The 55310-nt window shown below is 60.2% G+C and carries 56 protein-coding genes, 2 tRNA genes and 2 pseudogenes (2 of these 60 cut by a window edge); 24 read left to right on the top strand and 36 right to left on the bottom strand.

Annotated elements, in window-relative coordinates; all coding sequences use genetic code 11:
- The 3 genes in view from CWE17_RS10985 to CWE17_RS10995 are tightly spaced (each overlapping or abutting the next) and all read right to left on the bottom strand, a layout consistent with a single transcriptional unit that may run on beyond the window.
- Nucleotides 1–561, bottom strand: the 5' end (the start) of a protein-coding gene (locus tag CWE17_RS10985; RefSeq protein ID WP_131457171.1) for a TolC family protein. The gene continues 1323 nt to the left of window position 1, outside the view; 561 of the gene's 1884 nt are visible here — the first part of the coding sequence; it begins with the start codon at nt 559–561; its stop codon lies off the left edge, out of view.
- On the bottom strand, nt 558–1685 hold the full coding sequence (locus CWE17_RS10990) for an FUSC family protein (RefSeq protein ID WP_131457173.1): 1128 nt from the start codon (nt 1683–1685) through the stop codon (nt 558–560). The genes CWE17_RS10985 and CWE17_RS10990 overlap by 4 nt, the downstream gene beginning before the upstream one ends.
- The gene (locus CWE17_RS10995; RefSeq protein ID WP_131457175.1) at nt 1682–2647 is read right to left on the bottom strand and encodes an aromatic acid exporter family protein; all 966 of its coding nucleotides are present in this window, start codon (nt 2645–2647) and stop codon (nt 1682–1684) included. Before CWE17_RS10995 ends, CWE17_RS10990 begins: the two co-directional genes overlap by 4 nt.
- Nucleotides 2648–2665: 18 nt before the next feature.
- On the opposite strand from CWE17_RS10995, the gene CWE17_RS11000 reads away from it, so the two are divergent.
- Nucleotides 2666–3142 carry an MgtC/SapB family protein gene (locus tag CWE17_RS11000; RefSeq protein ID WP_131457177.1) on the top strand — a complete coding sequence of 159 codons (477 nt, stop codon included), beginning with the start codon at nt 2666–2668 and terminating at the stop codon, nt 3140–3142.
- On the opposite strand, the gene CWE17_RS11005 is transcribed toward CWE17_RS11000, so the two are convergent.
- The 3 genes from CWE17_RS11005 to CWE17_RS11015 form a co-directional block, all read right to left on the bottom strand.
- Complete coding sequence (locus CWE17_RS11005; protein ID WP_131457179.1) at nt 3124–4041, bottom strand: LCP family protein; 918 nt, start codon at nt 4039–4041, stop codon at nt 3124–3126. The genes CWE17_RS11000 and CWE17_RS11005 overlap by 19 nt on opposite strands.
- A 66-nt stretch (nt 4042–4107) precedes the next feature.
- Complete coding sequence (locus tag CWE17_RS11010; protein WP_131457181.1) at nt 4108–6249, bottom strand: cation:proton antiporter; 2142 nt, start codon at nt 6247–6249, stop codon at nt 4108–4110.
- Complete coding sequence (locus tag CWE17_RS11015) at nt 6249–8039, bottom strand: ABC transporter ATP-binding protein (protein ID WP_131457183.1); 1791 nt, start codon at nt 8037–8039, stop codon at nt 6249–6251. Before CWE17_RS11015 ends, CWE17_RS11010 begins: the two co-directional genes overlap by 1 nt.
- Nucleotides 8040–8150: 111 nt before the next feature.
- On the opposite strand from CWE17_RS11015, the gene CWE17_RS11020 reads away from it, so the two are divergent.
- Together CWE17_RS11020 and CWE17_RS11025 are read left to right on the top strand one after the other, a co-directional pair.
- Nucleotides 8151–9002, top strand: a complete 852-nt coding sequence (locus CWE17_RS11020; RefSeq protein WP_131457185.1) for an oxaloacetate decarboxylase — start codon at nt 8151–8153, stop codon at nt 9000–9002.
- 89 nt (nt 9003–9091) lie between these two features.
- Nucleotides 9092–9295, top strand: a complete 204-nt coding sequence (locus CWE17_RS11025) for a hypothetical protein (protein WP_131457187.1) — start codon at nt 9092–9094, stop codon at nt 9293–9295.
- Nucleotides 9296–9398: 103 nt separating this feature from the next.
- Here CWE17_RS11025 and CWE17_RS11030 read toward each other — a convergent pair whose 3' ends face one another.
- Nucleotides 9399–9764, bottom strand: a complete 366-nt coding sequence (locus tag CWE17_RS11030; protein ID WP_131457189.1) for an RNA-binding protein — start codon at nt 9762–9764, stop codon at nt 9399–9401.
- A 252-nt stretch (nt 9765–10016) separates the two neighbouring features.
- On the opposite strand from CWE17_RS11030, the gene CWE17_RS11035 reads away from it, so the two are divergent.
- Complete coding sequence (locus CWE17_RS11035) at nt 10017–10199, top strand: hypothetical protein (RefSeq protein WP_131457191.1); 183 nt, start codon at nt 10017–10019, stop codon at nt 10197–10199.
- A 34-nt stretch (nt 10200–10233) separates the two neighbouring features.
- Here CWE17_RS11035 and CWE17_RS11040 read toward each other — a convergent pair whose 3' ends face one another.
- From CWE17_RS11040 to CWE17_RS11070, 7 genes are all read right to left on the bottom strand, one after another.
- Nucleotides 10234–10452, bottom strand: coding sequence for a hypothetical protein (locus CWE17_RS11040; RefSeq protein ID WP_370318309.1), 219 nt, complete (start codon nt 10450–10452; stop codon nt 10234–10236).
- Between the two features lie 69 nt (nt 10453–10521).
- Complete coding sequence (locus CWE17_RS11045) at nt 10522–12390, bottom strand: DEAD/DEAH box helicase (RefSeq protein WP_131457195.1); 1869 nt, start codon at nt 12388–12390, stop codon at nt 10522–10524.
- 103 nt (nt 12391–12493) lie between these two features.
- The gene (locus tag CWE17_RS11050; RefSeq protein ID WP_131457197.1) at nt 12494–12865 is read right to left on the bottom strand and encodes a phosphomannose isomerase type II C-terminal cupin domain; all 372 of its coding nucleotides are present in this window, start codon (nt 12863–12865) and stop codon (nt 12494–12496) included.
- On the bottom strand, nt 12865–14568 hold the full coding sequence (locus CWE17_RS11055; RefSeq protein WP_131457200.1) for an AAA family ATPase: 1704 nt from the start codon (nt 14566–14568) through the stop codon (nt 12865–12867). The genes CWE17_RS11050 and CWE17_RS11055 overlap by 1 nt, the downstream gene beginning before the upstream one ends.
- On the bottom strand, nt 14565–18284 hold the full coding sequence (locus CWE17_RS11060) for a UvrD-helicase domain-containing protein (protein WP_131457202.1): 3720 nt from the start codon (nt 18282–18284) through the stop codon (nt 14565–14567). Before CWE17_RS11060 ends, CWE17_RS11055 begins: the two co-directional genes overlap by 4 nt.
- Entirely contained in the window at nt 18281–21631 is a 3351-nt protein-coding gene (locus CWE17_RS11065; protein ID WP_131457204.1) for an exodeoxyribonuclease V subunit gamma, read from the bottom strand. The genes CWE17_RS11060 and CWE17_RS11065 overlap by 4 nt, the downstream gene beginning before the upstream one ends.
- On the bottom strand, nt 21625–22281 hold the full coding sequence (locus CWE17_RS11070) for a metallophosphoesterase (RefSeq protein WP_131457206.1): 657 nt from the start codon (nt 22279–22281) through the stop codon (nt 21625–21627). Before CWE17_RS11070 ends, CWE17_RS11065 begins: the two co-directional genes overlap by 7 nt.
- A 126-nt stretch (nt 22282–22407) precedes the next feature.
- Here CWE17_RS11070 and CWE17_RS11075 point away from each other — a divergent pair, with 126 nt between their 5' ends.
- Nucleotides 22408–22632 carry a hypothetical protein gene (locus tag CWE17_RS11075; protein ID WP_240789384.1) on the top strand — a complete coding sequence of 75 codons (225 nt, stop codon included), beginning with the start codon at nt 22408–22410 and terminating at the stop codon, nt 22630–22632.
- A 60-nt stretch (nt 22633–22692) separates the two neighbouring features.
- On the opposite strand, the gene CWE17_RS11080 is transcribed toward CWE17_RS11075, so the two are convergent.
- The 3 genes from CWE17_RS11080 to CWE17_RS11090 are packed head-to-tail and all read right to left on the bottom strand — an operon-like array spanning nt 22693 to nt 24069.
- On the bottom strand, nt 22693–22935 hold the full coding sequence (locus tag CWE17_RS11080) for a hypothetical protein (RefSeq protein ID WP_131457210.1): 243 nt from the start codon (nt 22933–22935) through the stop codon (nt 22693–22695).
- Between the two features lie 55 nt (nt 22936–22990).
- Nucleotides 22991–23323: an MgPME-cyclase complex family protein gene (locus CWE17_RS11085; RefSeq protein WP_131457212.1), complete on the bottom strand. Its 333-nt coding sequence runs from the start codon at nt 23321–23323 to the stop codon at nt 22991–22993.
- Nucleotides 23320–24069 carry a pyridoxine 5'-phosphate synthase gene (locus tag CWE17_RS11090; protein WP_131457214.1) on the bottom strand — a complete coding sequence of 250 codons (750 nt, stop codon included), beginning with the start codon at nt 24067–24069 and terminating at the stop codon, nt 23320–23322. Before CWE17_RS11090 ends, CWE17_RS11085 begins: the two co-directional genes overlap by 4 nt.
- Before the next feature lie 136 nt (nt 24070–24205).
- Between CWE17_RS11090 and CWE17_RS11095 the strand changes: the two genes are divergently transcribed.
- The 4 genes from CWE17_RS11095 to grxD are packed head-to-tail and all read left to right on the top strand — an operon-like array spanning nt 24206 to nt 26131.
- Nucleotides 24206–24904 (top strand): 1-acyl-sn-glycerol-3-phosphate acyltransferase, encoded by a 699-nt coding sequence (locus tag CWE17_RS11095; protein ID WP_206338378.1) that lies wholly within the window; start codon nt 24206–24208, stop codon nt 24902–24904.
- Nucleotides 24905–24930: 26 nt separating this feature from the next.
- Nucleotides 24931–25470 carry a hypothetical protein gene (locus tag CWE17_RS11100; RefSeq protein ID WP_131457216.1) on the top strand — a complete coding sequence of 180 codons (540 nt, stop codon included), beginning with the start codon at nt 24931–24933 and terminating at the stop codon, nt 25468–25470.
- A gap of 58 nt (nt 25471–25528) precedes the next feature.
- Nucleotides 25529–25762, top strand: coding sequence for a BolA family protein (locus CWE17_RS11105; RefSeq protein ID WP_131457218.1), 234 nt, complete (start codon nt 25529–25531; stop codon nt 25760–25762).
- Nucleotides 25763–25807: 45 nt separating this feature from the next.
- Nucleotides 25808–26131 (top strand): Grx4 family monothiol glutaredoxin, encoded by a 324-nt coding sequence (gene grxD / locus CWE17_RS11110; protein WP_131457220.1) that lies wholly within the window; start codon nt 25808–25810, stop codon nt 26129–26131.
- On the opposite strand, the gene CWE17_RS11115 is transcribed toward grxD, so the two are convergent.
- Complete coding sequence (locus tag CWE17_RS11115) at nt 26128–26394, bottom strand: DUF6761 family protein (RefSeq protein WP_131457222.1); 267 nt, start codon at nt 26392–26394, stop codon at nt 26128–26130. The two genes, grxD and CWE17_RS11115, sit on opposite strands and share 4 nt — an antisense overlap.
- Before the next feature lie 122 nt (nt 26395–26516).
- Here CWE17_RS11115 and CWE17_RS11120 point away from each other — a divergent pair, with 122 nt between their 5' ends.
- Nucleotides 26517–27242 (top strand): response regulator transcription factor, encoded by a 726-nt coding sequence (locus CWE17_RS11120; RefSeq protein WP_240789405.1) that lies wholly within the window; start codon nt 26517–26519, stop codon nt 27240–27242.
- Here the strand turns inward: CWE17_RS11120 and CWE17_RS11125 are convergent.
- From CWE17_RS11125 to CWE17_RS11155, 7 genes are all read right to left on the bottom strand, one after another.
- Entirely contained in the window at nt 27214–27786 is a 573-nt protein-coding gene (locus CWE17_RS11125; protein WP_240789385.1) for a hypothetical protein, read from the bottom strand. The two genes, CWE17_RS11120 and CWE17_RS11125, sit on opposite strands and share 29 nt — an antisense overlap.
- 1 nt (nt 27787) lies before the next feature.
- Entirely contained in the window at nt 27788–28072 is a 285-nt protein-coding gene (locus tag CWE17_RS11130) for a hypothetical protein (RefSeq protein ID WP_131457224.1), read from the bottom strand.
- 26 nt (nt 28073–28098) lie between these two features.
- Nucleotides 28099–29667 carry a carotenoid isomerase gene (gene crtH / locus CWE17_RS11135; RefSeq protein ID WP_131457226.1) on the bottom strand — a complete coding sequence of 523 codons (1569 nt, stop codon included), beginning with the start codon at nt 29665–29667 and terminating at the stop codon, nt 28099–28101.
- 20 nt (nt 29668–29687) lie between these two features.
- Complete coding sequence (locus CWE17_RS11140; RefSeq protein ID WP_131457229.1) at nt 29688–30647, bottom strand: cation transporter; 960 nt, start codon at nt 30645–30647, stop codon at nt 29688–29690.
- Nucleotides 30611–32026 carry an FADH(2)-oxidizing methylenetetrahydrofolate--tRNA-(uracil(54)-C(5))-methyltransferase TrmFO gene (gene trmFO, locus CWE17_RS11145; RefSeq protein ID WP_131457231.1) on the bottom strand — a complete coding sequence of 472 codons (1416 nt, stop codon included), beginning with the start codon at nt 32024–32026 and terminating at the stop codon, nt 30611–30613. The genes CWE17_RS11140 and trmFO overlap by 37 nt, the downstream gene beginning before the upstream one ends.
- A gap of 50 nt (nt 32027–32076) precedes the next feature.
- Nucleotides 32077–32199, bottom strand: a complete 123-nt coding sequence (locus CWE17_RS11150; RefSeq protein ID WP_011933287.1) for a photosystem II protein Y — start codon at nt 32197–32199, stop codon at nt 32077–32079.
- A 63-nt stretch (nt 32200–32262) separates the two neighbouring features.
- The gene (locus tag CWE17_RS11155) at nt 32263–32790 is read right to left on the bottom strand and encodes a gamma carbonic anhydrase family protein (RefSeq protein ID WP_131457233.1); all 528 of its coding nucleotides are present in this window, start codon (nt 32788–32790) and stop codon (nt 32263–32265) included.
- A gap of 82 nt (nt 32791–32872) precedes the next feature.
- On the opposite strand from CWE17_RS11155, the gene CWE17_RS11160 reads away from it, so the two are divergent.
- Both CWE17_RS11160 and CWE17_RS11165 read left to right on the top strand, forming a co-directional pair.
- A tRNA-Lys gene (locus tag CWE17_RS11160) sits at nt 32873–32944 on the top strand.
- 99 nt (nt 32945–33043) lie between these two features.
- Nucleotides 33044–33436, top strand: coding sequence for a response regulator (locus tag CWE17_RS11165; protein ID WP_131457235.1), 393 nt, complete (start codon nt 33044–33046; stop codon nt 33434–33436).
- Here the strand turns inward: CWE17_RS11165 and CWE17_RS11170 are convergent.
- Both CWE17_RS11170 and CWE17_RS11175 read right to left on the bottom strand, forming a co-directional pair.
- Entirely contained in the window at nt 33372–34544 is a 1173-nt protein-coding gene (locus CWE17_RS11170) for an ATP-binding protein (RefSeq protein WP_161971432.1), read from the bottom strand. The genes CWE17_RS11165 and CWE17_RS11170 overlap by 65 nt on opposite strands.
- Entirely contained in the window at nt 34534–34917 is a 384-nt protein-coding gene (locus CWE17_RS11175) for a PAS domain-containing protein (protein WP_131457239.1), read from the bottom strand. The genes CWE17_RS11170 and CWE17_RS11175 overlap by 11 nt, the downstream gene beginning before the upstream one ends.
- A 102-nt stretch (nt 34918–35019) precedes the next feature.
- On the opposite strand from CWE17_RS11175, the gene CWE17_RS11180 reads away from it, so the two are divergent.
- Nucleotides 35020–35093: transfer RNA gene (locus CWE17_RS11180), tRNA-Pro, on the top strand.
- A 614-nt stretch (nt 35094–35707) separates the two neighbouring features.
- On the opposite strand, the gene CWE17_RS11185 is transcribed toward CWE17_RS11180, so the two are convergent.
- A complete protein-coding gene (locus tag CWE17_RS11185) occupies nt 35708–35923 on the bottom strand; it encodes a hypothetical protein (protein WP_131457241.1) in 216 nt (71 codons plus the stop codon).
- A 742-nt stretch (nt 35924–36665) separates the two neighbouring features.
- Between CWE17_RS11185 and CWE17_RS11190 the strand changes: the two genes are divergently transcribed.
- The 3 genes from CWE17_RS11190 (at nt 36666) to CWE17_RS11200 (ending at nt 37750) form a co-directional block, all read left to right on the top strand.
- Nucleotides 36666–36884, top strand: a complete 219-nt coding sequence (locus tag CWE17_RS11190; RefSeq protein WP_131457243.1) for a hypothetical protein — start codon at nt 36666–36668, stop codon at nt 36882–36884.
- Between the two features lie 113 nt (nt 36885–36997).
- Nucleotides 36998–37408, top strand: coding sequence for a hypothetical protein (locus CWE17_RS12085; RefSeq protein WP_206338379.1), 411 nt, complete (start codon nt 36998–37000; stop codon nt 37406–37408).
- A 105-nt stretch (nt 37409–37513) separates the two neighbouring features.
- Nucleotides 37514–37750, top strand: a complete 237-nt coding sequence (locus tag CWE17_RS11200) for a Nif11-like leader peptide family natural product precursor (protein ID WP_131457245.1) — start codon at nt 37514–37516, stop codon at nt 37748–37750.
- Between the two features lie 296 nt (nt 37751–38046).
- On the opposite strand, the gene CWE17_RS12455 is transcribed toward CWE17_RS11200, so the two are convergent.
- Together CWE17_RS12455 and CWE17_RS12310 are read right to left on the bottom strand one after the other, a co-directional pair.
- Entirely contained in the window at nt 38047–38178 is a 132-nt protein-coding gene (locus tag CWE17_RS12455) for a hypothetical protein (protein ID WP_255417781.1), read from the bottom strand.
- Between the two features lie 205 nt (nt 38179–38383).
- Nucleotides 38384–38692: pseudogene (locus CWE17_RS12310) on the bottom strand (glycosyltransferase); the annotation flags it as partial.
- Nucleotides 38693–38794: 102 nt separating this feature from the next.
- On the opposite strand from CWE17_RS12310, the gene CWE17_RS11210 reads away from it, so the two are divergent.
- A complete protein-coding gene (locus CWE17_RS11210; RefSeq protein ID WP_131457249.1) occupies nt 38795–39046 on the top strand; it encodes a Nif11-like leader peptide family natural product precursor in 252 nt (83 codons plus the stop codon).
- Nucleotides 39047–39430: 384 nt separating this feature from the next.
- Here CWE17_RS11210 and CWE17_RS11215 read toward each other — a convergent pair whose 3' ends face one another.
- Entirely contained in the window at nt 39431–39838 is a 408-nt protein-coding gene (locus tag CWE17_RS11215) for a hypothetical protein (protein WP_240789386.1), read from the bottom strand.
- A gap of 50 nt (nt 39839–39888) precedes the next feature.
- Here CWE17_RS11215 and CWE17_RS11220 point away from each other — a divergent pair, with 50 nt between their 5' ends.
- From CWE17_RS11220 to CWE17_RS11235, 4 genes are all read left to right on the top strand, one after another.
- The gene (locus tag CWE17_RS11220) at nt 39889–41493 is read left to right on the top strand and encodes a TolC family protein (RefSeq protein ID WP_240789387.1); all 1605 of its coding nucleotides are present in this window, start codon (nt 39889–39891) and stop codon (nt 41491–41493) included.
- 83 nt (nt 41494–41576) lie between these two features.
- Nucleotides 41577–42896, top strand: coding sequence for an HlyD family efflux transporter periplasmic adaptor subunit (locus tag CWE17_RS11225; RefSeq protein ID WP_240789388.1), 1320 nt, complete (start codon nt 41577–41579; stop codon nt 42894–42896).
- Entirely contained in the window at nt 42893–45094 is a 2202-nt protein-coding gene (locus CWE17_RS11230) for an ATP-binding cassette domain-containing protein (protein ID WP_131457256.1), read from the top strand. The genes CWE17_RS11225 and CWE17_RS11230 overlap by 4 nt, the downstream gene beginning before the upstream one ends.
- A 38-nt stretch (nt 45095–45132) precedes the next feature.
- Nucleotides 45133–47247 (top strand): ATP-binding cassette domain-containing protein, encoded by a 2115-nt coding sequence (locus CWE17_RS11235; RefSeq protein WP_240789389.1) that lies wholly within the window; start codon nt 45133–45135, stop codon nt 47245–47247.
- A 31-nt stretch (nt 47248–47278) separates the two neighbouring features.
- Here the strand turns inward: CWE17_RS11235 and CWE17_RS11240 are convergent, their stop codons facing one another.
- Together CWE17_RS11240 and CWE17_RS11245 are read right to left on the bottom strand one after the other, a co-directional pair.
- Complete coding sequence (locus CWE17_RS11240; RefSeq protein ID WP_131457260.1) at nt 47279–50476, bottom strand: type 2 lanthipeptide synthetase LanM family protein; 3198 nt, start codon at nt 50474–50476, stop codon at nt 47279–47281.
- Nucleotides 50477–50857: 381 nt separating this feature from the next.
- A pseudogene (locus CWE17_RS11245) lies at nt 50858–51115 on the bottom strand (DNA-3-methyladenine glycosylase); the annotation flags it as partial.
- Here CWE17_RS11245 and CWE17_RS11250 point away from each other — a divergent pair.
- Both CWE17_RS11250 and CWE17_RS11255 read left to right on the top strand, forming a co-directional pair.
- On the top strand, nt 51105–51461 hold the full coding sequence (locus CWE17_RS11250) for a Nif11-like leader peptide family natural product precursor (protein ID WP_370318310.1): 357 nt from the start codon (nt 51105–51107) through the stop codon (nt 51459–51461). The pseudogene CWE17_RS11245 and the gene CWE17_RS11250 overlap by 11 nt on opposite strands.
- A 138-nt stretch (nt 51462–51599) precedes the next feature.
- A complete protein-coding gene (locus tag CWE17_RS11255) occupies nt 51600–51695 on the top strand; it encodes a Nif11 family protein (RefSeq protein ID WP_131457262.1) in 96 nt (31 codons plus the stop codon).
- 81 nt (nt 51696–51776) lie between these two features.
- On the opposite strand, the gene CWE17_RS11260 is transcribed toward CWE17_RS11255, so the two are convergent.
- Nucleotides 51777–53918, bottom strand: coding sequence for a sigma 54-interacting transcriptional regulator (locus CWE17_RS11260; RefSeq protein WP_240789390.1), 2142 nt, complete (start codon nt 53916–53918; stop codon nt 51777–51779).
- Nucleotides 53919–54053: 135 nt separating this feature from the next.
- On the opposite strand from CWE17_RS11260, the gene CWE17_RS11265 reads away from it, so the two are divergent.
- Nucleotides 54054–54422, top strand: a complete 369-nt coding sequence (locus CWE17_RS11265; protein WP_131457266.1) for a hypothetical protein — start codon at nt 54054–54056, stop codon at nt 54420–54422.
- Between the two features lie 20 nt (nt 54423–54442).
- Here CWE17_RS11265 and CWE17_RS11270 read toward each other — a convergent pair whose 3' ends face one another.
- Together CWE17_RS11270 and CWE17_RS11275 are read right to left on the bottom strand one after the other, a co-directional pair.
- Nucleotides 54443–54679 carry a hypothetical protein gene (locus CWE17_RS11270; protein WP_131457268.1) on the bottom strand — a complete coding sequence of 79 codons (237 nt, stop codon included), beginning with the start codon at nt 54677–54679 and terminating at the stop codon, nt 54443–54445.
- A gap of 35 nt (nt 54680–54714) precedes the next feature.
- A protein-coding gene (locus CWE17_RS11275; protein ID WP_131457509.1) for a metallophosphoesterase crosses the window boundary here: on the bottom strand, nt 54715–55310 show its 3' portion. 163 nt of this gene lie beyond the right edge of the window; only the last 596 of its 759 coding nucleotides appear in the window; the start codon falls outside the window, past its right edge; it ends in the stop codon at nt 54715–54717.

The following is a 55310-nucleotide window of genomic DNA, read 5'->3' on the forward strand; positions in this document are numbered from 1 at the left end:
GAAGACGCTGATCGTTGGCCAGTAACTGCCGGCAGCGGCAGCCACGATCGCTGCTTGGGCCGCGATCTGATCCCGTTGCAGCTGCAGGTTGGGGTTGTTGCGAAAGGCGATCGCAATCGCCTCCTTCAGGCTCACCGCCTTGATGGGATTGCTTTTGGCTTCGCCCTTGGGGAGGCCCAAAGGCGGATCGGGCAAAGCATCGCTTGGAGTGAGCGGGCCGGAGGCCGGCGCATTGGCATCGAGCAGATTTGCGGGAAGCTTCGGCGCCTCAAGGTCATCACTGCTCTGCAGGGCAGGGGCGGGACCCAGCATGGAATCCAGGTCCTCCATCTGGCGGTTGAGCTGATTCCAGCTCCGCTCCAGTTGGCGCGTGCTGCCGCCGGTGTTCAGAGGTGGCACCGCATCTGCCCGTGGCTGCACCGGTTGGGCAACGGCCGGGGTCGCAGCCGAGATCAGAGCCAGGCATGGCAGCAGCCCGAAGGGACGGAAGGAAGACTGCAGCACAGGTCCTGTGCGGGTCGGCGCGGAAGGCTTGACTCTGGCGATCTTGGACCTGCTCATCGCTTCTCAAGGACAGGTGTCGATCCGGCCAGCCCAGGGATGGCGTCTTTCGTGACCATGGCCATATGTCCGAGTAGGGACGCGCGCAGGACGATCTGACGCAGGCGTTGCTCACTCACCAACCCCTCGCTGCTTTCTGTGGCGTGCTCCAGGACGGTCCGCAGTTGATGGACTTCACCAAGTTGGGTGTTCAATGCGTTCTGCAGAGCTCTGATCGGTAGCTCAAGGCGGTCGAGCAGCGACGGGCGCCGCAGCTCCTCCGAAAGCTGGCTCAACATTGCGATCTGATTGTCGAGAACTCGGGCCTCCTGTTCGTGCAGCTCTCGCACGGCTCGTGGGGACTGCACAGGGGCTGGAAGTCCACGGAAGCCATCGTGAACGCTGACGAGTTGTGAGGCGAACAGGTCCAGCTGGCTCCAGAGCTGATGGAGCGGATGATTTTCCGGGTTACCGCCCAACTCCACTTGCGCTGCCTGGCGCTGCTGACGCAGGCCATTCAGTTGATTGAGCATCAGGGTGCGGCGCGAACGTCGCTCCTCGATGGGTAAGCGTCGCGGGTTGTCTTGCCTGAGCACATCGGCATCGAGGCTCAATTCACTTGAGAAGGTGTCGAACAGGTCGGCGAATTGCCGATGCAACGCTGGGATGGCGCGACTGGGCCAGACCCAGCGTGCGGCCCAGAGCGACACCACGATCCCCACAGCCGTCCAGCCGAGTCGGAGTGCGCCCCAACTGCTCTCCACATCGTTGTGAACCAGCCAACCCATCACGATGATGTTGCCGCCGACCTTGTAGCCCACCTTGAGTCCGAGAGCTCCGCCCAGGAGTCGTGTGGTGCCTAAGGCCAGTCCTAGGCCAAGGGCGAGTGGGAGATCGAGGCAGCGGGAGAAGATCAGAAGCAGCAAGACCCCCATGAGGGAGCCCATCAGGCGTTGAATGCCCAGCTTCATGGAGCTGCCATAGCTGCCGCTGAGCACGGCGGCCGTGGTCATCGGCAGGTAGTAACCAAATGGGATTGGGCTGAGTAGGCCAAATCCGGCGCTCAAGCCTGTGACCAGGGCGAGTCGTAGATCGGATCGAAGCAGCCAGGGTTGTTGCTTCACTGGTCGAGCGGCGTTGCTCATGACGTCACCACCGCATTGAGCGTTTGCTGGCTCTTGATCAGACGACGGAAGCGTGTGACCTCTTCCTCTAGGGCAATGCGTTGTGGAAGTGATGGCAGTGCGCTGCTATCGGCGATGGTTAGGCGCTGCCAGCGGATCGGGCTGCTCAGGTCGAGGTGGCTTCCGAGTTCTCGCAGCACCACCGTGCCTTCCTCGGGGTGTAGGCGTTCCAGCAGCCTTTCCACCAGGAGCCAACGCACCTGCTGGCAGCGCCAGAGGCTCATGCGCTGGCGCCAGCGTTGGCGACGCAGGCGCAGAACCTGGCGTGCACCAAGGCTTTCTTCAACATTGATCAGCCGCTGCAGTTCCAGCAGCATGGTTGTGATGGAGTCCGGCTTGATTGCGTCTGGTTTCGGTCCATGTCCCTGCAGGGCTGCGCTGTGCAGCTGGAGACGCCGCAGCAGGATGGCTCTGAGCTGGTCATCCAGCTCCTGCATGCGGGCGATGCGGTTCTTAGGCCAGAACAGCCGGCCCATCAGTAGGGCCACCGCGATGCCAACCACAGTGTCAACGCTGCGGTTGAACACGTACTGCCAGTTCAGGAGCGAGTAGCCGGGAATCGCCAGAAACATCAGGGTGATGGTGCAGGCGGTGCCCAGGCCGCTGGTCCAGCCCAGTCGCCTCAGCAGGGGAATGGTGATCAACAAACTCACCAGGATGCCGATCCAGCCCGACAGGATTGTGTGAACAACAAACGTCACCAGTCCACCCGTCATCGTGCCGAGGATGCGACCTCTTGCGGCCCGCAGGCTGTTGTCGTCCTGGTCGTCGACCACAAAGATCACGGCGATCAGGGGATACCAGAGAAAGGTGATCCGCTGAAAATGCTGGGCGATCGCGCAGGTGATCAGCACACTCAGCCCAAGTCGCAGGCTCTGTCGCAGCAGATTGCCGTTCACGCCAAGGAAGCTGATCGCTGCCATTGTGCGGGGAACCCGTCGATGCGGCTCGTGTTTCCGTCCGATTTGCTAACGACCACAGAGCTGGATCTCGATGTGCTCTGGCGGATGGGTCTGTCGGTGGTTTGCGGAGTTGCCGTTGGTTTCAACCGTTCCCATTCTGGGCGGCACCACCCCCACCGAATGCGTGTGCATGTGCTGGTGGGGTTAAGTGCCTGTCTACTGGTGCTGGCCGCCGGTGCTGAAGTTGACAGCCGCAGTCGAGCCATTCAGGGGGTCGCCACCGGAGTCGGCTTCCTCGGGGCTGGTGAAATTCTCCAAGAGCCAAGCTCGCGCAAACGCGGAGAACCTGCCCAGGTGCGCGGTCTAACCAGCGCCGCTTCGATTTGGTTTACCGCCGCCCTTGGAGTGACCGTGGCCACCTCGCGTCCTTCGGTAGCTGCAATCGCGTTGATTCTCGCGTTGGTCGTGCTCACCTTTGCAGGCCGCAACGGACGTGATCAGAACAACACCCGATAGCGCCAGCTGCTGGCTTCGCTGGCTTCTGCTCCCCCCTTCTTTTTGCTGGGCCACTCGGTGTTGAGATAGCTGATGCCATCGCGATCGAAGGGTGTGGCTTTCAACCGTTCGGTTTCGAGGTTGGTGGTGCCCATGGCGGTGATCAGGCCACCAAGTTCCATGGGACCGAGATCCGTCTTGAGATTGCGACCGGCGGCGGTGATCAGTGCGGGCAAACGCACCAGATTCTCTGGCCGCTTCAGAGAGGCAAACAGACTTCTGAGCACCATCTGCTGACGCTTCAGTCGACCAAAATCACCTTCCCCGTCATGGCGCCAGCGCAGGAAGCCCTCGAGATCCCTTCCCTTGAGCAGCTGAGGCCCTGGTTGGAGATCAATGAACAGCCCTTGAGAGCGGTCTTGGTAGTAGAGACGTTTGGGCACATCCACCATCACGCCCCCTACAAGGTCGCCCATGGTGCGGATGCCTTCCAGGTTCACAAGGATGTGATGTTGGATCGGGCGGCCCATCAGCCTGCTGAGTTCCTGCTGCACAGCTTCCGGCCCTCCTCGTGCATAAAGGGCGTTCACTTTCATCGGCCCGAAGCTTCTCGAGTCGATGTAGCTATCGCGGGGAATCTGGGTGATCTTGGTTTCGCCATTCTCGACTCGAATGGTGAAGATCGCATCGGTGTTGCCGCCACCGGCATCCATGCCGAGCACCACAACTTCCCGATCTCCGAATCCTGTCCAAGCGGAGAAGGGATTGCTTATAGGGAGGATCGAGCCCCCTGTCTCGATGTCATTAGGGTTGAGTGATCGGCTCAGCGGAACCGAAATCAAGAGACCTCCCCCAAGCCCAATCGCCATGGCGATCAATAACGATCGTGGCTGGCTGGGATGAGGGAGAGGGCTGGTCATTGGCAGATCTTAGGGCGCCCTTTGCGTTCTCTTAAGGATTGCTGCTGTCTTCGTGGGGTGACGCAATCAGAGCAGCGGCTCGCTGATGACCAGCGTGGGGCACTTGAGTTGGCGGATCAGGCTGCTGGTTCGGTCGCTCGCGGGGATCGGCAGTCCGGCGACGCGACGACGCTGGGAGCGCAGGATCACGAGGTCGTGGTGCCGACTTGAACGCTGGATGGTCTGGTCAATTCCTGGGCCAGGGACAAGATCAATGCGAATCCGCTCTTCTGACTCACCTGGAGGCTGCCAGCGACGGAGCTCGCGCTCAATCCATTGGCGATCGTGGCGGCTAAAGCGAGGGTCAACGATGTGCAGGAGTGTGATCACTCCAGAGCTCCCTTCGGCGCTCGCCAGCAGGCGTTGAGCGAGTTCGAACTGCTCCCGTGCGCTGGCGGAGAGGTCTTTGATCGGCACCAGGATCCGTTGAAGATCATCGACGCCCTGCCCGGCCAGATTCACAACCACCACAGGGCAGTGAGCTGTGCGGCAGACGCCATCAACCAGATCTCCGAATAACCAGTTGCGGAGCTTGTCGGGTTGGCCTGTGCCGATCAGAAGGAGATCCGCTCCCTGTTCCAAGGCACTTCTGCTCATGCCGCCGGCGATGTCTTCGTCAAGCCTCAGCAGGCAGCGAGTGGGCACCTTCAGGTCCTCTCCGATCGAGGCGGCCTCGTTCAGGCGATCTCTGGCGGCAGCAACAGCCCGATTGAGACTTCCGCGTGCCTCCTCCAGGCTCGGGCAAACCAGAGCCATCGGCAGAAGCTGGCCCGGAGCGCTTGAGCCCCCATTCAGAAGACGGGACGCCATGCTCAGGAGCCCATATTCGGTGGCGGGATTCGCCACGGGAACCACGATTTTCAAGGGGCGGCTGACCACTGGCAGCGCGAAATCGGCCGCTTCTGGATTCGATCGGTTCCGCTCGTCTGACGTGTTGGTTGATGATGTTTTGATGCTGTCTTCGGGTTCAACCAGCTGGGTGACCGAGCGGGCTGTCAATGCCGGCCCAAGAGATGCCGTGACGACCATCATGGCGAGAACGCCATTGAGAACTGACGCATTCAGAAGGCCTGCCTCATAGCCAACGAAAGCCGCGGCAAGAGTGGCGGCGACCTGTGGCATGGCTAAGGACCACATCATGACCATCTGGTTGCCGTTGTAGCCAAAGCCTCGACCGGCAATGACGCTGACGAGGCCCTTGCAGGCAATCACTCCAACCACCATGAGAGCTGTTAATTCAATGCTGCTAAAACTGCTTCGCAGGCTGTTGAAATCAATGAGTAATCCAAGGTGAATGAAGAAGATCGGGATGAATAAAGCCCCGCCAACAAAAATGACTTGTTGTTTTGCTTTTCCTTCTGGAAGGACAGAGTTGATGGCAAGGCCGGCAAGGAATGCACCTGCAATCTTTTCGACGCCAGCGAGTTCGGCGCCAAGGGAAGCAATGAAAAGGGTGAGCAGGACGGCGAGAAATATTCTGTTTTCGTCGTTGATGCTCTGTTTGAAAATTTTGCCTCCAATCGTTCGGATGCTGAAGACGACGATGACCGCGAAGAGGCTGACGCTGGCAATCAGTGAGGCGAGGTTTGTGGCTGAGAATGAACCCTTGCCAAGTCCCATCGCGATTGCCAGGACCAATAGAGATGCGATGTCAGTGAGGATTGTGCTTCCAATGCTGACAATGACTGACTCATCGCGCTGTGCGCCATAGCTGCGAATGATTGGGTAGCCTAGGGGGGTATGAGTGGCGATTAAGGTTCCTATTAAAATGGAGGGAACCATCGGAAAGTTGAATAAAAGGCCAATGGAAATACCTGTGGCCATGCCAAATAGGAAGTGGAGAACTCCCAGCGTTAATGAGCGACTTTTGACTCGATTGAACTCGTCAAGATCAATCTCTAACCCGACAATGAAGAGGAGGTAGATGGCGCCAATGTCGGAAAAGAGGGTGATCGTTTCGCCATTGGGCTGCAGCCAATTCAGGGCATTGGGGCCAACAAGCATCCCGGCAATCAGGAGGCCGACCAGATCAGGCAGGCCTGTTTTCCGGAAGATCGGTGGCACAAGCATGGCGATCGCCACCAGCAGGGCAAAGATGCCGAGGGGGTGATGCGTCAGATGGGCGATGGATGCGCCTGATGGCGCTGCTGCAGCGAGCAAGGCGTTCATCAGAGGCGGAGAGCTTCGTCGGGTCGCAGGCCTGCCTGGACGCGCCAGAGATCGGCATAGGCCCCGCCTCTCTGCAGCAGGTCCTCATGGTTGCCCTGCTGAGCGATGCGTCCATGGTCCATCACCACGATCCGATCCGCATGCCGCACGGTGCTGAGGCGGTGAGCAATCACCAGTGTGGTGCGGTTGGCGGTGATCTGCATCAGCGACCGCTGGATCGCCGCTTCCGTTTCGTTATCGACAGCAGCGGTGGCTTCATCGAGGACAAGGATTGGAGCGTCCTTCAAAATCGCCCGCGCGAGTGCGATGCGTTGGCGTTGGCCTCCGGAGAGGCGTTGACCTCGCTCCCCGACCACTGTGTCGTATCCCAGGGGTAGGGCTTGGATGAAGTGATGCGCTTCTGCCAGTTCGGCAGCCTGTTGCACCTGGGCTTGGCTCGCTCCTTCGGCGCCGTAGGCGATGTTCGCGGCCACGCTGCCGTGAAAGAGATACACGTCCTGGCTGACGAGAGCGATGCATCGTCGTAGGTCGCCAAGATTCAGTCTGTCGATCGGTTCGCCGTCGAGAAGAATGTGGCCGCTGTTCAGTGGGTAGAGGCGAAGGAGCAGTTTCACCAGGGTGCTTTTGCCCGAACCGGTGGCTCCCACGATGCCGATCGTCTGCCCTGCAGCGATGGAGAGGGAAAAGTCATCCAGCAGGATGGGGCGGTCCTGGTAGTGAAACCCCACGCGCTCGAAGTCCACGCGCCCTTCAATTGTTCGCTTGTGGAGTCGCTGTTGTCCTCCAGTGATGCGAACCGGTGTATCGATCAGATCCAGCACCCGTTGCGTTGAGGCCATGGAGCGCTGATAGTCGTCCAACGTGCGGCCAAGGGTGGTCAGTGGCCAGAGCAATCGCTGTGTGATGAACACCAGGAAGCTGTAGGTGCCGACGGCGATCTCCCCTTTCCAGGCCTGGAGGCCTCCGATCAGCAGGATGGCCAGGAAGGCAAAGAGAATTGCAAATCGAATCAGGGGGATGAAGGCGGCGGACAGACGGATGGCGCGGCCGTTGCTGCGGCGGTAGGCGTCACTGTCTTCTCGGAGCTGCTCGAGCTCCCAGGATTCGGTGGTGAAGCTCTTGATCGTGAGCATGCCACCGAGGTTGTTAGCGAGACGCGAGGCCATGGCACCGGCCCTTTCGCGCACATCGCGGTAGCGGGGGGCGAGACGTTTTTGAAAACGCAGCGAGCCCCAGAGGATGACTGGGATGGGGAGGTACGCGAACAGGGCGACGCCTGGGGCCATCCAGGCCATGGCTCCACCGACCAACACCACGGTGGTGATCAGTTGAAGGATCTCATTGGCCCCGTGATCGAGGAAGCGCTCCAGTTGGTTGATGTCATCGCCGAGAACGGTGAGCAGGCGGCCACTGCTATCTCCTTCAAAGAAGGCCATCTCCAACCTCTGGAGATGGTCGTAGGCCTCCAGGCGCAGGGTGTGTTGTGTGCTCTGCGCGAGATTCCGCCAGAGAACGCCGTAGAGATACTCAAACAGGGATTCGGCACTCCAAACCAGGAATGAGAGGCCGGCCAGCACCCAGAGTTGGCTGGGCACCGTGACCGCACCCAGGCGTGCCAGCCAGGACGTCTGCTGCTGCACGACCACATCCACCGCGAGGCCGATCAGCACCGGTGGGGCCAGATCAAAGAACTTGTTCAGGAGGGAACAGGCTGTGGCCGCCAGCACAAGCCGGCGATGGGGGGCCAGGTGAGCCAGCAGTCGCTGGAGTGGCGCAGCGGTTGAGAGCATGGATCTATTCAAGGCCAGCGACCTCAGCGGCTTGTGCAAGCCTGATGGGATTGCGTGGTGAGTCCAGGCGTGCGTGAAATCTCGACACCCGCTGATTGCTTGCGCTCCTTGATGGAGGAACGTGCCTGTTTGTTGATGCCCTGTTGTTTCGACGCACTCTCTGCGCGTTTAGTGGAGCGGGCTGGCTTCCCGCTCACGTTCATGAGTGGGTTTTCTGTTTCGGCAGCACGGGCCGGATTGCCAGATACGGGTTTGCTGTCCGTGGCGGAGATGTTGGATCAGGGCCGCTCGATCTGCGATGCAGTTCGTATTCCTGTGATCGGTGATGGTGATACCGGCCACGGCAATGCAGCGAATGTGCAGCGGACCATGCACCAGTTCGCCAGGGCCGGTTTTGCAGGGATCATGCTCGAGGACCAGCTGGCGCCAAAGCGCTGTGGGCACACCGGTGTCAAGGAGGTCGTGGGGCGTGAGGAAGCCCTCATGCGCATTCGCTCGGCGGTGGCGGCTCGCGCTGATGGTGCTGACCTGGTGATTGTGGCGCGCACTGATGCCCGCTCAGCCTTGGCGGCAAGCCACGGCGATCGCGCGGCGCTGGATGAGGCTCTCTGGCGTTTAAAGGCCTTTGCCGAACTCGGTGCTGATGTGCTGTTTCTTGAGGCCCCCCGCTCAGAAGCGGAGCTGCGACGGTTCTGTGAAGAGGTGCCGGGGTGGCGGATGGCCAACATGCTGGAGGGAGGCCTCACCCCTTTGCTTCCGCCAGCTGTTCTGGGAGAGATTGGCATTCATCTCGCCGCCTATCCCCTCACCTTGTTGGCCTGTGCGGCAGCAGCCATGAAGGAGGCTCTTGACGACTTGGCGGTGGGACGCACACCCGAGCGCATGATGGATTTTTCGGCCCTGCGCGAGCTGGTGGGCTTCGATGATTACGACGCCCTGCTAGGCGAGTCGACCAATCTCTGACAGGGCGATGCCTGTCAATGTGCTTGATCTGAACAGTGCAAGTTGTTCCGGCTGGGTTAGACCAAAGGAGTCACCACCAGGAGGTGTTCATGACAAGAACCCGAGACTTTCACCGCTTCCAACGCTGGACGGCGAAGCTGCGCCGTCGCAGCTTGAGGAATGTGTTACCTGAACCTCGCGAGGGCGAGCTTCATCCACTCCATTCTGTGAACGACCTGCGTTGTCGGGAATGGCAGCTCGATCAGCTGCACGACTTGATTGAGCTCGATGAACGCGAAGAAGCGGCCTGCTAAGGCATTGGCTTCAAAAGCGAAAGCCCTGGAGCCTGCCGTTTGAGCAGGACTCCAGGGCTTTTTTGTTGAACTCAGCCGCTTGTATGCGGAGGAGCTTGGCTGATCACCAACGGTTGCCGCCGCCGTAACCACCTTCGCCGCCGCCGCCGCCGTAACCACCACGACCGCCGCCGCCGCCGCCGCCGCGGTTGCCGCCGCCGTAACCGCCGCGACCGCCGCCGCCGCCTTCACGGGGGGTGGCTTTGTTGACGCGGATCATGCGACCCATCCACTCCACGTTCTGGAGATCGTCGATCGCTTTCTGTTCGTCGCTGTCGTTGTTCATCTCAACGAAGGCGAAACCGCGCTTGCGGCCGGTTTCGCGGTCGAGGGGAAGGCTGGCGCTCTTCACTTCGCCGTATTGGCCGAAGAGGTCTAGCAGATCCTCCTGTTCCGCTTGGAAGGAGAGATTGCCGATGTAGATGGTCATTCCTGTGGGGACCGATGGACGTTTTGATCAGTGAAGCCGTGGTCCGAAAAGGAAAGTCCTTGATGCTGAAGCCGTGGAGCTGAAGCCTGGGGGAGCGAGCCGATCAGAGCCGAACGCTGAAGCTGATGCCTCTCCAAGCTACAGGGGCGCCTGCAGCTTCTTCACTGGATCGTGAAGGGAAGTGGAAAAGCGGAGCGATTCCACGCCAGATGCCCCATTGTCAGAAGACCCTGACAGGAGGGAGTGGTGGGAGTGTCTTCGATTCGTGCCCTTGGCTGGACCCCTGAGGGGGAATTGTCGACGGTGGACCGACTTGATCTCCTCGCGACTCTCCTGGAGACCAGCATCCCGGAGGTGCGTTATGAGCTCGTTTGTGCGGTCGAAGCTTTGGCTTTGCGCGAGCGTGAGGTGTCCGTTCAGGTCACGGTTTCCTGATCAGAGGGCGTCCTGGGCGACGCCCTGATGCCGATCAGAACTTGTAGCGCTCGGCGGCCTTCTGCTTGCAAATGTCCTGGGCGCTTTGGATCGAAGCCCCTGCGTTCACTTGCTCAAGGAAGCAATTGCAAGTGAAGGTGCCCATGCCGGCAGGAGGTGTCTTTCCGGCATGGCTCATGGCGGCATTGAATCCCGCCAGGCAAAGGCGGTTGATCGTGCTCTCATCTCCAGCCGCATGCCCGTAGGAGGGCATCAGGGCCGAACAGCCAAGGCCCATGGCCGTGGTGAGCAGAAGGGTACGAACCAAAACCATGGCCAGTGTTCAGGCGTTTGGGCGAATCTGAAGCTCCCTGTTCATCACTTTGAGGCGCTTCAGGGAATTAAACACATCCTGAGGCATCCCTTTCGGCAGGTCCACCAAGCTGTGGGATTCGAAAATCTGAATCCGTCCGATCATGCGGCCCTGCAGACCGGACTCATTCGCGATTGCGCCCACAAGGTTGCCGGGTTTCACGCGATCGCGGTGACCCACTTCAACCCGATAGCGCTCCATGTTGTCTTCAGGGGGACGCGCAGGACGATCCTGGCGACGGCGATCTCCGTAACGGTCACCACCATGGCGTTCACCGCCGCGCTCATCGCGTGAACGTTGGCGGTTGGCAGTTTGCAGCCAGCCCTCATCCCCCTGCACCAGAAGGGGTTGATCGCCGAGGGCCAGGGTGAGCGCTGCCAGTGCCAACTGGGAGGGTTCAAGATTGAGTTCTTGCCCCACCCGTTGCAGCAGTTCCTGGAGCAGAGGACCTTCGTCAGCTTGGCGCTCGCTTCCCTCTCCAGTGGCTGCATTGCTCAGCCGTTGCCGGAGCTTGTCGAGTCGCGCCTGGTTGATTTCGGCGTTGCTGGGAATCTGCATCGGCTCGATCGGCTGACCTGTGGCCCGCTCGAGGTTGTTCACGAAGCGCCGCTCCCTCGGCGTCACGAACAAGATGGCCTCACCACTGCGTCCAGCACGGCCGGTGCGCCCGATCCGGTGCACGTAGGCCTCGCTGTCGAAGGGCATGTCGTAGTTGATGACCAGTCCGATCCGATCCACATCCAGGCCTCGGGCTGCCACGTCGGTGGCCACCAGGATGTTCACGGTTCCCTTGCGCAGCCGTTCGACTGTGCGCTCCCTTTGGTTCTGGGGGACATCACCGTTGAGGACGGCAACGTCGTGGCCGGCAGCCTCAAGCGCCTCCGACACCGTCAGAGTGATCGCTTTGGTTCGGGCGAAGATGATGACACCTTCCCCGGTCACAGCTTCGAGCACCCGATTGAGCGCTTCGAGCTTGTGGTTGTTCTGGAGCGTGATCCCTCGCTGACGGATCCGACGCGCTTCCTGATCTTTGGTTTTGATCGTGATCTCGGCTGGTTCACGCAGATAGCGCTTCGAGAGCCTGCGGATCTCAGCTGGCATCGTGGCGGAAAAGAGCACCACCTGACGCTCTTCTGGCAATTGGTCGAGGATCCACTCGACGTCGTCAATGAATCCCATCCGCAGCATTTCGTCGGCTTCATCGAGCACCAAGCTGCGCAAGTTGCTGGTGTCGAGGGTGCCCTGGCGCATGTGATCCATCACCCGACCAGGGGTTCCAACCACGACATCCACGCCCCGTTTGAGGGCATTGATCTGAGAACGGAAATCGGAGCCTCCGTAGATCGCCAGCACGTGGAGTCGGGGATGGCCGGCGGCATAGGCCTTGAAGGAGTCGGCCACCTGCATCGCCAGCTCACGGGTCGGAGCGAGGACCAGTGCCTGGGGTCTGGGCCCTTCGGCCTGCAGGCGCTCGAGGATGGGAAGAGCGAAGGCGGCGGTTTTACCCGTACCGGTTTGGGCCTGCCCCACGAGGTCGCGTCCGAGCATCAGCTCGGGGAAGGCGGCTCGCTGGATGGGAGAGGGCTCCTTGTACCCCTTCGATTCCAGGGTTTGGAGTAACGCTTCGCTGAAGCCAAAGCCTGCGAACCCTGAGGCAGGGCTCTGCTCTGGAACGGTGTCAATTGCTCCTGCGTCTATCACTCCTGCGTCAATCACCGTGGTGAAGATCGCGTCCTCCTGGCCCTCAGCTTTCTGAACCCCATCGGCGGGCGACATCGTGGTGGCACTGAGATCCACCGAGCACGACGAATCAACGTCGTGCGAAACAGTATTGGTCATGTCTGGAAGGCGTTGGCCTGATTGATCCTTCAAATCAGGCTTGCAACGTCCAATCGGTCGAAACCGTGCTGTATTGCTTGCCCTTTCTTCAAAGGCTTGATCTTCAACTTATCACCCTGCCGAAATCATCTTCCAGACGCTCAATATCGGTTTCCTCAAGGTGGGTTCCGTGCTGAACCTCGATGATCAGCAGATCTCCTTCACCGCCTCGGGCTCGGTGGATGGCTCCGCAGGGGATGTGCAGGGTGGATCCAGGGGTTGCCTGATGCCAGTGTCCATCGCAGAAGAGCTCGCCCTCCCCGCTCACGACCGTCCAGTTTTCGCTTCGGTGTTGATGCCGCTGCAGGCTCAGCCGCTGGCCGTTGCGGATCAGTAGACGCTTGAGCTTGTAACCGGGGCCTTCGAGTAGATCCTCGTACCAACCCCAGGGGCGCTCTACCCGTTGGCCTGCAAGGGATTCAGGGAGTAACCCCATCAAAGCGCTGCCTCCGATGACGACTCCAGCTTGGCTGGATCTGTCGCCGTCAGCAGGAGTAGCTGTTGACGGGCTCTGGTGATGGCGGTGTAAAGCAGGGCGCACTCCTGCTGGGGGCGTTCCTGATCCCGAAGCGCTCCTGGCCAGAGCAGCAGGACGTGATCCGCCTCGCTGCCCTGGGCTTTGTGCACGGTCAGGGCCAGGGCCGGTTCCAGTGCTTTCAGTCGTGCGGGGTGCAGCAGCCGTGGACTTGCGGTCCCGGTGGCATCGATGCATCGGAAGAGCACGCGCCGCTGAGGGCCTGCCCCGATCGTGAGGCCCCGATCACCATTGGCGAGCCCAAGCTCTGGTTGGTTGGCGGCACAGAGCACCGGAACCCCTGGGGGCCAGGCCTCGACACCTCCTTCGGGAAGCAGGGTCCGATGCAACATGTCGACCCCCCAGGCGCCCACCCTGCGCGGGCAGAGCACCTGCAGTCGGTCCAGCTCATCGAGGGCCTGGTCGGCGGCGGCTGCATCCAGGTTGTCGCCCATGGGCTCAGTCGGTCCGGGGGGGAGAGCAGCCACGGCGTTTTGAAGCGTGTTCAGGTGGTCTCGCAGGGCCTTGGTCACCGCAGGGGGGATGGCGCGTCGATCCCCCTGTTGCCATTGCAGATTCTCGCTAGACCCTGAGGCCGCAGTGCTGTGGCGGCAAGCGCGCCAGAAGGCTTCGATTCCCTGATCCCGCAACACGCCGCTGAGTCGGGCCAGAGCGCCTCGATTGCGATACACCCGATGCAGCTCGATTGCTGCAGATCCAAATCGTTGCCGTTGCGCATCCTCCTGGAGGTGCTGCCAGACAGCACCGGCGCCAATTGGTGGCAGTTGGGCCGCATCGCCCACCAGCACCAGTTGCGCAGTCTCGGGCAAGGCCTCAAGCAGCGCAGTGGCCAGATTGAGATCCACCATCGACATCTCATCGACAACAAGCAGGTCGAGGGGGAGAGGTCGGCGTTGATGACGCCCGAAGCCCCGGGACCCTGCCTCCAGCCAGCGATGCAGGGTGGCGCAGGGAAGGGCCGCCAGGGCCGGTTGCAGGGACTGCGGCAGACACTCTCGGCCGTTGCGGATGGCGTCTTGGAGCCGACCGGCTGCTTTGCCTGTGGGTGCGGCAAGCCCGATGCGTAGCTCGGGCTGGTCGCTGACGACCTGAGCCAGCATCCGAACCACAGTGCTGGTTTTTCCGGTGCCTGGGCCACCGCTGAGCAGCACAAGCCGGTGCTGTCGGATCGCCGCGACCGCCGCCAGCTGCTCTGGGTTCAGCCCCTTGATCCAGGGAGACTGCTCCAGCGTCGGCTGCTCCAGCGTCGGCTGTGTCGCTGGATCGGTCTCGTGGATGTCGGGCGATGCAGCAACCCGCTCGAGAAGACGCAGCACCAGAGTCTCCATCCCCTCATGCCAGCGCCGAAAGGCCAGCTTGGATTCATTGAGCACCAGAGGGCTTCGGGGTCCGTTGAGCCATCCGCTCTGGTGCAAAGGCAGATGCTGCTCTGGCTGCAGAGGTAGCCAGGTGATCCCTTGGGCCAGCGCCGCGGTGAGATCCACCAGGATTCGATCCAGCATCGGGTCGTCTTGATCGGGGGGGAGGGAGCGGCGCAGGAGTTCGATCAAGCCGCGACTCACCGGGGCGGACCAGTCACTTGGAAGGGAGTTGGCGTCTCTCATGGGATCACTCCCTCCAGTTGTTGATTGAGGTGCAGGATCCTCTCGACTGGTGCCGGTTCCACCAGAATCCCAGGAGTGAACTCGGGTGCTGCTGGAGCACTCAGCTGTTCTGGCTCCGGCACACCGCGCAAAAAGACATAGACGTAGCCCCCCAGATTGCGCTGCGGGTCGTAGCCCGGCAATCGCCATTCCAGAAAACGATGGAGGGCCACCATGTAGAGATGGGCCTGAAGTGGGTAGTGGTGCTTGACCATCTCCTCCAGGAGTGCCTCTCGCTGGTAGTGACATGGGCCACAGGCGAGCACCTGGCCATCGCCGTCCCGTTCTCCCAACCAGTTGCTTTTCCAGTCGGCCACCCACCAGCGGGAGGTCTGGGGATTGTTCGTGTCGGAGAACATCAAGTCGATGGATCCCGTGAGGAAGCCTCGGCTGTGGATGGACAGGCTCGCGACGCGGTCGGCATAGCTCCCCGAGAAGCTGTGCTCGGGTTGGATCCGAAAGCTGGCCGCCAGGGCGTGGGCTTGGATGGCGCGACCCCGATGGGCAATGGGCAGATCGAAGCTGAGCTCGTGGCGCCGGCGATCGTCAGCGATCTGTTCGAGGCGCAGGGCACCGAGCGGGCCGCCGAGGGGCACCTTCAGCAGTCGGGCCAGGCCTTGCTGCACGCTCGCTTGCAGATCAGCCTCCAGGCCGGCCCGGCGCAGTTCCTGGGCAATCACCTCGGCGCTGCCGGGATCTGCCGCCGCCGTTGCGAAATTCACCCTTTCGAGCATGCGATGCAGGCAGTCGCCGGCCGCAGGGCCGCGTGGAAATCCACTCAGGGGACCCATGCGACTGGCCGGATCCTCAGGCACTCTCTCGTCCTGAACCTTGTCGTGATCAATCGTGTCGCTTGCGGGGCTTCCAGGGGGGGCATCAACGGGGCTGATGGGATCACGATCGCGTCCCTCCTCCAGGGTGCGGGGATCATCGGTTCTGGCAGCGGCATGGTCGCCTCCCCCGCTGCTGCTCCAGGCTGAGTAACTGCTCCGGCCCCAGATCCTGTCCAGCGATCGCTCGGGAATTGGACCCAGTTGCAGAGCAACCGGTTCAACGGAGCGTCGCCAGGCCTTGACGGGAGCCTCGGGGTCAAGGAGCTGGCGGCTGATTCCGACTGGCTCGGTCGCCAGCCAGCGCGTCAGAGGGTTGTGTTCATGGCCGCCGGCCTGGGCGTCGATGAGGATCAGCTGACGAACGGCGCGAGTCATTGCCACATAGGCAAGACGTTCGGTTTCGGCGCCGATCTCAGCCTCTTCTTCCTCAGCGGCCCTTCGGCCGCAACCCCAGTGGCGGTTGATGGCCACGGTCCAGCCATCGCTCCGGCGCCAGAGCGGCCCCTCGGCTTCCTGGGGCATCTGCCAGAGGTAAGGGCAGATCACCACTGGATATTCCAGGCCCTTGCTGCGGTGCACCGTGACAACGGCGACAGCGTCTTCGGCGTGGTCGCTGTGGGGTTGCCGTTCGTCGGATGGGCTTGGTTCCGGTTGGAGACGCTGTCGTCGCAACCAGTCGGCGGCACTGGAGGCATCCAATCCCAGGCGGTGAATCGTGTCTTGGACAAGGCGTGCGCATTGCTGGAGGTCTCCGAGAAATCGGCCCCGCTCCGTCAGTGCTGCCATGGTTTCCCCCGCCAAGATCTGGGACAGGCAGCCCAGCAGACCAAGGGTGGGCAAGGCATCGGCGAGATTTCGCACCTGCTGGGCGAGTTGATCGAGACCCCCGTCTGCTTCTGCGCTGGCAAGCTTGTGGGCAGACCACTGGAGAAGGGCTGAGCAGGCCAACAGTCGCAGCGTGCCGTCATTGGCAGGACTGGCCAGGCTGTCGAGCAATCGCTGCAGCGCTTCTGCTGCTGCACTGTTGAACACGTCGCCGCGGCTGACCAACCGACTCGGCAGGCCGATGGCTGCTAGCTGGGCGCGGATCGCTTCGGCCTGTCGGTGCCGACTGACGAGCACGCAGAGGTCGGCAGGACTGAGCTCCGCATGGCGATGCATGAGCTCACTGCTCACACCAGCCACCAGCCTGGGCAACAGATCCTCCAAGACGGTTTTGCTGGCGATGGAGGTTTCCCCTGATTCCGGCAGGTTCAACACCTGGAGTGGTTCAGGGCCGTCGGGACCCGCGAGGGGCTGGGCAGAACTCTTGGCATCCAGGGCTGGAACCTCCAACCGCGATTGCTCCAGACCCGTTGCCATGAGCTGGTTGAGTCCCAGCATCAGAGGAGGTGTTGTTCGGTAGTTGTCGAGCAGGGCATCGATCCGGTCGGCCTGTTGGCGCGCCTCCCGATAGGTGTTCAGGTCACCGCCGCGAAATCGATAGATCGCCTGCTTTGGATCGCCGACCATCAGAAGCAGATGCGACGCACCGGTGGCGAAAGCAGTGCGCAGTAATCGCCATTGCAGAGGATCGGTGTCTTGAAATTCGTCGATCAGGGCCACCCGGTAGCGGCGGCGAAGTTCGCTGATCCACCGCTGCTGTTGTTCTTCGCTCTGGCTTGCTGGATCGAGGGCGTCGAGCAGTCCGGAGAAGCCAATCACTCCCCGGCGGTTGCGCCGCTCTTTCAGGGCGGCCGCACCACTGATCAGCGCATGGCGCCAAACCTGTTCGCTGGGGCCGTCCCAGAGGGCGGCGATCGCCTCCATGGTCTGCGGACAGGGCAAGCGGGGCTGCGCCTCTCCGCAGGCTCGGGCCACGCGAGAGAAGGTGCCGGGATGGAAGTAGCCCCCGAGTAAGGGCTGTTTTCGCACGTAGCCGTAGCGTATTCGTGCTATTTGCGTGTCATTGGACCGTCCTGCGGGTGTTGCAAGTCCGGCTTGTCTCATCCAGTCGCTCAGAGCGCTTGCTCGTTGCGTTCGCGGTTTGGGGCTGTAGGGGGTGGTGCGATTGCTGCTGCAGCCTCGGCTGCGCCAATCGGCAGCTGCTGCGCAAAGCGCCGTTTCCAGCTCGTCGCCGTTCTCCTGCCACTGCTTCTTGGCGCTCAGCCAGCGCTGCTCGATCCATGATTCGAACTGCTCCTTGAGGGGGGCGTTGGGATCGGGTGGATCGTTGCCCGGATCAATGCGCACTCCACTATCCCCATCGAGGCGCCGCAGGGCTTCGCTGAGGGTCTCCGGGGAGAGCTGCGCCATCTGCAACCCCTTCACATCCTCTGGATCCAGCGACAGCACCTGTTGCTGCCAGTAGTCATGGGCCACCTCATGGCAGAGGTCGGCGTTGTCGCTCTCCAGATCGGGATCCATAACGGCACCGCTCTGCAGGGACAAACGCCGGAGCGTGCGGTGACAGAAGCCATGGATGGTGGTGATGTCAGCTTTCTCCAGGCCGTCGAGGGCGGTGAGAAGGCAACTGGCGATCTCCCGCCGCCGGTTGCCATCGGCTCCGTGGCGTTCCAGCCAGGCGCGCAGCACCGGATCAGCGTCGCTCGGGACCTGGTCATTTTCGATCTGAGTGAGCCCCTGTAGGGCAAGATCCAGTCGCCGCCCGATGCGATCCTGAAGCTCTGCAGCTGCCGCATCGGTGAAGGTCACCACCAGCAACTGCTCGATGCGCAGATTCCGCTCCGTGATCAGACGCAACACCAGATGCGCCAGAGCGAAAGTCTTGCCCGTGCCAGCACTGGCCTCAAGGAGTCGAACGCCTCCATCCAGGGGGTAGTCGTTGTGCTCAAAACGTCTCACGCTTTCAGCGCCTCCCCCATCGGCAAGTAGAGGCAGGAGAAGGCCCGCTCGAATCCGGGAGCATTGAGGAGCTCGCGGCTCTCACAGCCATCGCCGAAGCAGGCACGCATCTCCGCCCGCTCCCGTTCGGGCCAACCCTGGAAGTCACCCTGCCAGCTCTTGTGGAAGGCCTGGTCAGCGGCCTCCTGGCCTTTCTGCCATTGACGCAGGCGTGCCAGGCCGCTTGCTGGAGGCACTGGCCAGCACTGTTTCAAGCCTTTGTTGGCTGCAGTGTGCAAGGCAGCGAGATGACGCTCAGCCAGCTCAGGCTCGATCGGTTGCCAGTGCAGAAGCACCTCAAACTGATCGCCCTTGCCCTGGCGATCTGAACGACCGATCACAGCGGTTTCGCATTCGTACCCTTCCAGCTGGGCTTCAAGGTGGCGAAGCCAGCCCAGCAGCGCTGAGCGGGCTTGCAGCTTGCCGGCCTGTGGCAGCAGCTGACAGCGCCCTGTCAGGAGTCGACCGCTGCGCAGCTGTGGCGTCCCGAAGCTCAGCAGACAGCGCTGAAGACCTTGCCAGCGCTGTTCCAGTCGCTCCTGCTCCACCGAAGCCGCTGCCGCAGGCGGCAGAATTCCCCTGCCAGCACAACGACTGAGCCAGTCCCCCTGCTTTGCTTCCTGCCAGGGCAGAGCGTTTGGTTGCTTCAGGGTTTGGAGCGCTTCCTCCAGCTGTTGCTGAAGCAGCCCCTGACGCTGGCGTTCCCCCAGGTCGAGGGCTTCAAGATCCTCGATGGGCTCCAACCATTCCCCTGGCCTGAGCCCTTGTTGCTCCAGCCAGCAGCGCTGCGGGGCCAGGAGCCAGCGTTCCAGTTGCTCGGTCTCTAGTCGAGTCCCCTCGGAGCTGTCCTCTTCATGGCTGTGGGCCGGACCGCTGTCTGCAAGGCCGCCCGGCCACTGCAGCGGCATGGCCAGGGCATGGCCTCTCCTGCCGGCTTCTCTCTCTCCTCCACGGTCAAGCTCCCTTCGGGCAGCGAGGAGTCGTTGGTCGCAGCTAGGCAGAGCGCCCGTTGACTGCGTTTGGAAATTGCCAGGGTCTAGGGGATTGGCCGGAGGCTGCAGCAGCACCTGGGCCATCGCGTTCTCGCCGAGTTGTTCCCTCAGGAGGGTGAGCCACTGCTGGACCGGGGCTGCTGGTGGAAGCGGTTCTCCGCTGCGCTCATCACGGGCATTCCAGCTGAGCATCAGATGCTGGCGCGACGACAGCAGGGCCTCCAGCAGCACATAGCGATCCTGATCGCTGCTGGAGGGATCTCCCAGCCGCCGGATCTGCTCCAGCAAATGGAACCCTGGGCGCTCGTTCTGGCGGGGGAAGCTGCCCGCATCCAGTCCCATCAGCACCACGACCCGGTGGGGAATTGCGCGCATCGGTTCCAGCGCACTGATGGTGAGGGCTCCGCTGCGATGGCCGAAACGACCGCTGTCGTTGGAGAGGGCTTCCTGTAAGACGGCTCGCACCACTGCGGCATCCAGCAACAGTGGACAGTCGAGGCTGCGCTCTCTCCAGAGCTCAAGGGCATCCAGAATGGCCTGGCGCTCCCAACCCCATCGGCCACCGTCACCGAATAGCTCCTCCAGCAGAGACGTGAGGGTGGTGATCCAGCTGCTGCAGTGTCGTGGGGAACGCAATCGGTCGATCCAGCGGGCCAGCTTGTCCAGAAGCGTCCACCAGCGGCCGACCTCATCCGCTGTCAGTTCATCGCTAAAAGGAGCGGCGTCGGCGAGGAGCCAGCCCTCCTGGTCGGGCAGCATCAGACCCAGTAACCATCGATCGAGGCACCAGCGCAGGCTGTGGCTTGGGTCGCCGTGACGCTCCCGTTCATTCAGCCCCCAGCGGAACCCAGTGCGTTGCAGACAGCGGTGCATGGCATCCAGCTCGCCTGCCGTCAGTCCCTGCAGCTCCTGCAGGGCAGGGTTGGCGAGCAACTGTTCCAGTCCTGTGGCTGTGAACCGATCTGCTGCCAGGGCCAGGAGGCTTAGAAACCCCTGCATCAGGCCTGGTGCCTCCTGTTGGCTGCGGTCGGTTAGCCGCCAAGGCATCAGCACGCCCGTGGCATCAGCATCGTTGAAGGCTGATGCCAGAAGGGGAGCGAAACGGTCGATCTGGGGCGTCATCACCAGCACGTCCCTGGGTTGAAGGGTCGGGTCAGCAGCCAGCCATTGCAGGATCTGATCCCGCACCAACTGCACCTCTCGCCAGCGACCGGGACTGGCGAGGAAACGCAGGGAGTGGTCGTTCGTCTCGAGAGTGAGCGTCGGTGTGCTGCCTTCCACCAGCTGCTGCTGCACCTGGGCGAGCAGGCTCGGGGTTTGTTGTTGCTCCCTGGCCATGCTGACCGGTGCCGCGAACAGGTCCCTCTGTTCCCATGCTCCGAGCTGGCACTCTCCGCTGCCTTCGAGAAGCAGCTGGAATTCAGCGCCCATCCGCCCAAGCATGGCTTCAAGTCGAGGTGACTCCAACAGCCAGGAGCCATCCAGTGGGGTCTGCCAGCGTTCTCCCAGACGACGTCGTCGGTGTTCGGAGCGCTCCCATAGGTCTGGACAGGGGGTGAGCAGAAAAATCTGCACATCGATGCAGCCTGAGAGGGCCTGGAGCAGCTCTACTTGGATCGGGGCCATGCTGCTTAGACCGAACAGCCGCAGACAGCGGGGAAGGGGCAGCACGGGGGACTCGCCGGCGCGCAGGCGCTTCACGGCCTCCATGACCTGCAGCCCAAAGGGCGCCGTCGGCAGCTTGTCGGCGAGCAAGCGGGCCAGTTCGGGTTGCCAGCGCAGCGACTCAGCGAGTGCACTGCTGGCATCGGAGTCGTGGGCGAGCCAGCGTCCGAGCTCATCGGCGCGGTACAGCGCGTAATCATCGATGGCATCGGCGAGGCTGCGGGCCAACAGCCAGTGATCGCGGTTGAGCTGACCTCGCTCGCAGGGATGGAGCTCCATCCATTGGCGCAGGGGGGCAGCGGCTGGTTGCTGGAGCAGCTCGGGGAGCACCTCCAGCACTGGCCAGACGAGCCGCTCGGCCCGCCAGGGATCCTCGCCGCCCCTGGGGTCACCTTCTGTGCCATCGCAGCCCGTGCCCTCACCGAGAACGGCTCGCACCAGTTCACGAAGACTGGCGCCTGGGAACGGAAAGCGCACCAGGGCACTGATTCCGTTGACAACAGCCAACTGTTCCCCGAGCCAACGGCTGGTGGGCCAGGTGTTGACGACCACTTCGATTTCTTCGAAGGGCGAGGGGGGATCGAGGCGCAGCTGTTCCGCCAGCAGCTGCGCCAGCCATTCCGCCCGATTGCTTCTGAAGATGGTCAGCAAGAGGCGGACGCAATGAGTTCCTGCTGGTGCTGGGGTGCAGGAATCGGAAGTGCTGTCTGACCCATCACCTGCACCACGGCATCGGTTTCAGGGCAGAAGGCCGAGAGTCGTCCCCCATAGACGGCGCCGGTGTCGATCATCACGATGTGTTGGCGTCGCTCCACGCTGGGCCTCGGGGTGTGACCCACCACCACGCGGCCGAAGCGGCCGTCGTAGGTCTCCCAGAAGGGTTCGCGGATGCGTAGATCAGGGCGACCTTGAGGGTCAAAGCCTGCATGGGTCGCGATCCAGCCTTTGCCTCGATAGTGGTCTGGCAGGGTCTGGAGACGCTGCAGCCACTGGCGGGTGAGGCCATCGCCGAGCTGGCGGTAGGTGTCGATCCTCAGCAGGCTCTGGTGTGCGTCTGATGACCGTTGCTCAAGGGCTTCGATCAGGTTCTGCTCGTGGTTGCCCCGCAACCAGGTGGCTCGACCGTTGCAGACCAGCTCCCAGACCAGATGGAGAGTGTCTGCGATTCCAGGTCCGCGGTTAATCACGTCGCCGCAGAGCACCAGATGGTCCCGGGTTGGGAGCACGGCCAGCAGCTGGATCAGGGAGGCATGACAGCCGTGCACATCACCGATCACCCAGTGACGCTCAGCTGATGCCACCTCGTTTCCGCTCCATCACATCGCTCTGCATCGGATTCTGACGGAGCCCCCCTCCCCTGTCATCGACCCTGTCTACGGTGTTGCATCGCTCAAAGGGGGTGGTCTGTGGATCCACGTTCATTGCCGGTGCCTCGGAGGGTTGCGTTGCTGGTTCAGGCTCTCAACGGTGCCCCTCGCACCAATGAGGCCCTAGCCAAGGCTGCCGATGGGGAGGAGATGCTCGATGTGCTGGTGGGTGCTTCCAACAAGCTGGGCTTGGGGCTAACCCGCGAGCATCTGCGCAATACACCGCCGATTAGGGATTGGGTGTGGTGGCACAAGAAGCAGGCACCCTTCACGATCGGTAGCTGAGGGTGCGTTGCTGAGGTAGCGATCAAGAGGCTTTCGATCCAGCCTGTATTGATGAGGAGATCACCAAGGAAATTCCTTGGCGGTCGCCCCCTCCGGACAGGGATCAGAGGCCCGACCTCCCGGCAGATCCTCGTCGCCAATGATGTCGTTCAGATACGCCGCGCAGAGTTGTTCTGGGGTGAGGGACTCCACCCAGTTGTCCCAGCCGCCGCCCGAGTCAGCACTGACGGTGATGACCGTCGACGCGCTGAGCATGGCCAGCAAGGTGGCGCTGCCAAAACGAAACCGGTGGGACCTTGTCATCGCTCCAGACCGATGGCTGTCTTCAGCATGACCACGGTTGTGGGCAGCCGTGGCTTTAGGCCGCTGTTCCGGCGCAGCTGGCGAGGGCATCGGGAATCGACGCGCTCGGGGCTTCGAAGCGGCCCTCGGCCACAAATTCCAGACGCAGCTTCATGAAGGTGATGAAGCTGGCATCGGTGGAGACCACGGCAGCCGATGGGCTGGGTACCTGTGCTGCGAGTTCCGCCAGCTCGGGAGCGCTGAGGAATGCCGGTTGACGGATCAGCCAGAAGTCGATCTCTCGGCCCTGCTCGGCGTAATGACGGCGTCGCTCACTCAGCACTTCTTCCAGAGGTTCCTCCTCGGTCAGGAAGCGTTCACTGGCGGCGACGAAGTGATAGGTGGTCATGGCTGAAGGCTTCCAAAGAGCGGCTCACGGCGGGGATTCTGGACCAGCCGCTTCATCTCCCTGACGGCGGCCTCGAGGCCAACCACAAGAGATCGCGCCACGATCGTATGGCCGATGTTCAACTCTTCCATGCCCTCGATGGCTGCCACGGGCTCCACGTTTTGATAGGTGAGTCCGTGGCCTGCATTCACCCTGAGTCCAAGGCTGCGGGCATGGGCTGTTGCTTCCGTCAGTCGAGCTAATTCAGCCGGCTGTGCGCTCCAGTTCGCTTCCGCGTAGGTGCCGGTGTGGAGCTCAACCCAGCGTGCCCCGCAGCCGATGCTGGCCTCCAGTTGCTCAGGATCAGGGTCCACGAACAGGCTCACGGGGATGCCGGCGGTCTGCAGCCTCTCCACCACGCCTTTGAGGCTGATGAGCTGTGCCCTCACATCCAGGCCTCCCTCCGTGGTGACTTCCTCCCTCCGTTCGGGCACGAGGGTGACCATGTCAGGACGGATTCTTCTTGCGATCTGTTCCATCTCGGCCGTGGCGGCCATTTCCAGATTCAGACGGCTGCGGACGGTTTGGCGGAGCAGCTCCACGTCTCGGTCTTGGATATGACGACGATCTTCGCGGAGATGCACGGTGATTCCATCGGCACCGCCGAGTTCCGCCAGCATCGCCATCGGCACCGGATCGGGTTCGACCGTGCGTCGTGCCTGGCGCACGTTGGCGATGTGATCGATGTTGACGCCGAGGCTGGCCACGTCCGTTGCTTCCTGGGTCCAAAACCCTAACGAGGGGTCAGGGCGTCACTGGCCGCAGAACCAACTGCCCAGCCTTCTCTGGAAATGTAGGGGCCGGACCTTAAGTTCCGAGATAGTCCAAGACCACCGGGGCGCGGTGACCTCAAGCCTGGCGACACGCGAAAGTGCCCTTGGTTCGGGGATTAATCCCTTTTGGGCTCCCCTGGCGATGGTGCTCACCCAGGATCTCGCTCTGCGCAGTTATTTCCGCGAGCGACTCGTGCTTGGGGAACACAATTTGCCCCTGGAGGGTCCGATCCTGCTGGCGCCGACCCATCGGGCCCGCTGGGATGCCCTGATGCTGCCGATGGCTGCCGGTCGACGGATTACAGGCCGCGACTGTCGCTTCATGGTGACCCGCACGGAAATGGACGGCGTGCAGGGGTGGTTTCTCCATCGCCTCGGTTGCTTTGCTGTGGACCAGGGACGCCCGTCGCTCACCACCTTGCGCTTTGCGATTGATCTGCTGGCGGCTGGGCAGCAAGTGGTGGTGTTCCCAGAAGGTCGTATTAATCGCAGTGATGAGCCGATCCGCCTTCAGCAGGGGCTGGCCCGCTTGGCCCTGCTCGCGCGCCGACAGGGAGTTCCGGTGCGCGTGCTGCCTGTTGGCCTTGCTTACAGCGAAGCTAGGCCGCGCTTCTGCGGACGCGCAGCAATCTGTTTCGGCGAAGCGATGGCCGTGGAGGGAAGTGGCCGTGAGGCGGTGCGTGCCTTCAATGCCGATCTGGCCTTGCGGATGCAATCAGCTGAACAAGCGGCCAGGGAGGCAGTGGGTCGACCCCTCTACTCCCCCTAAAGTCCGGCCACTGTTCCGGTCTGATCATGCGTTCCCGCCTCTCGCTGACCGCCCTGGCTCTGGTGGCTGGTCTGTCTCTTTCTCCCGCGGCCGGCCTCGCGCAGACCAGCGAGGACAGCCAGGCCTCAAAGGTGCTGGCGTCCGGTGGTGCCGGTTTCAACGTGGCCGCTGTTCAGTCTCTGATCAACCGTGGTGATGCGGCGGTCGCCGCCGGCAATCTGGCCGAGGCTCGCAAGGACTATGACAATGCCCGTGCAGCAGCCAAGCAACTCCTGGCATTCTACCGGGATCTGAGTGGTGCGTTCCGAGGTCTGGATGCTCGGATTCCCCGCGAAATGGACGCCAAGGGTCGTGCTGCACTGGGTCTGCTGGCTGAGGCCAATCTCAGGTTGGCGGCCCTCTTCCGCCGTCAGAATCAACCCGAGGTTGCCGTTCCTGTGCTCGTGGAGGTGGTGCGGTTGATGACCCCCTCCCAGGCCCAAGGTCAAAAGGCCTATCAGAGCCTGGTGGAATTGGGTTTTGTCGAGACGCCCTTCGCCGCTGCCAAAACCGCTCCCGGCAGCTGAGCCTGACCGCTCGTCTCCCTGATCTGTCAGCATCAGTCTCCAGCTGAAGCACCCGGTGATGGTTCAACCCGATGCGGTGGCCGCGGCAATACGCCGTGCCCTTCCTGACGCCCATGTGGATGTGGAAGACCTCACCGGCGGTGGCGACCACCTTCAGGTGCGGGTGATCTCCTCTGGTTTCGCCGGTCTCAACCGGATCCGTCAGCATCAGCTCGTCTACAAAGCGCTGCGAGACGAGCTCGCTAGTGAGGCGATCCATGCCCTGGCACTCACCACGTCAACACCCGACTAAGTCCTCTTTCGCTCCTTTCGCTTTTTTTCGCCAATCTCTTTTGCCATGGATGCTCAGACCCAGGCCCGAATCGAGGCCTTGATTCAATCCAGCCCGATCTTCGTGTTCATGAAGGGCACCAAGCTGATGCCCCAGTGCGGCTTCTCCAACAACGTGGTGCAGATCCTGCATGCTCTGGGCATGCCCTTCGAAACCTTCGATGTGCTCTCTGACATGGAGATCCGCCAGGGCATCAAGGAATTTTCCGAATGGCCCACCATCCCTCAGGTGTATGTGAAGGGGGAATTCATGGGCGGATCCGACATCCTGATCGAGATGTACAACTCCGGCGAGCTCAAGGAGAAACTGGAGGTGGCTCTCGCCTCCTAGTGCTGAGGCTGCCGATAAAGGGCACTCACGTCCCCATCGGGGCCGATGAAGCTGGACGGATCCAAGATCCAGCGATCCACTAAGGCCTCCAATCGGGCTTGATCCCTCGGTTCGAGAGCCCCTGTGCGGCGTAGGGCATGCAGATACCCGTCGGCGTAGAGCCTCAGTTCCGAGGGGCTGTGGTAGCGAAGTGTCAGTTCCTGGCAGGCGTCACACAGCGACTGGAAGTGTCGAATCGCCTCCGGATGCTGCAGGGATGTCATGACCTGTGAGGACGGCAGCCTCTGTTACCAGCGTGCCTTGGAATTGGCCTTAGCGTAAGCAGGCAATCAACAGCCATGTGACCTCCTCTTCCCGCGACCTTCTGCAGACCGGTAGTCCTCAGGTGACCACTGTTGCAGTGCCCCATCAAAGCGGCGGGGGTCCAAAGGAGCCGTCCAGGGTTCTGGTGGTCGAACCGCACCCCACCCTGCGTACCGTGCTGGTGCAGCGCCTGCGTCAGGACGGCCACCTCACGGCTGCCGTGTCCAACGCTGCTGAGGCTCTGGAGGTCTGCCAGGACCAGTCCCCTGATCTCTTGATCAGTGCTGAAATCCTGGATCACAGTTCCGCCCTGCGCCTGGGCCAGCAGCTGCGTTGCCCCGTGATTGTGCTCACGGCCCGCAGCGGAGCCGAGCCAGTGGTGGGTCTCCTTGATGAAGGGGCTGACGATGTCTTGCGCAAGCCATTTGGCCTGGAGGAACTGGCGGCTCGCTGTCGCACCCTGCTGCGACGGGGTGGCACCGGCCTGCAGGAGCGCGTCACCGTCGGTCCCCTTGAGGTGCATCTGCTGCTGAGGCAGGTGACTCTGAGAGAACAACCCGTTGAACTCAGTCCCAGGGAGTTCGCTCTGCTCTGCGCTCTGCTCATGCCGCCTGGCATGGTGCGTAGCCGTCAGGATCTGTTGCGGATGGCCTGGCCACCCTTCAGCGGCGGGCCCCGCTCCGTTGATACACAGGTGCTAACGCTGCGCCGCAAGCTCGAGCAGGCTGGCCTCGGCGAAGGAGGTGGGATTACCACCGTTCGGCAGCAGGGCTATCGCTTCAGCCTGGAACACCTGCCGGCATCGTGATCCATCCCTGTTGCAAGCCAAGGCCCAGTGCCATCTCACCCGCAAGCATCAGCGACGCCAGGACGGCTAGCAACTGATAGGTCCAAGGAGGGGTCAGCCGGCCGATTCCTTGCGTGTTGAGTCCACTGCACTCTTGAAAGACGGCAAGAAAACGATCGAAATCAGCAATGCGCTGGGGAAGCAGATAGTGGCTCTGCCCTTTGGTGCTGACGTAAAACACCGTTCCTCCCTGACTGGTGCCCATCGGCACGAGGGCACGAATCTCAGGCCAGCTGAGCTGCCAACCGCGGCGAATCAACCAGCGACACCAGAGGGGGTGGCCCACCTGGATCCCCTGGGGGCTTAAGCGAACCTCTTCGCTGAGCATGGCCAAGACCAGCCCGAGGCCCATGGGGGCAGCGAGCAGCAGCACGACACGAAGCCCCGGTGGTGCGAGCAGGGGCAGCGGCAGGACCAAGGCCAGATAGACACTGATCAGGGTGCCCCGGATCAGAGGGGAGATCCGGAAACACTGCTCACCACCGCTCAATCCAGTGGCAACCACCTCAGCGATCCTCGGGCGATCCGGGCAGAGGTTCAATCAGTTCGCTGGGCTGATAGCGGCCCTGGAAGACCTCGGCCTCGCGCCCTTTCCAGAACTCACCGAGTCGCATCAGGTCGGCATGGGCCTCCTGGATGCTGCGCATATAAGCCTCAGGACTCATGCCCTCTCGAGCTTCTTTGAGCTTCGCCAGTCGCAGCATCTGCAGCATCCATGGCTTGCTCAGCTCGCCGCGGGACTCCATGTAGCGGGCGAGCTCAGCGGCCGAGGGCTGGGGGGTAGCTGCCATCTCACAGGTCAAGCAATCAACAGACCCTAAGCAGCGGATGCAGGGAATTGCGCGGGAAGGCTCCAGCTGTTCAGCCCGAGATCAGCACCGATTCGATGGCTGCAGGCAAAGCCGCTGAAAGCAACGGCATTCAGCCCCTGACCAGGGAAACAGGAATCGCCAACGCAATAGAGACCGGGGAGACCGGTGCGGTTGAAGGGCATGGGCAGCAGACCCGGCAATCGCATGGCCGGGATTGGTCCGTAGCTGCCACCCATCCGACCAAGAAAGCGTCGATGGGTGCGGGGGGTCCCCACTTCCTTCAGTTCGATCGCTGCGCTAAGCCCAGGCAGCAACGCTTCGAGTCGTTCGATCAGACGATCGGCGTCTGCCTGCTTTTTGCTGGCGTATTGCGTCGGATTCAGTCCTCGCCAATGACGGATGTCGCTCATCGTGAAGGTGTGCACAATGTGACGTCCCTGAGGGGCGAGAGAGGGATCCAGCAGCGTGGGGATCGACACGAAGATCACGCCCTGTTCGGCCTCCATCGCTCGCCAGTCCTCCAGCAACAGATGGTGGCAGTGCAGGCCCTGGGGGATGACATCGGCCCTGACGCCGAGATGCAGCGACAGGAAGGAGCTGGAGGGCTGGTAGCGGCGGCGCCAAGTGGATTCCGCGGCCGGGGTATGAGCGTCATCGACCAGTGTGGTGGCGGGTGATCCCTCTCCAGCGAAGGTGTCCCAGCGGGTGGCATTGCTGACGATGCGGCGGGCTCGCAGCTCCTCCCCATCAGCGAGCCTTACACCGACGGCACGGCCATTTTCGATCAGCACCTTGGTGACCCTGGTCTGGTAGCGGATCTCTCCACCGTGCGCTTTCAGGCCCTCCACGAGCTTCTCGGCGATGACACCCACGCCCCCTTTGGGATAGTTGATGCCGCCGGCATGTCGATCGGAGAAGACCATGCCGGCATTGATCATTGGCGTGCGATCCGCCGGCATCACCGACCAGCAGAAGCACTCCATATCGATCAGGCGCAGCAGATCCTGATCCTTGATGTGGCGCCTGGCCACATCACCCACGTTGAAGGGCAGCCATCGGGCCAGGCCGAGGCAGGCCAGGGGGGCCTTGAAGAACACCTTCGTGAGGTAAGACGGATCCTCAAGCGAGAGCAGAGGCATCGCATCAAGGCAGTTGAAGACCTGCCAGCAGGTGTCATAGAAGGCCTTGATTCCCTTGGCCTCATGGGGGAAGCGGGCACTCATGCGTTCGATGAAGCCGCTGTAGTCGCGGTCGACCTCCATGCTGAGGCCGCCGGGAAGGTGGTACTGGAGCTGCACCGGGTCGGGAATCGTCTCGCAGGTCTGGCCAACGTCAGCCAAGGCCCGGGTGAGCAGGTTGGTGTAGCCCTTCTGCCCAAAGCCGAAAATCATCGAGGCGCCCACATCGAAGGTGTAGCCGCCGCGCTGGAAGCTGCCTCCGGAACCTCCAGGGATCAGGTACCGCTCCAGTACCAGCGTCTTCGCACCCTTGACCGCCAACTGGGAGGCGGTGACCAGACCGCCGATGCCGGACCCGATCACAATCACATCCCAGGCGGGGTTGGTCACGCTCATCCCTTCATCAGCCTGGAACCCTAGGCGGCCCCTGGGGACGGGAAAGGGGATGTGGCTGTCAGGATCACCTCCGAGCGCACCGGTCTGCCCATCAGTTGATGGCAGCGTTCTTCGATGCGATGGCGAATCACGTCGATGGCCGCCCCATCCATGGGTTGGCTGGGATTGAGATACACGACCACGAAGGCGGTGCGACCCACTTGCATCACGGTGAGATCGAGAAGCCAGCAGGAGAGTCCAGCCAGCAGGTCTTCGATGGCCGCTCGTGTCGTTCGGATCGTGTCACTCTCCGCAGAAGCACCAGCGGCTTGACCAAGGGCGGTGAGAAAGGCCCGCACCGGTTCCCCCAGCACCACAGCGCTCACCACCAGCACCAACAGGGAATCGGTGATCGGCATCAGCCCGGCTAGAGCAGTGCCCTGAAGCAGCGGGGCGATCAGCAGGGCCAGGCCCGTTAGACCACTCATCAGCCCATCGATCCGGGCCGCCTTGGCTTCGGTGAGCAGAAGCTGTGACTGCTGCCCCGTGCGCTGCCAATCCTGCTGATGGCGCCAGGCGAGTCCCCAGCAGATCACCACCATGGTGATGGCATAGAAGGCCACGGGGCCAAGGCTGACGGGAGCAATGCTGCGGCCCTTGGCGTAGTCGATCACCGTGCCGAGGCCAGCGGCAGCGGCGAAGCTGAGTACACCGATCAGCACCAGCGAACGAAACAGCACATACAGGGCTTCCTGGCCGTCATAGCCGTAGGGGTAGGCCCGGTCGGGAGGGCGCACAACGTTGCGGCTGATGCGGGCCGCGACAAGACCCGAACCCACCATCACGGCGGAGTAGAGGCCATCGAGCAGTAAGGCATAGGAGCCAGACAGCACGTGAACCCAGAGCCCGGCAACAGCCATGACGGCGCTCGCTCCCACCCCGATCTGGAGGGATCGCTGCTCGATCAGGCGATGCTGGCGGGTGGCGTGGTCAGCAGCCATTCGTTCGACCCCTCTGCTGAGTTGGTAGCAGTGGGTTTCAGATGGCGGGCGAGATCATCGAGGGCTCGATCCCGGTAGGCGCCGTAGCGGGCACGCTTGTCGCGAATACGGGTGGGCAGCTCCGGTAGCAGGCCGAAGTTGGGCGGCATGGGCTGAAACTTGCCGGAGGGGGCCTCGCTAATGAAATGGGTCAGGGCGCCGATCATGCAGGTGGGTGGTAGGTCAAGGGGGGCGTCGCCCTTGGCCAGTCGGGCTGCATTGGTGCCGGCCAACCAACCTCCGGCCACTGCTGCGGCATAGCCCTCGGTGCCAGTGATCTGGCCAGCGGCGAGCAGGCTGGGCCGCCGACGGAACTGGAGGGTGGGATCCAGCAGTTTCGGTGCTTCAAGGAAGGTGTTGCGGTGCATCACCCCAAAGCGCACGAAATCGGCGTTCTCCAGCCCCGGAATCAGGCGCAGCACTCGCTTTTGTTCGCCCCATTTGAGGTTGGTCTGAAAGCCCACCAGATTCCAGAGGCGCCCGTCCTTGTCTTCCTGACGCAGCTGCACCACGGCATAGGCGCGCTTGGCACGCCGTACGTCGCGGTCGTTCACATCTCCCCAGCGCGGGTCCCAGAGCCCGATCGGCTTGAGCGGGCCGTAACGCATCGTGTCTTCACCCCGGCGGGCGAGCTCCTCGATCGGCAAGCAGCCTTCGAAGAATGTGGCACTGTCTTTTTCGAAGTCTTTCGGCTCGGCCTGTTCGGCCTGCAGCAGTGCCTCCCGGAAGGCGTGGTACTGCTCCTGATCCATCGGGCAGTTGATGTAATCCGCATCGCCCTTGTCGTAACGACTGGCGCGGAAGGCCCGGTTCATGTCAATGCTGTCGCCATCCACGATCGGACTAGCGGCATCAAAAAAGTGGCAGTCCTCCAAGCCTGTGAATGCCCGTAGCTCCTCCGCCAGTGCTTCGCTGGTGAGTGGTCCGGTGGCCAGCACCGTGATTTGCTCAGGATCGGGAAGGCGGGTCTGCTCCTGGCGGCGGATCGTGACCAGAGGATGTTGATCCAGGCATTCGGTGAGGGCCGCGCTGTAGCGCCCACGATCCACCGCCAGAGCACCTCCGGCTGGGACGGCATGGGCATCGGCCGTTTGGATGACGAGGGAGCCAAGCCGTCTGAGTTCTTCCTGGAGCAGACCTGCTGCGCGGTCGCTGCTGAGCGCTCCGAAACTGTTGCTGCAAACGAGTTCAGCAAATTCGGCGCTGTGGTGGGCGGGCGACCGGCGCACCGGTCGCATTTCGATCAGGGTGACGGGAACACCTGCCTGGGCGACCTGCCAGGCCGCTTCGGTGCCCGCCAACCCGGCACCAATCACAACAACGGAGGGTTCCGTGCTCAAGATGGTTGGGATCGAAGACGATCTCCAACCCTATCGATCCTTCGGGTGGCTCAGGCGCGGCTGCGCTTGATCATCAGCTGGAGCTGGCCTACGGCTGCACGGCCGATGTTGAACCCTGCCCAGCCGAGAGCCAGAAGGATGGGGGAGGCCACGAGGACGAGCCGGAGGTCCATGGTTCCAGACGGATTGTGCTGCCGATCTTAAGGACCGCAGGGGTGCAGCTTCGTGAACTCTGCTCAGTCCGTTTGGTTTTGCAGCAATTGAGACCAGCGCTCGGCCAGGTTGGCGTAGTGCAGCGCATGCTCTCGTTGCTCCCGCACGCTGCTCTCGCTCTGCTCTCGTTTGGGCTGGGCTGGAACTCCTGCCACCAGGGTGCGGGCCGGCACATCTTTGGTGACCACAGCACCAGCGGCAACGAGGGCGCCCTCTCCGACGGTGACGCCATTAAGAACGATGGCTCCGATGCCGATCAGGCAGCCGTCCTCAAGGGTGGCGCCATGCACCACAGCGCGATGGCCGATGGTGACATCTGCGCCGATGTGCACCGGAGCACCTGGATCGCCATGAAGCACGGCACCGTCCTGCACATTGCTGCGCGGTCCGATCCGGATCGCGGCCATGTCACCCCTGGCCACAGCCGTAGGCCACAGGCTTGAACCGGCGGCCATTTCCACATCGCCCATCAGCACGGCGCTCGCTGCCACCCAGGCCTGCGGATCGATGCGAGGTGTACCCCAGTCGGGATTGGTCTCGGTCGCTGTCATGGCATGCCAGTCGTTGCCACCAGTCTCCTGGCAGACCAAGTGATAATGTCCATGAGTGCCAGATCGGCATGCCCAAGCGGGCGGGTCGCTAGCTCAGCGGTAGAGCACTCGGCTTTTAACCGATTGGTCCTGAGTTCGAATCTCAGGCGACCCATCACGACTCCATCGTTCCTTTCGGAGCCAGTTGCCCTCTGGGGGCTTTGTGGTCAGCGTGTTCCTGTTCCATCAGGATGAAGTTGGCAGCCCCAGTTTTTTGTCTGCAAACGCTTCAGATCCCACGACGCCTCAGGTCGCTGTCGTCGATGACGATCCGCGCCTGCGCGATCTGTTGGTTGAGGAGCTGGAGGATCTAGGGGTTCACTCCATTACCTGTGTTGATGGGGCTGAGCTGCTGAGGTCTCTCCCGCAGGAGCGGATTGATCTGATCCTGCTTGATTTGATGATGCCCGGCATGGACGGACTCGCCTGCTTGGCCGCACTGCAGGAGTTGCAGCATGGAGCGCCTGTCGTCGTTGTCACGGCCCTTAGTGATCCTCAGAAGCGACAACAGGCCATGAACGCAGGTGCAGCCGACTATGTGCTTAAGCCGGATCTCTTCGCTCTGCTCCCGGAGCTGCTGAAACGTCATCTCCCCCAGATGGGTTAGGCAAGTGCAGCTCTACAACCATGCCGGACTGCTGCAGTCCATCGAGATTGTGGTTGGGCCTGCAGATCACGTCCCCTCCCATCCCCTCCATCAGGCTGCGCACCACGGATAGTCCGAGGCCGGCCCCCTCGCCGCGGCTGGAATCGCGATGTTCTTCGAGGCGCGTGAACCGATCGAACATGGCGCTGTGATCTGTGGCCTTGTGCATCCCTGGCCCCCAGTCGGTGAATTGAATCTCGATGTGCTCGGGCGCTGCTGATGCCGTGATCTGAACGGGTGATTGTCTGTTGCTGAACCTCAAACTGTTCTGCAACAGATGGCTGAGCACTTGCCCAAGGGCGTTGGGATCTAAAACCAGTTCTGGGACATCGTTGCTGAGATTGAGGCTGATGCGAGCACGGTCGGCTGCGGGCAATCCCTGCATCCAGCTCTCCAGGGCAGTGCGCAGGGAGATGGCTTCAAAACGCCAGGGGAACTGATCGGTGTCGAGTTCGGAGAGCACCAGCAGCTTGTCGAGTAAGTCGCCCATGCGATGCGCTTCTTCGCGGGCCTGCTGAAGCCGTTGCTCTTGTTTGCCTGGCAGCCTCGCTTTGCGCGCGAGCTGGTGGAGTGATCCCGACAGGATGGCCAGTGGGGTGCGTAGTTCATGGGCCAACCGGTTGACGAAGCGACGTTGCTCCAACAGAGCGGTTTCGAGCGGCCCCAGATCGCGAATGATGAGCAGCACGAAGGAACCACGAAGGCCCTCGATTGCAGTCCAGCGCAGCAGCTGGGGTGCTGACGAAGGCCCGCCACAGCTGAGTCTGTAACGGCGTTCGCCGTCCCCAAGACCCATCAGCTGCAGGGGGTGGGTGGGAGCCTCTGGCAGGACGATCTGTCCATCCAACTGCTCGAGCACCACCAGCTCAGCGAAGGGCTTCCCCGTGAGCAATGGGGTAAACCCTCTTCCCCATAGGTCAGCGGCTTTCTGATTGGCCCAGCGGATCCTGCGCTCACCATCGAGAATCAACATCGCTTCGGCGGCGGCATCAAAGGCCACTTGAAGCAGACCGAGAGACTCCCTTAGTTGCTCGATCAGAGCGTTGGCAGCTGGTTGCTCAGCAGGCATGCGGCCCCTCCAGGGGCCGGAGGGTGGCAGCGAAGCTCCAGCCGCTTGCCGCGTCCTTTTCGGCCACGATGTAGTGCTCGCTGCGGATGGTTTGGCCATCGCTACAGATGGTGGCCAGTTCCAGGGGGTGATTCACCACCTTGGATTGCTCCGTGAGTTTGAAGCGAGCAAAGCCGCTGTGGTGCTGTTCGCGGAACGAGACGGGCAGGATCGCGCCAATTGACTGACCGATCAGGGACTGATCCCAGCCGTAGACCTCGATGAAGCGTGTGTTGAACTCAACCACCAATCCTTCGGCGTCAGTGCGCACAAACGGCAGGTCGTGCTTCGTTCTGAGGGCTTCCACGGCACCGGGAGTCCAGGTTTCGCCCATTGATGCAGCAGCTTTGTTTCAGGCTAGGCAGCTCTGCGCTCTTGGACATGGGCGCCTGACTTGTGCTCCTAGGCCCGAGGCCGCCCGCTAAGCTCCCAACACCGGGGTATAGCGCAGTTTGGTAGCGCGCCTGCTTTGGGAGCAGGATGCCGGGGGTTCAAATCCCTCTACCCCGACTGACTTCTCGAGGATCACTCCTCACCGGCGCGCCCAAAACGCGTGCAAAACACCATCAGCGGGCCGCTCAGAAATGCAGTTGGTATAGCTTCAGGGCTGCAACGTGCTGTCCTGTATTGGTCAGCCAGCGGATCCGCTCGAGGACTGCTTTTTTCAGTTTCTGCTTGGAACTCACAGCTGCAACTGAGGCATTCTCCCCGCAGCTTCAGGCGATCTCCACATGCACCATTGCCGCATCAGCCGGATCACGGCTGATCTGCACTGTGATGCTGCATAGGTACACCACTAGCGATGGCCGTTCAACTTCTGTTGTTTGCTCTCTTGACAACGCTTATTCGCCTGTTCGGTAACGCCAGCGTTGTGATCTTGACTGGCATCGATCCACGGCCAGCAACCTTGCGTAGGCGTTTGATCCATTGGGTGCTGTCAGCGGTTGCAGCAGGTCTAGGCATCGCCATTGCACCTCACATATCCGCGTTATGGGGCTGACAACACATTGACCCGAGGGAGGCCCTCAAACATTGAGAGCCCTGTTTGTTGCCTGGTCTAGAGCTCAAGAGCTCCTGATAGTTCAGCGTCGCTGCTGTCAGCTGCTACAGGGTGGGGCGCTCGATCAGGTGACATGCGACCGTTTCCACGTCTCCGCTTCCCGTTCAAGCCAATACGCTGCGACGTTGGAGAGGGAGCGACCTTGCTGATCGCTAGCCCTGAGAAGCGACTGATAGGTCGACCAAGGCAGGGTGATCGTGATCCGCTGGGGCTTGCGGCTCAAGTACTGAAACTGAACGGAAGCCTTCTTACCAATCGATCGACCAGATGAAGTGGACATGCTCACTGGCTGGAACTGAAGATGTTTCTAAGTCTTTCTCGATGGGACATTCAATCCCCCCCCCTCTACACCAAGTCCTCAAAGCAGGCAAAGTATTAAGCGATACAAGAGTGAGCTCCTTGCTCCCCAGTAAAGACAGTGGTTTGTTCGCTTTTAGGCGTTTGGTGTATGCATTTGCGTGCAACTTATCTGCAGCATTTTGCTTTACCTAGGTTTACGCTTTGCCTTTAGGGGCTCTAGTGCCACTGCATCTGCTATCCACTACAGATAGTGCTCAGTGTGGGAACCATATGTCATGCGCCGTGTGGATGGCATTGATCAATACGGTGCTTCCCATGGCCCAGATTATTGCCACTAGCCAACCGCGACGACCATGGTCTTGGGCTCCTTTCCACATTACGCCCTGCACCGTGAAGGCGATGAACAGGCAGAAGAGCTGGGTAAGCCACATCAATGGGTAGTAGGCGTGCATTTCAGTTGCTTTTCTCTATCTTGACGTTAGCCAAAATCCTGAATACGCACACTTAAATATCGGTTAATGACCTGAATTGGGCTTGGTTCAATGCTTGGTCGTATCCCCGAATTGGGGTCTTCTGCGCCTGAGCCGCACGACGAGCAAGATCAAACGGTGGTTTGTGAACTAAAAACCCCGCCAATCAGCCTCCAATACCTGGCACCCTTGCACGCAGTTAGCGGGCTTTTGATTGCAGCGGGGAATACGTCAGGTACTTGCACCTGACCAATGACCTTCGACACGCAGATGTCCCTTGCGCTGCTGCAGGAGCTGCTGCTGGCGCTTCGTGCCAACGACTCCAATGGCTTCAGGGCTTGGCTGTCCCTAGGAATCGAACGGCTTGGAGAGTCTGCTGTGATTGAGCTGATGCTTGATGGGCTTAACCCAATCCTCACGACAGACGAAGCGGACAGGCTGGTGGGTTGGCACCTGGGGGTGAGCCTGTAACCAAGCCATTGCAGTGCATCTGGACCCCTGTGACCAAGATCACAGGCAGCTTTGAGGCAGGTCATCGAGTGGACCACTGAATCCGGAGATGGTGTGTGCATCGGAGGGAGGGAATGCCCCTCACAATCCAACTCAAACCAATGACCATTTCCAACATCAACGCCACCAACAACACCAGCACCGTTGACCGTCACCTGATTCGCACCGCTTCCTATTACATTGCCGCCTCCATGGCTCCACTGGCTGTCATGGTTGGGGTTGCAGCCATGAGAATCCCTGCAGAAGATGCCGGTTCCACCATTTGCGAGCGCATCGGCAACTCCGTCACCATGCGCGAAGGCCGCTGGTGCAGCCGCCAACAAAATCGTAATAGAGAGGAAAAGAGCTGGGATCCTCATGCCCCAATGGTGGCAAGCCAACTGAGCTTGAGCCAATCAGGTGTCGGTGAAGCTTTTGTTCAGAAGGGGCTGCTGCCTGAGGAGTGCGACCGACTGGTGGCATGGCACCTGGGGGTAAGCCTCTAGCCCAGACGAGGTAGAGGAAAAGGTTGCTCGCCCCTGAGTGTTTGAGTTGTTGATGTCAACGCCGTCAACGATTGCTAAAACCAGGCTGTAGCTCCACACGTTCCCATGTCAGAAGAGCAACTCAAGTCATTTATGGAAGCCGTCAAGGCTGATGCAGGTCTTCAGGAGAAGCTGGAGGCGGCTGGCGATGCCGATGCCGTCGTAACGATTGCCAAGGCTGCAGGTTTTATTATTTCTGCTGAGGAGTTGAAGAGGGCTCAGGCAGAGCTTTCGGATGAAGAGACGGAAGGCGTGGCTGGTGGGGGATGTAAAAGTACGTGGGCTTATTCATTTTATTGTTGATTTATAAAGTTGATAATATAAAAAAATAAATTTTGTTTTTTCTATGTTACTAGCTGCTCATTTTTCGGCCTACGCAAGCCCCTGCAATCGCAGGGGCTTTTTATTTCTTCATCCGCCCTCAACCAGCCCCAAACGGCTTCCGATACCTGGCACTATTTCTCTCAATTTGGCAACAGTAGTACGTCAGGAATGGCGGGGATTTTTGTTGGTTGCAAAATCCTGTGAATCAGTTGGGCTTCGATGCCCCAGCATCCTTGCACTTTTGATGCTTCTGAAACTTGGATGAACTTGTTGCCCTACACAGGTATCGAATAGAGGCTGATGCTCATCCCGCCAAGGTCGTCTGCGCTGCCTTCCTGCGCGTTATGGGGTAGGGGTGTAATAGCAGCCGTAGCAGCGAGAAGACCGACAAACAGGCGGCTCAGCATCAGTCGGAGAGCTTTGTTTGGTGCGCCAAGTATTCCCTAAGCATCAGGGGCTTTCAACGTCGCCCAAGGCCTTCTGCGCCTGAGCAACCATCGTCCGCCCATGCGGGGTGCATTCAGCAACGAGTGCCGCACCTTCTGATGCTTCAACCATTACGCGGCCGATGCAGGCTCTGATGCGCTCGCTTATGCATGAAATGCATTCTGTGCCGAGTTCATGGCGAAGCAGATTGATCACTAGAACATCGGGTTGCACCATCAGTGATCGGAGCGCCGGGATGGCCTCTTCGCGCAGGCGTTCATCGGTATCCAGCACCAGCACCCAGTCCCCCTTTACATACTCGAGTGCCGCGTTTCTCGCTGGTGCGAAGTCCCCTGGCCAATCCATCCGTTCCACCCGGGCGCCAGCAGCTTCAGCCAGCGCGACTATTTTGACCGGTGAGCCGGTGTCGAGCAGAACCATCTCGTCGACAATGCCTTTCACTGTGACCAAGTGTCTCCGTCTCCAAAGCCTCAGATTTCGTGAGGTGACTCGGAGTAATCATTTGATCGATCCACAACGAAATTGTGGCAATGTTGGCAAAGATGGCTATTTTTTGGATGCAATCGCTAATTCGTCATGTCCCAAGAGCAACTCGAAGCGTTTATGTCGAAGGTCCACAAGGACAAAAGTCTTCAGGAAAGATTAAAGAATTCGACCTCGAACGATGAAGTCCGTGCGATCGCTCGAGAGCTTGGTCATGAGATTTCCCTAGACGCCAAGCTGAAGCCTCTCAGCGACGGTGAACTTGAAGAGGTTGCAGGGGGGGGCTGGTGTGGAAACGCCTGCACCAATTGGAATTGGAGCAACGGCATGGGTACCGGTTGCTGATCGCCGTGCCTGATGGCCTCCCTGATCCTTTTGCCCCGGTGGTTGTTGCTGGCTCCCCTGCAGCCACTGATCCCAGTGCAGCCAAGACTGATCAACCGCAGGGCCTGGGGCTTTAGGTGCAGGGTGTGCTGGCAGCCTGAGGCCAGCGAAGTGCCCTGGTGACCACAGAGGTCGGTTCTAGAGCGTTCTGTGTTGGCACCAGGGGGCCTTGACCTGGCGATTCGACCCGCTTATTACCGAAGAGATGGGTGGTGCAGAGCATCGACCTGCGCCGAGGTTGCCTCAGCTTTTCGGTGGCCGGTCAAAGTGAAGTTCCGTTCTGCATTGCCTGAACACAAGCCATCACCACCGTGCGTCCCTGCAGCGCAAGGGCCTGGCCATCCGTCATGGTGCACTCCCGTCAAGCTTCACAATCCCGCTCACCTGGGCCTGAAGAACGCTGGCCTCATCCGTACGGTTTTGGGCGTTGAGCGTCTCGATCGCTGCACGGAAGCTGGAGCATGCTCCGTCGATATCGCCACCCATCAGTCGCGCGACGGCGAAGTTCTGGTGGCTTTCCGCAAGATCAGGATTGAGCTCGAGGGAATGCGCGTAGGCGCGCAGGGATGAAACGAGGTCGCCCCGGCATCGTTCCATCAGACCGAGGTAGTACCTGGCCAGCGCGACGTCAGGGGCATGCTGGAAGGCCGTGGTGGCTATGGGAGTAGCCGTTGGCCTCTCCAGTGTGCGGACAACTGTGAAACTGCTCCAACCACAGTGGCAGTGGATGGTGTATTTGACAACAATTTTCAAAAGTCAAGTTACGTGCGCACCTCAAACTGGCTTGGTTCGACGCTATGGCCTTGAAAGCCTGCTCTGCACAACTTGTTTGCGCTTTGCTTTTGGTCGTTGAATCTGCATGCTTTTCAGGTGATTCAGTCGCTCAAGCAGGAAACACGGTGCCTGAAGCGATACCTCTTGTTGATCAAAAGAAGGTTTCTCCGTCTCAGCTTGTTGAGCAGCTCAAGCAACTGCAAGATCAAATAAAAGCAAATTCGAGACCCGTTAGTCTTGCCGAGGCAATCAAGTTAGGATTGCAGAATAACCCCGAGCTTGCTAGCTCTTTCAGCGCGATTCAGCAGTTTGAGTGGCAATTGATTGCGGCACAACGGAGCTGGTACCCCACGCTTCAGCTCACCAATGGAACTCCTTTTATTGGGAGTAACTGGGGCACTTTTGTTCAAGACCAATATGCCCTGCCAAACCAGCAAGTTAAGGAGCTTCAGGCGCAGGGGCTAGGGCGTAAATCTGCGACAAAGTCTCAGCAGTTTGTTGTGCAGCCCGGCGCCCAGGTGAATTGGAATTTCCTTGATCCAACCCGTCAACCCAATATTAATGCCGCCGCTGATTCCCTTCTGCAACAAAAGTTTCTTTTTGACGTGAGTGCTCGCAATCTAGTTTTGCAGATCCAGGAGTCTTATTACGCGATTCAAAGCAATCAGCAGCTGATTAATAGCTTTCAGAAAATTTACATGATTAACCAGAAACAGCTCGAGATTCTCGAGGCGCGAAAGTCGATCGGCATGGTCACAGTGCTTGATCTCGAGCAAACCCGTTCTCAGCTGTATGGCCAGCTCAGTCAGCTTGTGCTCTATACAAGCAATTACATTGAGCAGACGGCACTTTTGGCCCAGCAATTAGCCTTGCCTGCGAATCAATTGGCCATTCCTGACCAGCCAGCACAGATGCAGGGGCGTTGGCAGGTCCCTCTGCAGGAGACCATTCGCAGAGCCATGCAACAGAGGGAGGAAATCCTCGCGAGCTTGGCTGCTGCAGAGTCTTCCAAGTGGAGCAGTGTGGCCTTATTGAGGCAATATCTACCCGTTTTCTCTCTGGTCGCTACAGGGAGTTTAATCGGACAAAACGGCTACCAAAATATCCCGGTGCCTAATGATCCAGGGTCTCAGTACGCCCGTAATCGGCAGTGGAACGCTGCGATTGGCATTGGTTTCAACTGGATGCTCTTTGATGGTGGTATCGATGCCGCTAATGCGCAGGCGTTCAAGACGCAGGCTCAGCAACAATTAGCCCAGGCGGCCCTCACGGAACTGCAAGTCACCCAGCAGGTCCGTTCCAGCTATGGCCAGTATCAGACCTCACAAGTGGCCGTTACGACCGCACGCCAGGCTTACCGGAGTGCCGAAGTGGCCCAGGAGGCGGCTCGTGCTCGATTTGAAGTGGGTGTCGGCGATATCACCAGTGTTGTGCAAACGATTCAACAACTTTCTTCTGCGGCTCAGCAGTTGTCGCAAGCAGTTCTGGGCTACAACAACGCGGTCGCTGAGTTGTATCGCTATTCGGCAACCTGGCCTGGCGCCTCGCAGCAGGACGTGCAGGAACGCCTCAAAATGATGCGAGATTCTCCCGAGCCTTTACGGCCGGATTCCTTAACGAGGCTCGGGCTATGACCCAGTTATTCAATGATCGGGCTTTACGCAAGCGTCACCGTGTTGGTGATCGTAACGGCCCTGTGCGCCTTTTGACGCCTCCCTTGCGACTCACCCTGGCGTTAGGCATCTTGATTGCGGCCTCTGGTGCGCTCTGGGCCATCTTTGCAAGAATTCCGATCTCGGTGCAGGGCACCGGCGTTTTGTTGCCTGTGAGCACGATCAATAGCAGCTTGAGTAGAACCAATGGCAAGGTTTATTGGTTCTTCGATAAACCAGTCCAGGCTTGGCACAGAACAGCTCTTAAATTTCGCAATGATCCGGAGCAGTTTGATAACCAACAGATGACCGCCTTAGCCCGAACGATGGTTCGTCAGACCGCTTCTCTCTACGACAAGCAAGCCAAATCTAGTACGACTGATCAAACCTCAACCGAATTCATGGAGAGCTTAAAGCGTACCTACAGGGGGCAACAATTCTCTGTTGGCACGCTTCTCCTTTGGGTGCAATCGTCAGCTCAGCAAGAACGTTTGCAGAGTGCTCTCACTGAACTAAATCGCACTCTCGCTGATTCCCGTGCCCAGTCCATCAATATTCAGTCGAAGCAGGCCATCCTCTCGGGTGAACTCTCGAGTCGTTCGTCGTACCTTCAAAAGATGATGGCGTTGGAGGGTCGTGGTTTTGTTAGCCGCGAGTCGATTCTCCAGGAACAGGCCCAGGTAGATACCATCCGATCCAACATTCTTGGCAATCGCAATGAACTGATTCGGATTCAAAATCAAAATAACGAAGCTTACCAGAAGCTCCGCAATGAGCTTGCCAAGTTGATCAACGAAGAGCTTTTGTTTGCCACTCGCGATGTCTACCTTTCTCAGGTAATTCCCAATGATGGTGAGCCGGTCACCCAGGGACAGGAATTACTCAAACTGAGTGATGACGATCTCGCCGATCCTGTGCTTGTGCCGTTGTTCCTCAGCAGCAAGGAAATGGCCCAGGTGTTCCCTGGGATGCCTGCCTTGGTTACTCCATCAGGTTACAAACGATCGGAGGTGGGTGGGATTCAGGCTGAAGTTGTCTCAATGGGCAAACTCCCAAGTAGCCGTGAAGACGTGCAGGCCAGGGTTGGTATGAAGTCTCTCGCTGATGTGATCATGCAAAAGGAGCCTGCCCCCACCTTGGCTGTGTTGGCGTTGAAGCGTGCCAAGAGCTCAACCGGGCGCAACAGTGGTGGTTATCTCTGGAGTTCTCGGGGGGATCTTCCCTATCCACCCACGGCAGGCGACCGGCTCGAGGCAGAAGTTACCACGCGCAGTGTGGCTCCGATTGAGCTTGTGCTGCCAGCGTTGCGACGTTTCTTCGGCTGGTCACCACCGGAACCACCAGCCACTACACCCGCTGCTTCTCAACCAAAACGGCAGCCATGAAACGCTTGCAGCGCCATCGGATCAAAGCCCGCACACGACTTCAATACGAAGCCGCTGAATGTGGCGCTGCATCGCTTGGGACCATCCTGGCCTATTTCGGCCGAGTGGTGGAGCTGGCTGAGCTGCGTTTGGCCTGTGGTGTGAATCGGGATGGATCGAACGCGAAACAGCTGCTCGTGGCGGGTCGCCAATACGGTCTCAAGGCTCGGGCTTATCGCTGCTCTGGTGACCAGCTCAGGCGCGAGGGTCAATTTCCTTGCGTTGTGTTCTGGGGCTTCAACCATTTCCTTGTCGTGGAAGGCTTTGATGCCAGCCATGCATTTTTGAGTGATCCTGCTCAGGGGCGTGTGCGGGTGGAAATGGAGGAATTCCTCGATAATTTTACCGGCGTTGTGCTCGAATTCGATCCGGGCCCTGAGTTTCAGACCGGCGGGCATGAGCGTTCGCCTTTGCTGAGCCTGCCAGCCACCCTGGCTCCCTATCGCCATTCGATCGCTGTGTTGCTTTTGGTGAGCAGCGGCCAAGCCGTGCTCACCCTTCTCGTGGCTGGATTTACCTCCACGTTTATTGACAGTTTTCTGCAGAATCAGCGCCTATATTTCGGGATTCCGCTGATCTGGCTGTTATTGATCACTGTGCTGGCTTGGCTGGCGCTGTTGGCTGGGCAGTTTCTGCTGCTCCGGCGCATGGAGCTGTTGCTCTCCAAACGGCTGACAGCCGATCTTTTCCGCAAGCTGTTTCAGGTAACATTTGCCTTTTATCAGGCCCGCTTTCAGGGAGAAATTGCCAGTCGAATGCTCCTGGGGATGCAAACCACCCAGGTGGTGATAGCCCAGATGCTTCGCTTCGGGCTGTCGCTCTGGATTGGCCTCTTTGTTTTGATTTTTGCCTTTGTGATCTCTGCCTGGTTGGCGCTCTTGGTGTTGGTGGTGATGGCCGGCAATCTGTTTCTGAATTGGTGGCTTACCGATCAGCGCTATGACTCCAATCGGCGTCTGGCGATTGAACAAGGCAAGGCTCAGGGCAAGGGACTGCAGGGGATCAACAACATTGAAACCCTGAAGGCGTCTGGTCTGGAATTTGACTTCCTCAGCCAGTGGCAAGGAAGTTTTGGCAATGTGGTGACCCAGAATCAACAGCTCGGTGCTCAGATGGCGTTGGCCACGATCACGGCGAGCGGTAGCACCTTCCTTCTTAATGCCCTGATCATCACAGCTGGAGGTCTGTTGATTATCGCCGGCAAGATGTCGCTTGGAACCCTGGTGGCGTTTCAGTTCCTTCAAGGTCAACTCACTGCTCCGATCTCGTCGTTGCCCCAACTGAATGCCACGCTTCAACATTTGATCGGCAGCCTGGGACGCCTAGACGACCTCAAGCGCAGCGACGACGACCCTTTAGTGCGCAGTTTTGCCCTGCCGGCACACTCTTCTCAGCCGCACGCAAGTGATCAGGCTCGCCTGCAAGGGCGTTTAGACCTTGAGAATCTGAGTTACAGCTTCAATCCTGTTTCTCCACCTTTTATTAGCAATCTCAGTCTCTCGATTCCGGCCGGATCGCAGTTGGCGATTGTGGGAGGTAGTGGATCGGGTAAAACCACCTTGATTCGCGTTCTCGCAGGTTTTTATCAACCGAGTAGTGGTCGTTTGCTCTTTGATGGTCAGCCCTGGGAGCATCACGGTGATCGGCTGATGCGCGACAGCCTGGCCTATGTGCCTCAGCAGGTGTTCATGTTCAACGCCTCGATTCACGACAACATCACCCTGTGGCGCTCTGGTTATCGCCTGCAGGATCTTGAGGTGGCGGCAAGAGACGCTCAGATTCTCAACACCATCACCAGCCATCCAGAGGCCTTTGCCCGTCATCTCAAAGACAATGGCAGTGACCTCAGCGGTGGTGAACGTCAACGGATGGAGCTGTGTCGAGCACTGCTGCGCAGCCCCTCGATTCTGCTTCTCGATGAGGCCACCAGTGCTCTCGACAATGCCACGCAGATGCGGGTATTGGATGCCCTTAAGGCCCGCGGACTCACAGTGGTGAGTGTGGCGCACCGTCTGGATGCCGCTTTGCGCAGTGATCAGGTGTTGGTGATGGCTCAGGGCGCCGTCGTAGAACTTGGCTCTCCGCAAGAGCTGCTCGACCACAGCGGTGCTTTTCGTGCGCTTGTCGACTCAGAGCGGGCCGGTCAGGGGGTGACGTGATGGATCCTCAACATCCACAAGCTGCTGCTGAGCAGGCCTTGCTTGCTGCGCAATCGCTGGAGTCGGCCCTTCTTTTTGAGGATGCCCCCAACGATGATCAAGACGCTTCTCTGCGTTTATTGGGGTTCTGCCTGACTGAATTGGGCCGTCGGCATCAGCCTTTGGAGCCGCTCCCAGGTGCTTCGATTGAAGCCCTGTTAAACCACAACGACATTCATCATCGCCGCGTTGAGCTCCCTCGTCATCCACAACAGGATGAGGTGCCCTTGATGGTCGTGAATCCGCAAGGGGGCACCACTCCCTGTGCGCTTTATCGGCGTGGTCGCACCAATTGGCTTTACGACCCCGTCAAGCAAACGCGCCAGCCCGTTACGGATGCCACGGCTTTTGAGGATACGGGCTTTGAAATTTACCTTTCCTTGCCAGAGCGTGTCCCTGGCCCCTTGGCGGTGTTGCGCTTTGCGTTCGGCACTGAAGTCGCAGCCTTGTTGGCGCTGATCATCACGTCGGCTGTGGTGATGGGATTCAATCTCTCAATTCCGATGCTGACCAATCTTCTGGTAAGTCGCATCCTTCCGCAAAACGATCAGCAGCTGCTCTTTCAGGGGCTCACCGTGGTGGTGTTGATCGTGATCGGTTCGGTCGCCAGCCAATATCTGCAGAATCTGATGATGCTGCGACTGGAGAGTGTGGCCGATCTCCGTTTGCAATCGGCCGTTTGGGATCGGGTGATGCGCCTTCCCATGAGTTTTATCAGCCGCTACACCACCGGTGATCTTGCTTCTCGCGTCAACTCCATCAGCCAGTTGCGCCAGCTGATGGGCAATGGTGTGCTTTCCACGTTGCTGTCGAGCTTGTTTGCGGTCAGCTATTTCGTGTTGATGTTCGTTTATGACAGTCATCTGGCTCTTTGGGCCAGTGTCTTCACATTGGTGGCCGTGCTCTGCTTGCTATGGATCACCTGGCGCTCGATTCGGCTGCAGATGCCTTTGCTTGAGAGTGGAGCGGAAATCACCAATTTTTCACTCCAAGCCGTGATGGGCATGCCCCAAATACGCAGTGCCGGTGCCGAACCGTTTCTGTTGTTGCGTTGGTTGCGTGAGGTCAATCGCTATGCCCTCCTGCAATTGCGCACCAACATGTATAGCGATGCGATTGAGCAATACGGCTCGCTTGTGTCACCTTTGGCCAGCTTATTTTTGTTTGCGGTGGTGGCTTACCGGATTCTCAACAGCCCGAACACCTTGGAGTTGAACCAAACGGTGGTGGCTTTCATTTCCTTCAATGCCGCTTTCAGCAGTTTCAATGGTTCGGTGACTGGAGCGGTCAATCTCATTGCCAACGTGGCAGGGCGTGCTGCTGTGCTGTGGCAGCGGGCTGAACCGGTGATGTATGCCGACGTGGAGCCTGGGTATCAAACCGATGCGGTGCGCCATCAATTGAAGGGTGAGTTTCGTCTGCAACGCATTGCCTATGAGTTTCCGGGCAGCAGCGACCCTCTCTTTCAGAATTTGTCATTCTCAATTCCCGCGGGTCAACACACGGCGATCACCGGCCCGAGTGGCTGCGGCAAAACCACGCTTGTGCGCATGCTGCTGGGTTTCATCACCCCGATCGGAGGTGAAATACTGGTGGATGGTATTCCTCTAAGTCAATTGGCGATTCGCTCGTATCGGCGTCAGCTTGGTGTGGTGATGCAGACCGCACGTCTCAATGCTGGTTCGATTTACGACGTGATCTGTGGTGGTGTGCAGCGCACCGAGCAGGAGGTTTGGCAAGCCCTTGAGAGAGCTGCAGTGGCCGACGAAGTGCGTGCAATGCCAATGCAATTGGAGACCCTTCTCAGCGATTCGGGCGGCAATATATCGGGAGGCCAGGTGCAGCGCATTGCCATCGCCCGTGCCCTGATCACCCAACCGAAGGTGTTGATCATGGATGAAGCCACCAGTGCCCTTGACAATCGATCTCAGCGGGCGATCACCGAAACAATTAATGCCCTTGGTATTACGCGCATCTCAATCGCCCATCGACTGGCAACGATTCAAAAGGCGGATCAGATCGTGATTCTCGAGCGCGGCAGTACTGCGGAATCAGGCCAGTGGGATGAACTAAAGAACCATGGTTACCTCCAGCGCATGTTGGCCAGTCGTTAAGAGCCAACACCACATTCTCACCAAGCCGAATTCATTCATTTTGATTTTGAAGTAGGCCGGAGCTTAATAGTGTGTTGGTTGCAAATTTCGAGTCACGATCCTCCAACAACGCCAATGCCATTCCGCTCAAGCCCGTAAAGAACCCTGGCAACACCAAGTTGCCTTCCTGGGTGCCAAAGCAGCGCAGTTGTGGTTCCGTGCCTTGGCATCGATCCAGCGCCTGCCTCTTCAAATGATTGGCTTGAGCCATTGCTAATTGTTTGACGCGTTCGTTAACCGACCAAGGACCCTGCGCTAGATCGCGCAGAAGCACCATCAGGCCGAGAGAGCCGCAACAAAGATGATCCATTTCCTGAGGCTTTAGGGTTGCGGTGGTTTCCAAGGCAATGCTGAGTTCCTGAGCGCACTGGTCATCCCAGAGTTCGGTTCCCCAGAGACAGGTGCGACCAAGAGCAATGCCGGGTGCTCCATGGCACCAACTCACCATGTAAAAAGGCCCTTCCTCAGCTGTCTGGTGGCCGCGAAAATCGGGCCAGTTGCCGGCGTCGGCGTGGAAATGACCACGCTCATGGAGCACGGCCTGGCGTGCGCCCATTAGGTAGCGCTCCTCTCCTGTGGCCTCATGGAGGCGCGCCAGGGCAGCTGCATAGCCCGCGGTGCCATGGGAAAAGCCAAGCAGTCCGGAGTTGCGTGTCGACAGTCGCCAACTGCCATCGTCATGCTGCGTTTCCAATAACCGGTCACCCGCCAGACTCGCCAGCTCAAGCGCTGGCGTGGATTCGAGCTGCAGCAAGGGGCCGATCAGGCCTGCGCAGCCACCGATCACATCCCATTGCTGGTCTGCCACGATGAAGCGGGGCTGGGCTCCTTCCAGGAGTTGGACGGCCAAATCGGTTTCACCGATCTCGCGCAGTGCCAGCAGGATGCCGCCGCAACCACTGAGTCCCAGGGATTGATCGCGCCACCAGCGCCTTAGCCCATCGCCATGGGCTTGACCCACAAGGTCATGCAGTGGTTTGAGGATCGCCGCCTGGATCGCCTCCGCCTCTGCAGGCGCGCTGCCGAGTGATTGGAGACGCTTCAACAGGCAAGCGATGCCGATTGAACCGCCGTAGAGCGAGAGGCCAACCGGGCCAAACGAAAAACTCTCGCCATCGGCGCCAAGATCCATCCCCAACCACTCGATCTGTCCCTGTGGATCTCGGATCGCTAAATCGAGTAGCGTCTGAGCGATGGTGCTAGCAGCCTCATCCGCTGTAATCGCAGAAGCCGGTTGCGGAGTTACTGCTTGTTGACTCTTGGCGTCCGATGGACTGACCTGTTGACGTTGCTTGAGAACCCGCGCTTGCGCAGCCCCGCGAATCAAGCGCTCCTGAAAGTCGATTTCAGCTGCATTGAAGGCCCTAAGCCGGTTGAGTGCTGATGCCAGACCACTGGTTTCGATGAATCCAGGAAGCACCGCTCCATTCTCGTCGAGTTCCAAGCCATCGCGATCGATCAGATGCGTGAAGAACGGAATATCCAGCCGCTGCATTTGCTGGCGCTCGGCGGCAAACACTGGCCAGTGCAGCGGTTTACTTTCAGCCAAAAGAAAGCTGCGGCTCAGCTGCTCGAGGCACAGGGCCTGGGCCTCTTCTGTACGCAAGGCTGAGGCTTCCAGTTGCTGCCGCTGCAAGGCGAAATACACCCGCGTGGAACGCAACACGATCCGGCGCGGCAGGCCCTCAAAACGATCCAGCGGACTGCCTGGGTTCAACCAACGCTCGCGCAGCTGCAGAAACTGTTGAGCCTGGAGCCGAAAACCGGCGCAGAACGGCTCAAGATGCTCAGACAATGGATTGGTGTGGCCAAAGCCCACCGGCAGGCTGGTGGGGCACTCGGCCGCTCGGTTGATCCGGCCGGGCATCATGCCGTCGCTGTTGATCCCAAGCCAGCCAGCCATCGTGATCTCCTCTTTCGCGGGAGGCGCAATGCCGAGCGCACTGATGTCAATCGCCTGTTTGGCCTGGCCCATGAACAACCATTGGGGCAGCAAGCCGGATCTGAGCACAGAGCCCCGAAAGCTCTGCTGTAGGTCTGAGGGCTCCTGGTGTTCTGCTGACTCAGCAGCCGCCTGGATGTGATCGGGAAGGTCGGCTTCCAGAAGGGTCTCCGTGTCGATCAGCACCAACTGATCACCGCTAGCGATCAGATTTTCATGGTGACAATCGGTGCAGCCGAGCAGGTGCAGCAGGGCGGTGAGACGGCCGGCGTTGCGGTAGAAGCGCTCCAGCTCCTCAGCGTTGGTGCAGAGCGTGTGGTCCACATGCTCCATGTAGCCGTAGCCGTCGCAGGTCTGCACCACGAGGCTGCGTAGGGGAGGCAGCTCGGAGTGGGAATTGAGGTCGTCAATCAGGGCCTGGTAGGCCGCATCCACCCCCATGTCTTTGGGTTTGTAGACCAAAAGATTGGTGTTGCTGCGATCCGGTGATGTGAAGCTGAGAATGGCCACAGCGCGGCCACCGCGGTGGGGATCACTGAGGCCCTGCTGCACCGCTTGCAGGCACCAATCGCTTGGGATCGAACAGTTGTTGGCCAGGATGGAGCGATCGCTCTGGATCCTTTCCAGCATCTCCAGGCTGCCCTGATGCCAGAGAGTCACCACTGTGCCGATGAAGCGCCCCAACACGGGGAACGTGGTGAGCAGGCTCTGCAAGCCATCGCGCCGGTGCGATTCGATGAAGCGGGTGTAGAGCTCCCGCACCGGTGGCCCCTCTCCGTTGCCAGAGGTGCCGAGATGGGCGAGCAGCATCGCTCCTGGCGTGCGGCAAGTATTGAACCGATCCCAGAGCACCTGATCGCCGATGGCGCAGAGCCGATTCAGCAGGGAGTCGGCCAGTTGATCGACCACGTTGGGGCCGATGCGATCAAGCCCAGCGCAGCGCTCAAGCGCTGCACGCAGCTCTGCTGCGGCGCCATCCCGAATCGGTATCCAGAGGTCGACAAAGGGCCGCTGTTCGTTGGCCTGCACCGGCTGGAGTGGCTGATCCCAGGCACTTTGAAGCCAGTCTTGGCAACGGCTCAGGGCCTCCAGCCAGGCTTGGGTTTGACTGGTCTCGAGCTGCGGTGGAGCAGAGAGCCACTCCCCGAAAGCGTTGCTGTCAGCCCATTGGTCCCAGGCGAGGCGTCGCTCGAGCTTGTGGGGCTCGTCTGGAGCGATGAGATCCAGCCACTGTTGGGTCCGGTTCATTCAGTCGAGTGCGGTACGAAGAAATGGAAGAGGCCCTTGGCATCCGAGCAAAACCCGATCGATCCCGAGCTCGTATCTCGAACGACCAGAGATACGTTTAAAAGAGTGGGAGGTCTCTTTTCTCATGCTTAATAGGTCCGAGAGAGACCACCGACAACCGTCGGTGTAACACTTATTTGACGTTTCCCAAGAAACGATCAAAGACTTCATCTGTCTCAGGAGCTATCTGCTATCGATGGGTCATATGATTAGCTGATTTTCTCAGCATTGGCGTCACTGTCAAGCCTTATCATGTTTCACAACAGGAGCGTGCTCAGGGAGGCCTGTCGCTAGTAGCGGCTTCCAGGCTTGCTCAGGACTTGTGACTGCAGGTGTGGGAAGGAAGACCACATACACATAAAAAGGCCCTGGCTTCCCTAAAAGCGTTTCGTTGTGAGGTCCCCTTCGCCGATAGCCATGGCAAGCAGGCTCCTCCTGCGAATACGCCTCCGCTTCCACAATCACGTCCCAAAGCAAACTGCCCTCGTCTTGGCGTTTCACCAGCAGGCAACCGATGAGGTTGGGGGCGACCAGCTCTGCAGGGCGGGAGAGGATTGCCTGGGGGAACGCTGGGGGGTGCTTGGAGGACGTGGTGGATATGGCAGTGGCTGTCTTGCTTGGATCTCACGCCACCCTCCTGACATCTGGCCATTCATTGGCCAAAATTGAGGCTGCAGTACCTCGCCCACTCAAAGCGATGTCAGAAGAACAACTCAAGGCCTTCCTCGAAAAGGTCAAGACAGACACCAGCCTTCAGGAGAAGCTCACAGCAGCAAGTGATCCTGATGCAGTAGTTGCCATGGCTAACGAGGCTGGATTTATGATTTCTGCTGATTATTTGAACAGATCACGAACGGAGATCTCTGAAGAAGAGCTCGAACACGTCGCTGGCGGTGGCTGCAGCGCTTGGAGCATAGATAGTGTTGGGACATTCAACTGTCTTTGATTGACCCTCAACAAGGATGCAATAAGTTGAATTAGGCCCAATACCTGGCACCATCGCCCGCACTTAGCGGGCTTTTTATTGCTTACAGTCCTCCCAACCTACTATTCCTAAAAACAGGGTGTAGCTCCACAAGCCCCTATGCCAGAAGAGCAATTCAAAGCGTTCCTGGAAAAGGTCAAAGGTGACATCGGTCTTCGGGAGAAGCTCAATGCAGGCCCTGATGCGTTTGCCTGATGCATATGGCGCCCTCCGTCTTTGCCTCCATGGGGGGGGATGAGGCTGCTTAGAAGCAGGATGCCGGGGGTTCAAATCCCTCTACCCCGATCCATTCACGAGCCAGCGACCGGTGGCGGCCAGCAGCAGCATCAGACCTGTGGCTGCGATCCAGGCCGTTCGATTGTTGCTCAGCATCCTGCGCAGGATGACGGCACTCCAGAGGGCGCCGATCGTCACAGACATGCTCTGACAGAAGGCGATGACATGGGGGTCTGCTCGCCAGTGGGGCAAGCTCCACGCCCCTTCCCCGAGCAGTGGAGATGCACTCACTGGCATCACCAGGCCTGCCTCCTCCATTCCTAAGGGAAGGTGGTTGGCGAGGAGAAGGCTCCAGAACAAGGGGAGCATGCCGTAGACGGTGCGCTCCAGGCGGGCCTGACTGAAGAACGGGCGTGCGTAGAGAACGCATAGAGAAGGGATCGCTAGGGCGAGGGTCGCGATCGAAAGCCGAGGCAGCAGTGGCCCGCTGCTCAGACTTGCTGGCGCCAGGCTGGACCAGCCCAGCAGCAGCTGCCAATGGGTCAGGCAAACGCTCCCGGCCAGCACCAGCAGCAGAGACGGTTCTCCGTTCGGGATCGTCATGGTGCGCTGGAGGTCGGCCGCCGGTGGCCGGATCGCGAGGCGTACGGAGCGGTGTGGGCAGGCCTGGGCACAGGTGAGGCAGAGCACACAGTTGCGGTTGTCGCGCAGGTGCGCTGGATGGGTCCCCAGCGGGCAACCGTCTGTGATCAGTCCTTCTCCATCGGCGGGGCCGCCTTTGAAGCAGGCGTAACTGCTGCAGTTCCCGCTGCAGATGCCTGCCTGGGCCCTCAGCTCCAGGATCGATAGTTTGGCGAAGAGACCATTCATGCCACCGATCGGGCAGAGGTAGCGGCACCAGAACCGCTTCTCGAAACGCAGTGAACAGACCACGGCTCCAGCGGTGATCAGCAGCAGTAAACAGCTGCTGAGCCAGGCTGTATTCGGCAGGTCGCCCACCGCTTCCCAGATGAGGATCAGGGCAAAGCCAGCGCTCAACCAGCGGGATGCCCAACCGTCATGCTCCCCTCGGGGCCATGGGGCTGGCCGCCAGCCGATCCATCGGCTCAGCCGCTGACTGATCTCTCCCCAGACCATGAAGGGGCAGAAGGAACACCAGAGCCGCCCCACTAAGGGAAAGCCGATCAGGATGAGAGGCCACCACCAGGCCCAGAACAGAGTCAGGGCTCCGTTGTGGGCCCGATCCTGAGGTCCAACCCAAAGCCAGAGATTCACCAGTACGAACAACCAGCTCACCAGCCCAAACAGGAAGGCGTTCCAAAGCCTTGGCGAGCGCATCCACTCCCTCAATCGTGGCTTCCAGCGCCAGAGATCGAAGCGGGCGTATTGCTGGCGCGGTGACGTCCAGAACACATCCTCCGGCAACAATTTCGGAGCTTGTCCCGGGTTCTGGTCATTGTGATGCGTCTCCTGATGGCGCACCTGCTGGATGGCCCGGTCGATCAAGGCATCCAGTTCGCGCAGGTTGTTGGGGAAATCGTGGGTCTGCAGCTGCTTCACCACTCCTTCTGGCACTTCCGGAACTTGCTGCCAGCCGAGGCTGCGGCTCTTTTGCCGCAGCTCGTAACGCAACCATTCCCCGAGGTCCTGGCGCCTGACCCGCAAGGGTGGAACGCGAATCAGCGTGCAGCAGCCGTCGAACTGAGCGAGGCTCGTTTCGGCGGTAAAGAACAGGCGACCTTCAAATCGATGCTTGGGGGCCCTGGCACCTAGCGGAGCCCATTCACCGCTGCGGGCCAGGTTGAGCAAGGCCTGCTTGACCGGTTCCGGCACCTGATCGAGATCATCAACAAGTAAGGATCCATTCCCGAGCAGCTCCAGGAGGGGGGATGGTTCAGCGGCATCCCCAGTGCCAAAGAGATCGGTGCCGTCACTGCGCATGCGTGCTCCATCGAGGCGAAGCATCAAGTGATGGCGATCCTTAGAGCCGAAATGAATCAAGGCCGCCAGGTTGTCTTTCTCCAGCCCTGGTTCGCCGTACAGCAGCACCGCATGACGGTCCCGATCTGAGGCTGCCGAACGCACGGCATCCCGTAGTTGCTTGGCCTGTCGACTGCTGCCAACGACACCGCGTCGCGGCCGCGCCACTAAATGGGGGGCGAGACGCTGCAGGGTGGCGTTCTGGGCCTGATCAAGCGTCATCGCCCCGAGTGCCGCTGATTTCATTCTGGGTTGGTCGCATCCGTTTGATCAGTCGTCTCCGTTCTGCGACGCAGCCCTTCCATGGTCATGGGCACCAATCCGTGGCTATGGATCGGAAGGACCACCTGATCCGGCATGTCCCGCTCGTCCCTGCTGATGCTGCTGTTGCTGCTGGGTTCCGGCAGGGTCGCTGCCGAGCCGCGCTCCTCCTCGCTGCTCAGCGCGGGACAACCGATCCTGGAGGCTGACGCGGTGCTGCTCTCCAGCGGCTGGCGGCCCCATCCTCAGCAGCATCCTCAGGCCCTGGATCAACAACGGGCAGGGGTGCCGCTCTCGTCCCTCTCAGCCTGTTCCGGAACCGGGGTGGGGTTCTGCCGGTTTGATTACCGCCGCAACGGACGCCAGCTTTCGGTGGTGACGATTCCGGCCCCTGCTCGTGTCGAGCGTGGTCGGGCCATCGGTGGTGTTGTGGAGCGCTGGTGGGTCGAGACGGTCGGGCCTTAATTCGCTCAGAGCTCCCAACCTCAGCTGATTGTTCCGGTGAGCCGGATGGTCCCCCAAAGGTCAAACACGCAGAACACGATGCCGATCACGATGAGATCCCAGGCACGGTGACGGACCGCCCAAGGGGCCAGAAACAGTTCGGCAATGCCATGCAGAGCGGTTCCAATCGCCACGTGCTCCAAAACCAGCAGGCCATGGGCCAGCAGGAATAGAGCACTGGCCAGGCAGCGCATCACCACTTGCCAGGATCCGGCCAAAGCCTTCAGCAAACCATTCAGGAGGATGGGGCACCCTACCCCCAGCGCAACAGGGTTGTCCCCACGCTTCCGTCTTCCCTGATGTCCAGCAAGCGCCCCCCGGGGTGTTCCGGTCGATTCAGGGGGCAGGGTTGCACGGCCTGGAATGACGCCAGGGTTGATGGACAGCCCAGCACCATCACATCCTGACGCCCTGGCAAAACACCTTGCCAGTGTTGATGGATATGGCCGAACACCACAGCGCGCAGGTCCGTCGCCGGCTGAAGCATGGCGATCAGCGCGGCGGCATCCTTCAGGCCGATGGCATCCATCCCTGGATCTCCGATCGCCACGGGGGGATGGTGGAGGGCCACCAGCAGCGGTCGTCCCGCCTGGCTGGGGTCTGTCAGCCGTTTCTGAAGCCAGGTGAGCTGCGCGGTTCCCAAGGCACCGGCGCAAGCTCCGGCCTGATGGCTGGAGAGAAGCAGCACCCTTGCGTTGCCAACCAGCAGCTCGGCGGGCGCCACCGCCGCAGTTCTGCCAAGCGCGGCTCGCAACAGAGCTGGATGATCATGGTTGCCTGGCAGCAGCGCTACCGCCACGGTGTCTGGTAGCCGTTCCAGGGAGTCGCGCAGTTTCTGGTATCCGCCCC

Source organism: Synechococcus sp. BS56D (assembly GCF_004332405.1).
Taxonomy (GTDB): Bacteria; Cyanobacteriota; Cyanobacteriia; order PCC-6307; family Cyanobiaceae; genus Synechococcus_C.

Coding starts and splice junctions, on each gene's coding strand:
- CWE17_RS10990 (WP_131457173.1), bottom strand. CDS start 1,685: ATGAGCAACGCCGCTCGACCAGTGAAGCAACAACCCTGGCTGCTTCGA.
- CWE17_RS10995 (WP_131457175.1), bottom strand. CDS start 2,647: ATGGCAGCGATCAGCTTCCTTGGCGTGAACGGCAATCTGCTGCGACAG.
- CWE17_RS11000 (WP_131457177.1), top strand. CDS start 2,666: ATGCGGCTCGTGTTTCCGTCCGATTTGCTAACGACCACAGAGCTGGAT.
- CWE17_RS11005 (WP_131457179.1), bottom strand. CDS start 4,041: ATGACCAGCCCTCTCCCTCATCCCAGCCAGCCACGATCGTTATTGATC.
- CWE17_RS11010 (WP_131457181.1), bottom strand. CDS start 6,249: ATGAACGCCTTGCTCGCTGCAGCAGCGCCATCAGGCGCATCCATCGCC.
- CWE17_RS11015 (WP_131457183.1), bottom strand. CDS start 8,039: ATGCTCTCAACCGCTGCGCCACTCCAGCGACTGCTGGCTCACCTGGCC.
- CWE17_RS11020 (WP_131457185.1), top strand. CDS start 8,151: ATGGAGGAACGTGCCTGTTTGTTGATGCCCTGTTGTTTCGACGCACTC.
- CWE17_RS11025 (WP_131457187.1), top strand. CDS start 9,092: ATGACAAGAACCCGAGACTTTCACCGCTTCCAACGCTGGACGGCGAAG.
- CWE17_RS11030 (WP_131457189.1), bottom strand. CDS start 9,764: ATGACCATCTACATCGGCAATCTCTCCTTCCAAGCGGAACAGGAGGAT.
- CWE17_RS11040 (WP_370318309.1), bottom strand. CDS start 10,452: ATGCCCTCCTACGGGCATGCGGCTGGAGATGAGAGCACGATCAACCGC.
- CWE17_RS11045 (WP_131457195.1), bottom strand. CDS start 12,390: ATGACCAATACTGTTTCGCACGACGTTGATTCGTCGTGCTCGGTGGAT.
- CWE17_RS11050 (WP_131457197.1), bottom strand. CDS start 12,865: ATGGGGTTACTCCCTGAATCCCTTGCAGGCCAACGGGTAGAGCGCCCC.
- CWE17_RS11055 (WP_131457200.1), bottom strand. CDS start 14,568: ATGAGAGACGCCAACTCCCTTCCAAGTGACTGGTCCGCCCCGGTGAGT.
- CWE17_RS11080 (WP_131457210.1), bottom strand. CDS start 22,935: ATGACAAGGTCCCACCGGTTTCGTTTTGGCAGCGCCACCTTGCTGGCC.
- CWE17_RS11085 (WP_131457212.1), bottom strand. CDS start 23,323: ATGACCACCTATCACTTCGTCGCCGCCAGTGAACGCTTCCTGACCGAG.
- CWE17_RS11100 (WP_131457216.1), top strand. CDS start 24,931: ATGCGTTCCCGCCTCTCGCTGACCGCCCTGGCTCTGGTGGCTGGTCTG.
- CWE17_RS11105 (WP_131457218.1), top strand. CDS start 25,529: ATGGTTCAACCCGATGCGGTGGCCGCGGCAATACGCCGTGCCCTTCCT.
- grxD (WP_131457220.1), top strand. CDS start 25,808: ATGGATGCTCAGACCCAGGCCCGAATCGAGGCCTTGATTCAATCCAGC.
- CWE17_RS11115 (WP_131457222.1), bottom strand. CDS start 26,394: ATGACATCCCTGCAGCATCCGGAGGCGATTCGACACTTCCAGTCGCTG.
- CWE17_RS11130 (WP_131457224.1), bottom strand. CDS start 28,072: ATGGCAGCTACCCCCCAGCCCTCGGCCGCTGAGCTCGCCCGCTACATG.
- crtH (WP_131457226.1), bottom strand. CDS start 29,667: ATGAGCGTGACCAACCCCGCCTGGGATGTGATTGTGATCGGGTCCGGC.
- CWE17_RS11140 (WP_131457229.1), bottom strand. CDS start 30,647: ATGGCTGCTGACCACGCCACCCGCCAGCATCGCCTGATCGAGCAGCGA.
- CWE17_RS11150 (WP_011933287.1), bottom strand. CDS start 32,199: ATGGACCTCCGGCTCGTCCTCGTGGCCTCCCCCATCCTTCTGGCTCTC.
- CWE17_RS11155 (WP_131457233.1), bottom strand. CDS start 32,790: ATGACAGCGACCGAGACCAATCCCGACTGGGGTACACCTCGCATCGAT.
- CWE17_RS11170 (WP_161971432.1), bottom strand. CDS start 34,544: ATGCCTGCTGAGCAACCAGCTGCCAACGCTCTGATCGAGCAACTAAGG.
- CWE17_RS11175 (WP_131457239.1), bottom strand. CDS start 34,917: ATGGGCGAAACCTGGACTCCCGGTGCCGTGGAAGCCCTCAGAACGAAG.
- CWE17_RS11185 (WP_131457241.1), bottom strand. CDS start 35,923: ATGTCCACTTCATCTGGTCGATCGATTGGTAAGAAGGCTTCCGTTCAG.
- CWE17_RS11190 (WP_131457243.1), top strand. CDS start 36,666: ATGACCTTCGACACGCAGATGTCCCTTGCGCTGCTGCAGGAGCTGCTG.
- CWE17_RS12085 (WP_206338379.1), top strand. CDS start 36,998: ATGCCCCTCACAATCCAACTCAAACCAATGACCATTTCCAACATCAAC.
- CWE17_RS11200 (WP_131457245.1), top strand. CDS start 37,514: ATGTCAGAAGAGCAACTCAAGTCATTTATGGAAGCCGTCAAGGCTGAT.
- CWE17_RS12455 (WP_255417781.1), bottom strand. CDS start 38,178: ATGCTGAGCCGCCTGTTTGTCGGTCTTCTCGCTGCTACGGCTGCTATT.
- CWE17_RS11210 (WP_131457249.1), top strand. CDS start 38,795: ATGTCCCAAGAGCAACTCGAAGCGTTTATGTCGAAGGTCCACAAGGAC.
- CWE17_RS11230 (WP_131457256.1), top strand. CDS start 42,893: ATGAAACGCTTGCAGCGCCATCGGATCAAAGCCCGCACACGACTTCAA.
- CWE17_RS11240 (WP_131457260.1), bottom strand. CDS start 50,476: ATGAACCGGACCCAACAGTGGCTGGATCTCATCGCTCCAGACGAGCCC.
- CWE17_RS11255 (WP_131457262.1), top strand. CDS start 51,600: ATGCCAGAAGAGCAATTCAAAGCGTTCCTGGAAAAGGTCAAAGGTGAC.
- CWE17_RS11260 (WP_240789390.1), bottom strand. CDS start 53,918: ATGACGCTTGATCAGGCCCAGAACGCCACCCTGCAGCGTCTCGCCCCC.
- CWE17_RS11265 (WP_131457266.1), top strand. CDS start 54,054: ATGTCCCGCTCGTCCCTGCTGATGCTGCTGTTGCTGCTGGGTTCCGGC.